This is a genomic window from Methanomethylovorans sp., from assembly GCF_041447285.1.
GTDB lineage: Archaea > Halobacteriota > Methanosarcinia > Methanosarcinales > Methanosarcinaceae > Methanomethylovorans.
This window is the reverse complement of record NZ_JBGMEB010000017.1, coordinates 1-57,671: the sequence shown is the minus strand read 5'-3', so window position 1 is coordinate 57,671 and position 57,671 is coordinate 1. Positions and strand designations below refer to the sequence as shown.

Annotated in this window: 48 protein-coding genes (1 of these 48 running past the window's edge); 28 read left to right on the top strand and 20 right to left on the bottom strand. The window is 39.1% G+C overall.

The genetic code is table 11. The annotated features are described in order from the left end of the window. The 3 genes from porA to nth all read left to right on the top strand — a co-directional run. A protein-coding gene (gene porA, locus ACC612_RS10585; protein ID WP_371854501.1) for a pyruvate synthase subunit PorA crosses the window boundary here: on the top strand, positions 1-728 show its 3' portion. 487 nt of this gene lie to the left of the window's left edge; only the last 728 of its 1,215 coding nucleotides appear in the window; its start codon lies off the left edge, out of view; the stop codon is at positions 726-728. After that, positions 725-1,597 (top strand): thiamine pyrophosphate-dependent enzyme, encoded by an 873-nt coding sequence (locus ACC612_RS10580; protein WP_371854500.1) that lies wholly within the window; start codon positions 725-727, stop codon positions 1,595-1,597. Before porA ends, ACC612_RS10580 begins: the two co-directional genes overlap by 4 nt. Positions 1,598-1,686: 89 nt before the next feature. Next, entirely contained in the window at positions 1,687-2,340 is a 654-nt protein-coding gene (nth, locus tag ACC612_RS10575) for an endonuclease III (RefSeq protein WP_371854499.1), read from the top strand. A 26-nt stretch (positions 2,341-2,366) separates the two neighbouring features. Here nth and ACC612_RS10570 read toward each other — a convergent pair whose 3' ends face one another. Next, entirely contained in the window at positions 2,367-3,089 is a 723-nt protein-coding gene (locus ACC612_RS10570) for a flavodoxin family protein (RefSeq protein ID WP_371854498.1), read from the bottom strand. A 369-nt stretch (positions 3,090-3,458) separates the two neighbouring features. Here ACC612_RS10570 and ACC612_RS10565 point away from each other — a divergent pair, with 369 nt between their 5' ends. From ACC612_RS10565 to ACC612_RS10550, 4 genes are all read left to right on the top strand, one after another. Further along, entirely contained in the window at positions 3,459-3,725 is a 267-nt protein-coding gene (locus tag ACC612_RS10565) for a DUF3303 domain-containing protein (RefSeq protein ID WP_371854497.1), read from the top strand. 249 nt (positions 3,726-3,974) lie between these two features. Then, complete coding sequence (locus ACC612_RS10560) at positions 3,975-5,675, top strand: SulP family inorganic anion transporter (RefSeq protein ID WP_371854496.1); 1,701 nt, start codon at positions 3,975-3,977, stop codon at positions 5,673-5,675. 173 nt (positions 5,676-5,848) lie between these two features. Next, the gene (locus ACC612_RS10555) at positions 5,849-6,253 is read left to right on the top strand and encodes a VOC family protein (protein WP_371854495.1); all 405 of its coding nucleotides are present in this window, start codon (positions 5,849-5,851) and stop codon (positions 6,251-6,253) included. A 107-nt stretch (positions 6,254-6,360) separates the two neighbouring features. Next, positions 6,361-7,101 (top strand): 4Fe-4S double cluster binding domain-containing protein, encoded by a 741-nt coding sequence (locus ACC612_RS10550; protein WP_371854494.1) that lies wholly within the window; start codon positions 6,361-6,363, stop codon positions 7,099-7,101. On the opposite strand, the gene ACC612_RS10545 is transcribed toward ACC612_RS10550, so the two are convergent. The 3 genes from ACC612_RS10545 to ACC612_RS10535 all read right to left on the bottom strand — a co-directional run bounded on the left by ACC612_RS10545 (position 7,098) and on the right by ACC612_RS10535 (position 9,743). Beyond that, a complete protein-coding gene (locus tag ACC612_RS10545; protein WP_371854493.1) occupies positions 7,098-7,511 on the bottom strand; it encodes a GNAT family N-acetyltransferase in 414 nt (137 codons plus the stop codon). The two genes, ACC612_RS10550 and ACC612_RS10545, sit on opposite strands and share 4 nt — an antisense overlap. Before the next feature lie 119 nt (positions 7,512-7,630). Further along, on the bottom strand, positions 7,631-8,284 hold the full coding sequence (locus tag ACC612_RS10540; protein ID WP_371854492.1) for a zinc ribbon domain-containing protein: 654 nt from the start codon (positions 8,282-8,284) through the stop codon (positions 7,631-7,633). 253 nt (positions 8,285-8,537) lie between these two features. Beyond that, complete coding sequence (locus ACC612_RS10535) at positions 8,538-9,743, bottom strand: aldo/keto reductase (protein ID WP_371854491.1); 1,206 nt, start codon at positions 9,741-9,743, stop codon at positions 8,538-8,540. 149 nt (positions 9,744-9,892) lie between these two features. Here ACC612_RS10535 and ACC612_RS10530 point away from each other — a divergent pair, with 149 nt between their 5' ends. From ACC612_RS10530 to ACC612_RS10510, 5 genes are all read left to right on the top strand, one after another. Then, positions 9,893-10,591, top strand: a complete 699-nt coding sequence (locus tag ACC612_RS10530) for a class I SAM-dependent methyltransferase (RefSeq protein ID WP_371854490.1) — start codon at positions 9,893-9,895, stop codon at positions 10,589-10,591. A gap of 404 nt (positions 10,592-10,995) precedes the next feature. Beyond that, on the top strand, positions 10,996-15,240 hold the full coding sequence (locus ACC612_RS10525) for a disaggregatase related repeat-containing protein (RefSeq protein ID WP_371854489.1): 4,245 nt from the start codon (positions 10,996-10,998) through the stop codon (positions 15,238-15,240). 280 nt (positions 15,241-15,520) lie between these two features. Beyond that, complete coding sequence (locus tag ACC612_RS10520) at positions 15,521-16,570, top strand: polysaccharide deacetylase family protein (RefSeq protein ID WP_371854488.1); 1,050 nt, start codon at positions 15,521-15,523, stop codon at positions 16,568-16,570. Then, positions 16,551-17,549 carry a GNAT family N-acetyltransferase gene (locus ACC612_RS10515; RefSeq protein ID WP_371854487.1) on the top strand — a complete coding sequence of 333 codons (999 nt, stop codon included), beginning with the start codon at positions 16,551-16,553 and terminating at the stop codon, positions 17,547-17,549. Before ACC612_RS10520 ends, ACC612_RS10515 begins: the two co-directional genes overlap by 20 nt. 57 nt (positions 17,550-17,606) lie before the next feature. Further along, on the top strand, positions 17,607-18,128 hold the full coding sequence (locus tag ACC612_RS10510; protein ID WP_371854486.1) for a GNAT family N-acetyltransferase: 522 nt from the start codon (positions 17,607-17,609) through the stop codon (positions 18,126-18,128). Between the two features lie 64 nt (positions 18,129-18,192). Here the strand turns inward: ACC612_RS10510 and ACC612_RS10505 are convergent, their stop codons facing one another. Next, positions 18,193-19,656, bottom strand: coding sequence for a flippase (locus ACC612_RS10505; protein WP_371854485.1), 1,464 nt, complete (start codon positions 19,654-19,656; stop codon positions 18,193-18,195). Positions 19,657-20,430: 774 nt separating this feature from the next. On the opposite strand from ACC612_RS10505, the gene ACC612_RS10500 reads away from it, so the two are divergent. The 3 genes from ACC612_RS10500 (at position 20,431) to ACC612_RS10490 (ending at position 27,883) form a co-directional block, all read left to right on the top strand. Next, positions 20,431-22,656, top strand: a complete 2,226-nt coding sequence (locus tag ACC612_RS10500) for a PKD domain-containing protein (RefSeq protein WP_371854484.1) — start codon at positions 20,431-20,433, stop codon at positions 22,654-22,656. 522 nt (positions 22,657-23,178) lie between these two features. Next, positions 23,179-26,910, top strand: coding sequence for a disaggregatase related repeat-containing protein (locus ACC612_RS10495; protein ID WP_371854483.1), 3,732 nt, complete (start codon positions 23,179-23,181; stop codon positions 26,908-26,910). Positions 26,911-27,301: 391 nt separating this feature from the next. Further along, positions 27,302-27,883 (top strand): acyltransferase, encoded by a 582-nt coding sequence (locus ACC612_RS10490; protein WP_371854482.1) that lies wholly within the window; start codon positions 27,302-27,304, stop codon positions 27,881-27,883. 74 nt (positions 27,884-27,957) lie between these two features. Here the strand turns inward: ACC612_RS10490 and ACC612_RS10485 are convergent, their stop codons facing one another. The 6 genes from ACC612_RS10485 to ACC612_RS10460 all read right to left on the bottom strand — a co-directional run bounded on the left by ACC612_RS10485 (position 27,958) and on the right by ACC612_RS10460 (position 33,690). Continuing rightward, complete coding sequence (locus tag ACC612_RS10485) at positions 27,958-29,091, bottom strand: DUF362 domain-containing protein (RefSeq protein ID WP_371854481.1); 1,134 nt, start codon at positions 29,089-29,091, stop codon at positions 27,958-27,960. Positions 29,092-29,138: 47 nt separating this feature from the next. After that, positions 29,139-29,879, bottom strand: a complete 741-nt coding sequence (locus ACC612_RS10480) for a 3-oxoacyl-ACP reductase family protein (protein ID WP_371854480.1) — start codon at positions 29,877-29,879, stop codon at positions 29,139-29,141. A 12-nt stretch (positions 29,880-29,891) separates the two neighbouring features. Next, positions 29,892-30,860, bottom strand: a complete 969-nt coding sequence (gene nadE, locus ACC612_RS10475) for an NAD(+) synthase (RefSeq protein WP_371854479.1) — start codon at positions 30,858-30,860, stop codon at positions 29,892-29,894. A gap of 92 nt (positions 30,861-30,952) precedes the next feature. Continuing rightward, complete coding sequence (locus ACC612_RS10470) at positions 30,953-31,981, bottom strand: hypothetical protein (protein ID WP_371854478.1); 1,029 nt, start codon at positions 31,979-31,981, stop codon at positions 30,953-30,955. Continuing rightward, positions 31,962-33,440, bottom strand: a complete 1,479-nt coding sequence (locus ACC612_RS10465) for a class I adenylate-forming enzyme family protein (protein ID WP_371854477.1) — start codon at positions 33,438-33,440, stop codon at positions 31,962-31,964. The genes ACC612_RS10470 and ACC612_RS10465 overlap by 20 nt, the downstream gene beginning before the upstream one ends. 4 nt (positions 33,441-33,444) lie before the next feature. Next, positions 33,445-33,690 carry an acyl carrier protein gene (locus ACC612_RS10460; protein WP_371854476.1) on the bottom strand — a complete coding sequence of 82 codons (246 nt, stop codon included), beginning with the start codon at positions 33,688-33,690 and terminating at the stop codon, positions 33,445-33,447. A 380-nt stretch (positions 33,691-34,070) separates the two neighbouring features. Here ACC612_RS10460 and ACC612_RS10455 point away from each other — a divergent pair, with 380 nt between their 5' ends. Beyond that, on the top strand, positions 34,071-35,129 hold the full coding sequence (locus ACC612_RS10455; RefSeq protein ID WP_371854475.1) for an N-acetyltransferase family protein: 1,059 nt from the start codon (positions 34,071-34,073) through the stop codon (positions 35,127-35,129). 49 nt (positions 35,130-35,178) lie between these two features. Here the strand turns inward: ACC612_RS10455 and ACC612_RS10450 are convergent, their stop codons facing one another. After that, a complete protein-coding gene (locus ACC612_RS10450; protein ID WP_371854474.1) occupies positions 35,179-35,640 on the bottom strand; it encodes a pyridoxamine 5'-phosphate oxidase family protein in 462 nt (153 codons plus the stop codon). 87 nt (positions 35,641-35,727) lie between these two features. Here ACC612_RS10450 and dinB point away from each other — a divergent pair, with 87 nt between their 5' ends. The 3 genes from dinB to fhcD all read left to right on the top strand — a co-directional run bounded on the left by dinB (position 35,728) and on the right by fhcD (position 40,081). Beyond that, positions 35,728-36,819, top strand: coding sequence for a DNA polymerase IV (gene dinB, locus ACC612_RS10445; RefSeq protein ID WP_371854473.1), 1,092 nt, complete (start codon positions 35,728-35,730; stop codon positions 36,817-36,819). 155 nt (positions 36,820-36,974) lie between these two features. Next, complete coding sequence (gene cooS / locus ACC612_RS10440; RefSeq protein ID WP_371854472.1) at positions 36,975-38,879, top strand: anaerobic carbon-monoxide dehydrogenase catalytic subunit; 1,905 nt, start codon at positions 36,975-36,977, stop codon at positions 38,877-38,879. Between the two features lie 305 nt (positions 38,880-39,184). Beyond that, on the top strand, positions 39,185-40,081 hold the full coding sequence (fhcD, locus tag ACC612_RS10435) for a formylmethanofuran--tetrahydromethanopterin N-formyltransferase (RefSeq protein WP_371854471.1): 897 nt from the start codon (positions 39,185-39,187) through the stop codon (positions 40,079-40,081). A gap of 59 nt (positions 40,082-40,140) precedes the next feature. Here fhcD and ACC612_RS10430 read toward each other — a convergent pair whose 3' ends face one another. From ACC612_RS10430 to mfnA, 3 genes are all read right to left on the bottom strand, one after another. Then, the gene (locus ACC612_RS10430) at positions 40,141-41,559 is read right to left on the bottom strand and encodes a TraB/GumN family protein (protein WP_371854470.1); all 1,419 of its coding nucleotides are present in this window, start codon (positions 41,557-41,559) and stop codon (positions 40,141-40,143) included. An 81-nt stretch (positions 41,560-41,640) separates the two neighbouring features. Next, the gene (locus ACC612_RS10425) at positions 41,641-42,741 is read right to left on the bottom strand and encodes a CBS domain-containing protein (RefSeq protein ID WP_371854469.1); all 1,101 of its coding nucleotides are present in this window, start codon (positions 42,739-42,741) and stop codon (positions 41,641-41,643) included. A 285-nt stretch (positions 42,742-43,026) separates the two neighbouring features. Next, positions 43,027-44,187, bottom strand: a complete 1,161-nt coding sequence (gene mfnA / locus ACC612_RS10420) for a tyrosine decarboxylase MfnA (RefSeq protein WP_371854468.1) — start codon at positions 44,185-44,187, stop codon at positions 43,027-43,029. Between the two features lie 751 nt (positions 44,188-44,938). Between mfnA and ACC612_RS10415 the strand changes: the two genes are divergently transcribed. Beyond that, entirely contained in the window at positions 44,939-46,174 is a 1,236-nt protein-coding gene (locus tag ACC612_RS10415) for an ORC1-type DNA replication protein (RefSeq protein ID WP_371854540.1), read from the top strand. A gap of 22 nt (positions 46,175-46,196) precedes the next feature. Here ACC612_RS10415 and ACC612_RS10410 read toward each other — a convergent pair whose 3' ends face one another. Beyond that, entirely contained in the window at positions 46,197-46,754 is a 558-nt protein-coding gene (locus ACC612_RS10410) for a S26 family signal peptidase (RefSeq protein ID WP_371854467.1), read from the bottom strand. 161 nt (positions 46,755-46,915) lie between these two features. Between ACC612_RS10410 and ACC612_RS10405 the strand changes: the two genes are divergently transcribed. From ACC612_RS10405 to argS, 4 genes are all read left to right on the top strand, one after another. Beyond that, positions 46,916-48,469 (top strand): DNA-directed DNA polymerase II small subunit, encoded by a 1,554-nt coding sequence (locus ACC612_RS10405; protein ID WP_371854466.1) that lies wholly within the window; start codon positions 46,916-46,918, stop codon positions 48,467-48,469. 68 nt (positions 48,470-48,537) lie between these two features. After that, complete coding sequence (gene twy1, locus ACC612_RS10400) at positions 48,538-49,476, top strand: 4-demethylwyosine synthase TYW1 (RefSeq protein ID WP_371854465.1); 939 nt, start codon at positions 48,538-48,540, stop codon at positions 49,474-49,476. A gap of 130 nt (positions 49,477-49,606) precedes the next feature. Further along, entirely contained in the window at positions 49,607-50,851 is a 1,245-nt protein-coding gene (prf1, locus tag ACC612_RS10395) for a peptide chain release factor aRF-1 (protein ID WP_371854464.1), read from the top strand. A gap of 13 nt (positions 50,852-50,864) precedes the next feature. After that, positions 50,865-52,568: an arginine--tRNA ligase gene (argS, locus tag ACC612_RS10390; protein ID WP_371854463.1), complete on the top strand. Its 1,704-nt coding sequence runs from the start codon at positions 50,865-50,867 to the stop codon at positions 52,566-52,568. Positions 52,569-52,573: 5 nt separating this feature from the next. Here argS and ACC612_RS10385 read toward each other — a convergent pair whose 3' ends face one another. Then, positions 52,574-52,921: a hypothetical protein gene (locus ACC612_RS10385; RefSeq protein WP_371854462.1), complete on the bottom strand. Its 348-nt coding sequence runs from the start codon at positions 52,919-52,921 to the stop codon at positions 52,574-52,576. 234 nt (positions 52,922-53,155) lie between these two features. Here ACC612_RS10385 and msrB point away from each other — a divergent pair, with 234 nt between their 5' ends. The 3 genes from msrB (at position 53,156) to ACC612_RS10370 (ending at position 54,870) form a co-directional block, all read left to right on the top strand. Next, the gene (gene msrB, locus ACC612_RS10380) at positions 53,156-53,554 is read left to right on the top strand and encodes a peptide-methionine (R)-S-oxide reductase MsrB (RefSeq protein WP_371854461.1); all 399 of its coding nucleotides are present in this window, start codon (positions 53,156-53,158) and stop codon (positions 53,552-53,554) included. A gap of 32 nt (positions 53,555-53,586) precedes the next feature. Continuing rightward, positions 53,587-54,471 carry a WD40 repeat domain-containing protein gene (locus ACC612_RS10375; RefSeq protein WP_371854460.1) on the top strand — a complete coding sequence of 295 codons (885 nt, stop codon included), beginning with the start codon at positions 53,587-53,589 and terminating at the stop codon, positions 54,469-54,471. A gap of 102 nt (positions 54,472-54,573) precedes the next feature. Next, complete coding sequence (locus ACC612_RS10370; RefSeq protein WP_371854459.1) at positions 54,574-54,870, top strand: DUF1294 domain-containing protein; 297 nt, start codon at positions 54,574-54,576, stop codon at positions 54,868-54,870. Positions 54,871-54,887: 17 nt separating this feature from the next. Here the strand turns inward: ACC612_RS10370 and ACC612_RS10365 are convergent, their stop codons facing one another. Continuing rightward, positions 54,888-55,247 carry a carboxymuconolactone decarboxylase family protein gene (locus ACC612_RS10365; RefSeq protein WP_371854458.1) on the bottom strand — a complete coding sequence of 120 codons (360 nt, stop codon included), beginning with the start codon at positions 55,245-55,247 and terminating at the stop codon, positions 54,888-54,890. 59 nt (positions 55,248-55,306) lie between these two features. Here ACC612_RS10365 and ACC612_RS10360 point away from each other — a divergent pair, with 59 nt between their 5' ends. Then, a complete protein-coding gene (locus ACC612_RS10360; protein ID WP_371854457.1) occupies positions 55,307-55,753 on the top strand; it encodes a DUF123 domain-containing protein in 447 nt (148 codons plus the stop codon). Between the two features lie 288 nt (positions 55,754-56,041). Here ACC612_RS10360 and ACC612_RS10355 read toward each other — a convergent pair whose 3' ends face one another. Then, positions 56,042-56,839 (bottom strand): trans-aconitate 2-methyltransferase, encoded by a 798-nt coding sequence (locus ACC612_RS10355; protein ID WP_371854456.1) that lies wholly within the window; start codon positions 56,837-56,839, stop codon positions 56,042-56,044. 4 nt (positions 56,840-56,843) lie between these two features. Next, the gene (locus ACC612_RS10350; RefSeq protein ID WP_371854455.1) at positions 56,844-57,470 is read right to left on the bottom strand and encodes a class I SAM-dependent methyltransferase; all 627 of its coding nucleotides are present in this window, start codon (positions 57,468-57,470) and stop codon (positions 56,844-56,846) included. Between the last annotated feature and the right edge of the window lie 201 nt (positions 57,471-57,671).

The window sequence follows — 57,671 nt, the reverse complement described above, 5'->3', positions numbered from 1 at the left end:
CTGAGGACAAGGATGTACTCATGCCAGCCATGGTATGTATGGATGGATTCATTCTATCTCATGTTTATGAACCAGTGGTGTTATTAGAACAGGAACTTACTGATGAGTATCTATCCTCATATGAGGCCTTGAACACACTTGATCCAAAGAAACCTTTGAGTTTTGGTATGATGGCTGATCCAAATTACTACACTGAATTCAGGTATCTCCAACAGAAGGCTATGGAAAATGCTCTGAAGAAGATAGAGGATGCAGCCAATGAGTTCTACGATGTTTTCGGCAGATACTATGGTGGCCTTATCGATGAGTACCAAACTGAAGATGCAGACATCATTCTCATGGCAATGGGTTCAATCGTGGGCACCATCAAGGATACTATTGACAAGCTAAGGCAAAACGGTGTAAAGGTAGGTTTGCTGAAAGTCAGATCCTTCAGGCCATTCCCGGCAGAAGCCATAAGGAACGCTATAAAGGATGCAAAGGTTGTTGTTGTCCTTGACAAGAATATCTCACTTGGACTTAATGAAGGAGCACTGTTTACAGAAACCAAGTCCTGCCTTTACAACACCAAGAACCATGTACCTGTTGTGGGCTATATGATAGGTCACGGGGGTCGTGATATACGCACGAGCACGATAGAGAAAATAATATCTGAAGCTCAGGATGTAATAAAATCTGGTATCAAGGTAGAAAGCCAGTTCACTGATGTGAGGGAGGAACTAATATGAAACAGCTTTTAGTTTCAGGACACAGGGGATGCGCAGGCTGCTGTGATGCAATGGCTGCTAAATTCACACTTATGGGTGCAGGTGAGGACTGCATAGTTGTCAGTCCTACAGGTTGTCTTGAGGTTATGACAACTCCGTTCCCTGAAACCTCATGGAACGTACCCTGGATACATTCCCTTTTTGAGAATGCCGCTGCAGTTGCTTCAGGTATAGAAGCTGCATTGATAGCTATGGGAAAGAAGGGCAATACAAGGATCATAGCCATTGGTGGTGACGGTGCTACCATGGATATTGGTCTGCAGGCCATTTCAGGAGCTTTTGAGAGAGGGCATGACTTTACCTATGTCTGTGTGGATAATGAAGCCTACATGAACACAGGAGTTCAGAGAAGCAGTGGAACACCATTTGACGCTTCAACCACAACAAGTCCCGCCGGAAAGGTTTCCTTTGGTAACCAGAGACCTAAAAAGAACATGCCTGCTATTATTGCAGCACATGGTTCTCCATACGTGGCAACCACATCCCTGGGATATGGTAAGGACATGATCAACAAGGTGAAGAAAGCCACAGAAACACCAGGTCCAACATATATACACTGCCATGCCCCCTGTACAACAGGTTGGGGATTCGATACTTCTAAAACCGTAGAAGTTGCCCAGATGGCTGTTAAGACCGGTCTGTGGCCTCTGTTCGAAATGGAGAACGGAGAGATCACCAAGGTAAGAAAGATTGGTAAAGCCGCACCTGTAGAAGACTATCTTAAAATGCAGAGCCGTTTTAAGCACTTGTTTAGCAAGGAAGGCGGTGCTGAAGAGATAGCCAAGATACAGGCCATTGCTGACAAGAACATCGAGTACTACGGGCTTTGAGAGCCCTTAGTTATTTCTTTTTACTCTATTTTCCCCCCTTTATTTTTTTCAAAAAAAGTGATAAGAACTAGCAGTTGCTATCTACCTGCATGAATTCTAAGGAAAAGGTTCCAGACAACACTCACAATTTCGAGCAGATTTTTGCACTTCTCAAGGAAAGATATCCTGATGCTGCTCCAGCTCTGCACTTTAGTTCGCCTTTGGAACTGCTGATAGCAACTATCCTATCAGCCCAGTGCACGGATCGGCAGGTGAACCAGGTAACTCAATCACTTTTCAAAAAGTATCGTACTCTTGAAGATTATGCTTCTGCAGATGTATCAGAATTTGGAAAAGAAATCTATTCCACTGGATTCTACCATCAGAAAGCAAAGCACATCATTGAAAGTGCTCGAATCATGCTTGCAGATTTTGAAGGCAAGGTCCCCGATACAATGGAGGGTTTGCTGCAACTTCCCGGAGTTGGAAGGAAAACTGCCAATATCGTGCTTTCCAGAGCTTTTGGAAAGATAGAAGGCATTGCAGTGGATACGCATGTTAAAAGGCTCTCAAACCGTTTGGGTTTTACTCAAAATGAAGAGCCTGAAAAGATAGAGAAAGACCTCATGAAGATAGCAAAAAGAGAGGATCTGGAAACACTTTCTATGACCCTGATCCTGCACGGGCGCAATGTATGCATAGCCCGGAATCCAAAATGCAGCGAATGTGTGGTAAAAGAATTGTGTCCGTCGAGCAGAGAGTAAAAAGAAGAGAAATAAGTATGTATTACTTATTTTCCTAATGAATCCAGAATTTGCTTGCAGTACTGATTATAGTTTTGAATAAACATATCGCGTGGCAGAAGTTGACGGCTTATGATGTCAAGAGTATTCTGTGATATCTTGCCTTCGTTTACTAGCTGGCGGCCTGCATCTTTTGCAGCCTCGAAGATATCATCTATGTGTAAGCCCATCTGTATCATAATCGGCATAATTTCACCATGCGGACGCAGCAGTGCCCCAGCAAACTCAAATGATGCATTTTCGCAAATGGCCTGCATGTGAGCAAGCAGGGGATCAAAATTTTCCATCTCCCAGAAACCACAATTTGAAACCAATACCATCTTGCGGTCTTTCGAAACCCCACGACGAGGATGACGACAGCGATCAGCACGCAACTCCATGAAAGGATCAAGTACTGAAATCGTCCTATCAATGAAGTTCTTCATAGGACCGTTGATCCCGTCGGAATATAGCGGTGAAGCAAACACGAACATATCTGCCTCCTTTATCTCGGGATATAGCATTTGCATATCATCATCCTGATAACACTCCCCCGGTGTTTTGAACCAACAATTAAATTCTCCTGTGCAGGGATTGATATTGAGCTTTCTTGTATAGAAGAGGTCTACATCTGCCCCTGCTTCTTTCATCCCATCAAGGAATGGGGTCAATATCATAGCTGTATTGCCCTTTTCCATTTTGGGACTTGAGTTAATAGCTAAAACTTTCATATTCTTTACTCCTATGTACCTTGACTATTCTTTCAAGGGTAAAAATGGAAAACAATGTTCATTGTTTCTTCCAACCACAAGAAGGTCAGCTGCCTTTTCAGCAGATCCAAACTGAAAATATACCCCTACGTATAAAAATTACGTAGAGAAATATAACTATTTCTACTAGCAGTCATGTTTTTTGATTTGTAAGTGTTTGATTTAGTCCTAAGAAACAGAGCAAATTGTAATAGTTAACTTTGGGGTTACTATTCAATAAAGCTTGTTTAATCAATATATTAAAAAAGTTTTTCCTAATAATAAGTAAATACTTCTAGTACATAGTATATATTATGATGAAACGTATCTAAATCTAAGGGGGTTAAAGAAATGTTATTCATGGACATAATGACGTGGGATAAAAAGGATGACATGGAATTAGGTAAGCGCTATGCGGAATGGAAATATCCTGAAGGCTACAACGTAATTGCAGAATGGTCTGATATATCTTCATGCAGGGTATTTGTGGTGTACGAACTCGAGAACGCAGAAGCATATATGGCTGCTACGTTCCCCTGGAGAGACATTATAAATTGTGAGACTATTCCTGTGATGGAAACTCAGAAATCTATGGAGTTTTTTGCTAAATTACTATGAGTGGTAAAGGGTGGGATATTGACATAATTCAACGATCCTTACCAGAATTTTCAGTCTAATCATTTTTTACTTTATTTAAGATCATCTATACGTAGGATTTTTGTATTTTTTGTAAGTTTGATGTTTCAAACAAATCCTTTATCAGTATGTACTCTTCCCTTGCCTTCCGGTAAGGGCACTACCCGATTTTCATCATAGATAAATTATAAATATATGGTAATTAGTCTACATCCTTTTGATGAATAATTAATGCCGCGCGTCGAGCAAGATAACATGGATGTAAAAACCGGAATTTCTGGGTATTTCAAAGAATCGTTTTTAAGTGACCTCAAAGCAGGTTTTATTACAGCTATCGTGGCACTGCCACTTGCTATTGCTTTTGCTATCGCATCCGGTGTAGAGCCGGTGATGGGTCTTTATACGGCCGTGATAGCCGGAATGCTTGTCTCTGCCACTGGTGGTTCCAAATATTCCATAACAGGACCCACTGGTGCCATGACTGTGATCATCCTAGCCACCCTGAATAGCTATGGATTGGAAGGACTACTACTTGCAGGATTCCTTGCAGGTATTTTTCAGATACTCTTCGGATTGTTCAAACTGGGTAAGGTAGTCAAATATATTCCTTTGCCAGTGATCTCAGGATTCACAAGCGGTATCGGCGCTATCATATTGATAGGCCAGATACCAAACGCTTTAGGAATGGTGATCCCTGCAAAAGAATACGCATGGGAAACAATTGTTGCTATTATTGAAAATATAAGTGCCTCTAACACAAATGCATTATTGATATGTGCAGCTACTATAGTGCTTTTACTTTACCTGCCAGGTATCCTGACCAAAATAAAGTATCTTAGCAGCCTTCCTGCCTCCATAGTAGCACTGGTCCTGTCAGTGTTAGTAATATACCGCATGAATATTGACATCCCTCTTGTTGGCAGTATTCCTGCTGGCCTTCCCAGCATACAGATGATAAATCTCAATCCCCAACTGATACTCACTGTATTGCCAGCTGCCCTTACAATAGCACTTTTGGGAACCATCGAAGCTTTGCTTTGTGCAGTGGTCTGTGACGGTATGACAAACTCAAAGCATGATAGCAACAGAGAACTCATGGGACAAGGGCTTGGAAATATGATACTGCCATTCTTCTCTGGAATTCCCTGTACAGCCGCCATCGCAAGAAGTGCTGTGAATATAAGAGAAGGCGCAAAGACACAGATGTCAGGAATAATCCATGCCCTCATATTGTTAACAATCCTCCTCTTCTTTGGCCCTCTAGCCGCATTCATCCCAAAAGCCTACCTTGCAGGAGTGCTGATCCTAACCTCCCTCAGAATGATCAACATCACCGAATTCAAGACCATCATGCATATCAGCAAAATGGATACTTTAGTGCTGGTTGCCACATTTGCCCTGACCGTGCTCACAGACCTAGTGTTCGCAGTGCAGATGGGCATGTTCCTGGCCATAATCCTGCTCTTCATAAGGCTCACTAATATAATTGATATTCAGACAATGGAAAACTACGATAAGTCAACGGGAATTAACGCCACCATCTTTGCCGACCCGTATCTTGAAAAGAACGTCGCAGTATATACTCTCAATGGACCATTCTTCTTTGGTGCTATGAACGTTTTCGAAAGCAAGATCAATGAGCACATTAACATTAGCAGGCCTCACATAATTCTACGCATGCGATATGTGCCATTCATTGATACTACAGGCCTTGAAAGGCTTAGAAGTTTCATAACTATGAGCAAAAAGAGAAACCAGAAAGTCTACATCACATCAATACAACCTGAAGTTATGAAAAGGATGAATAGTGATGAAGATCTGATGGAATTGATGGAAAAAAGGCATGTACTTATATTCGACCATACACAAGAAGCTCTGGAATACGTGAAAAAGCAGGGTGGAAGTGAAAAGGTAGCGTGTGAACTGAAATAAAATTATTCCAACTGCAGATTTCTGCAGTTGATTTCTTATTCAATATTTCTAATTACTCTGAATTTAAGATTAATGAATATCATATTCTGATTTCTTCTTTTAAGAGATTACACATATTTAATTGGCATAAAGGGAATTAATTGAACAAGTGCTTGTTCCAGGAGATTAACAAATTGAAATTTACATGCCCTTTAATTGCGGTTGACAACCTGAAAGCTTCTAAACGATTCTATGAAGAAGTACTGGGTCAGAGAATCGTATTAGACCTTGGATGGAATGTCACATTCAGCGGTGGGTTTGCAATACAGCTCAATTTTGCTGACATCGTATCAGTAAACAAAGAGTCGGTTATGAAGAGGTCACACAATTTTGAACTTTATTTTGAGGAGGAAGACTTTGATGCCTTCATCGAGCATCTGAAGGAATTTGATGATATCGAATATGTTCACCAACCCAAAAAACATGATTGGCAGCAGCGTGTAGTTCGAATATACGACCCTGACAAACATATTATAGAGATAGGTGAGTCCATGGCTGTTGTCGCAAAACGCTTATTTAGATTAAGGGATATCTATTGAAGAAACAGCAAAATTGATCCAGCATCCTGTGGAATTCGTTAAAGCTGTAAGCAGCGGTGGGATGAAAGGACCATTAGGCACCTGACAATATAACCAGAGGAATGTTTGTGAGTCTTCAGAACGAATTGAACAAAATGGCATTGGATAATGGCGTTCAGTATTTTGGAGTATCAGATCTGTCAAAAGCAAGAGAGTTTATAGTAGAGCAGGGTGGTGATGATCTATCTGCATATCCATATGCGATTTCACTTGGAATAAAATTGATCGGCCCTATCGTTGACAAACTCCCGCATAGGAATGAGAAGGCTGCGTTATTAAATTACAAACATCATGCATACGATGTTATCAACTCAAGATTGGATATGATAGCTTCAATCCTAAGCAGTCATATTCAGGAAAGGGGTTACGGAGTACTGCCTCTTCCTTCATCAAAAAGGATTGATGATGAAAGGATATGTGCTCAGTTCTCCCACAAGCTGGGAGCTCATCTGGCCGGACTGGGCTGGATAGGGAAAAGCTGCCTCTTGATAACACCAGATAACGGACCAAGGGTTAGATGGACAACGATACTGACAGATGCACCTCTTCAACCTACCGGAAGCAAAATGGAAAGCAGGTGTGGAACATGTAACGAATGCGTGAAAATATGTCCTGTTCAGGCTTTTACAGGAAGGAATTTTGCTGAAGATGAAAGTCGAGAAATGCGATATGATGCCAAGAAATGTGAAGACTATTTCAAAGAGATGGAGAAGAAAGGACAGATAGCTGTATGTGGTTTATGTGTGTATGTCTGTCCTCATGGGAGGAAAAAGGATAATAGAATTTTACATAGCAAAGTTCGAGACTAAAGCTCAACCATCATCCCATGCCCATACTCTCCTGATGGCCTCTTGAAAAACCCGAACTTCTCATAGAAAGTCTCTTTTCCTTTTGCAGCCATCAGGGTGATGGATGAATATTCCTGTACATTCTCTTTCAGGTACTCCATTATCTTTTCCATAAGTGCAGTGCCGATTCTCTTATTCTGGTATTCAGGCAGGACAATGACATCAACAATCAAATAAATGAAACTGTCATCTCCCACCACACGCGAGATACCTATGGCAGTGCCGTCCTTAATAGCGCAAACACAGTAGCTGGAGTTGTTCAGGCTCTTTTCTATAGCTGCCTTGTTGGGATAGGACCAGCCTGCCGATTCCCTGAGATCTATGTACTCCTCGACCGAGGGTAATTTTTCTACGATCATGTAATTGGTCATATTCCATTTATCTATTCCATAACTGAAACTAATAATTTATGCGTAGTGAAAACTAAACACAATATGGAAAAGCAAAAAATAGCTGGAAAAAGAGGATAACTCAGTTTTCCATTATCTGCTTACTGTGCTCTTGTACCGCACTCACCACAGAACTTCACACCGGGATCCAGTTTTGCACCACATCCCGTGCAGAATATATCCTTCTGGAGCTTTGCACCGCATTCAGGACAGAACTTGACCTTGTTATCAGGCAGAGGAGCATTACACTCAGGACATGAGGCACGTACACCTTTCCTCCAGCTTTCCTCTTTCAGCATCTCCCTGTCTTCTTCAGCCATCTTTGAGTGTGACCAGACCTCCTGCACCGTGCGGCTTGCCTGTGCAGCAGCCATCTCAACTGCCATGTCAGGAGCGCAATCCTTGCAAAGCCCTTTTGAATTATTCCAGCAGCTCTTCCTGCACACCCAGGACGAACAGCGGGGACACTGGATAAAGTCAGGTTTCAGCTCATTCATCGCTTCCAGAAATGCGTCATCATGAGCCTTTTCCCATCCTGCTGACCTTGCTCTTTCACTAAGGTCAGCAGCACGTCCGAAAATACCACCAAACATACCACTGGCAGCATCTAATGCGCCTGTGACCTTACCGATAGCTGATGCTTTAAAACGTGTCCTGTAACCAGTACCACAGCGGTCACAGTAAAACTCGAATTGGAATCCCTGATTAGTACTCTGGTCAGAATAATTTCGGGTGAATTCTATCTTGCCACTCATAAGTTTTTTCCTCTCTTCCAATTTGTATATGGTGTATATTATTAATAAACGAAGACATGAAACCTTTAAGCATGTGAATGATACTCAAACGTAATCATCAAAGATAAACTATAAAGTTGCAATCAGAATTTGCAATGGCCATATATTTGCTTTGCCATTTGATTTCCTTCACCCTAGATTATCATCTATTTTCTATTCTCGCCACTTCACAAAACCTGCCTTAGGGATTAGATTCCCTCAAGCATTGTCTTATTTAAAAATTATTATTTGCAAACAACTGTTTTGCAAATTCCATCCTCTCTTCCAAACCCGGTCCTTCAAACTCCTCTGAAACCTTTTCAAGCAGGTTAGGTATAGGCAAGCTTTGAGGACACGCATCCAAGCATTGACCACACTGCACACATTGAGATGCAAAGTTCCTTTCAGCTCCTCTTAAAATGCCTCCAAGCTTTGCAGCATACATCATCATCAGCCTATCCTTTCCACCGAACATGAAAAGATTATTATATGTCTCAAAGCAAGCAGGAATATCCACAGCTTGAGGACAGGGCATACAGTACCTGCATCCTGTACAGTTGATCTTCATCAGCTCTCTGTACTTGTCTGCAGCCCTTTCTATAAGATTAAATTCCTCATAGGTAAGAGAATTGGCAAAACCTTCCTCTGCAACCTTCAGGTTCTCTTCAACATGATAGGATTCACTCATACCTGAAAGAACTACAATGACTTCCGGATGGTTCCAGACCCACCGCAATGCCCACTCTACAGGACTTCGCTTGATTTCAGCCTCGTTCCAGATATTTATGACATCAGAAGGAACCGGATCTGCAAGATTACCACCCCTTAGCGGTTCCATGATCACAATTCCAACGCCACGGGAAGCAGCATACTCAAGTCCTTTTGTACCTGCCTGGATATTCTGGTCCAGGAAATTGTACTGAATCTGACAGAAATCCCAATCATAACCATCCACAACATCCTTGAAATCTTCACCGGAACCATGGTAAGAAAAACCTGCATTAATGATGCGACCATCGGCTTTGGCCCTGTCGAGGAATTCAGCAACACCTAAGGCCCGAATAGTCTTCCAACTACTACCCACGAGGCTGTGGACAAGATAATAATCAATGTGATAGGTATTGAGTTTCTGAAGCTGAGCATTAAGGAAATTGTCCATGTCCGCTTGACTTTTGACCATCCACTGAGGCATTTTTGTAGCAAGTTTTACTTTTTCCCTATACCCGTCTGCAAGCGCACGGGCAAGAAAAGGCTCACTTTGCCCCATATGATAAGGCCAGGCAGTATCCACATAATTGACACCGTTATCTATAGCATAGCGAACCATCTGAGTCGCTTTTTCTTCATCTATGCTGCCATCTGACATGGTAGGGAGACGCATGGCACCAAAACCAAGTATTGAAAGCTCATCTCCATTCTTTGGCATTTTCCTGTATAACATTGAATTCCTCCTCTGTATATCGTCCAATGAGAAATAGTAATTGCGCTTATTATATGCTTATTATATGAAAGAAATTAGTCGCTCATTTTTTTGTATTAGCAACTAAGGAAAAACAAAAGCGTAAAGTAAGAAGAAATAAAATTCTCATCATGACACCTAAATCGGATCAAAACACTACCCCTCATCTGCCTGAAGATTACGATGTTCAAGTATCTAACACAATTCCTTATTACTCATCTTTTCATCAGGAAACCATCAACCTGATCAAATCATTACCATTTAGACCAAAGGTCTGGCTTGACACCGGTTGTGGAACCGGCTCTTTGGTTAAAAAAGCTATTTTAGAATTCCCCGACACTAAATTTATACTACTGGATCCATCCGAGAGCATGTTGCAGCAAGCTTTGGAAAAACTATCTGTTTTCATGCCAGAAAGAGTAGAATTTCTGAAACCTTGCCCTACACAGAAACTTTCATGTATGCTAAAAGAAAAGGCTGACGTAATTACCGCTATTCAGTGCCATCATTACCTTTGTTCTGAAGATCGAATAAAAGCAACCAAAGTATGCTATGATATTTTAGATGATGATGGGATCTATATTACCTTTGAGAACATCAGGCCCCTTACCAAAAAGGGTATCCTGATAGGTAAGCAATACTGGGCGAATTTCCAGTTATCTATGGGTAAAAGCCAGGAAGAAGTAGACAAACATTTAGCCAGGTTTGGCGTAGAGTATTTCCCTATTACTATAGAAGATCATCTTAAATTGCTGAAAGAAACTGGTTTTAAGAACGTGGAATTGTTCTGGTGTTCGTACATGCAGGCTGGTTTCTATGGCATAAAATAAGAAATATACCAACATCTTGTACGAAATAAGAAAGTCGGGCTTAACGTCGATTTGTCATTAAATATCTTAAGAAGTGACATGATCATTGTTATATATTACAGAATGGACGTTATTTTGAACAGAAAATGATATGGTAAACCTGATCTGCCACTTAAATATTATTTTACATAATTCTTAAGCTATTGATACTTATTTTTACTTTAGCTGAGTTGTTTATAGGCTTATGATCATGCCTAAAGCTTTTGTTTTCATATGCTTTTTCTTATACTTTCTAACTACACCTTGCAGAATTTGCGAGTAGGGAGAATTATATAAATCTTTGATGTACTAAAGTGTACATTTTATTGTGCTCATATCATATATATTAATGGCCAGATAATTTTTGAGTAATACGGTGAAAAGCCATGAGAACGAAAAACGTAATTAGCTTGTCGATTATTGTTTTCTTAACAATAATCCCATTTGCAGAATGTAGTGAGAATTTTTCCATTTCATCCATTGATCTGGATGATCCTATATTCTACAATTTGAATGCTACACAAAACTATACTCAAACTGTAGATTACTTTTATGAAAATGATACAGAAAACTCCGACTTGAACATTACTGATATTGAAGATCAAACGAATCACACGTTTGATAATACAGCAAGTTCTGCAGCCTTAAAAACACCGGTTGTTTATGTTGATACAGACGGAACCGGGAATTACAACTGTGACGGAACAAATGATCATGTCCAATTAAATCAGGCTTTAGCATATATAGATGGACGTGGTGGCGGTACTGTATATTTACGCGGTCCAAACACATACTGGATTGACAGCACTTTATACATAGGTGCAAATACAGTGCTCACAGGTGACTCCTCAGCTGAGATCAAATTAGTTCCAAAAGCTGGATGGTCAGCTGATGTACCTATGATCGCAAATATTGGAACTGATGATGGTATCACTATCACTGGTTTCATAATAGATGGAAACAGTGCGAATCAGGGAGTTCCTCTCGGTGCTGGATATTACAACCTGATATATTTTGATGGTGCTAATAACATAGAAGTTTCAAACATGCGCCTTGAATGGGGATGTGGCGACGGACTGAAAATCAAGAGTGGGAGTAATATAAAATTCATTTATAATGATGTATACAAACTAGGTCATGATGCACTCTATGCCATGGGATGCAGCAATGTCGAACATGCTTACAACACTATCATGACAAGAACAAACAGCGCATGCAGATATTCAGATGGCTGTACAGATTCTACGATTCATGACAATCTGATCTACTCTGCCATTTACGGTGACTCCACTGGTCCTGCAATTCAGATAGGTACTTCTTCAACTTCAAGCCATGTATTTGATGACATTGAGATCTATAACAATAAAATTCATACCACTAATGGTGCAGGTATCTGGATGTCCGCAAACTATCAGGACAATGTAATCCATGCTCGTGATGTGTATATCCACCACAACACATTTACAAACGTCGGTCAATATTCAAGTAATACTGGTTTCAGTAACGCTGCTATTGTCTTAGGAGATTTCCATAATACCATAATCGAGAACAACGTGTTTGATGATGGTGGGCATGCTGCTGTAAAGTATTTCCTGAGATCTGGAAGGCGTCAGCAACAAACCCAATTCACAACTTACGTCAGGAACAATATAATCATGAACAGTGATGGAGTTTCATCTATCACCGGATCAGGTGTAGGAATATGGAATACAAATCCTACTTACTCTAAGTTTGTAGTCCAGAACAACAACATTTACAACAACAAGAATGGACAAACATATGGTAGTGGCTTTACAATGAGCAACAACCTGAATGTTGATCCACTGTGCGTTGATTCAACTAATTCAAATGCTGGATCTCGTGACTACCACCTTAAGAGTAAAGCAGGACACTATTCAAGTGGTAAATGGGTAACAGATTCAACATCCAGCTCATTGATAGATGCAGGATATTCTAGTTCATCCTACAGTACTGAACCTTCACCCAACGGTGGCAAGGTCAACATTGGTAGGTATGGTAACACTATCCAGGCATCAAAGAGCGGTTCCTCAGCTTCAACAACAGACAACGAGCCAATTGCAAATGCTGGTGAAGATCAGAACGTAACCATAGGTTCTGCTGTCAATTTCGATGGAAGTGCTTCTACAGATGACAAAGGTATAGCCTCATATTCATGGGACTTTGATGAATCAAACGGCATTTCATCTGAAACTACCGGTAAGACAGCTACAAAAACATATACAACTGCAGGTACTTACACAGTCACTTTGACTGTTACGGATACCAGCGGTCAGAAATCCACAGATACATTAAAAGTAATTGTCAATAATGCAATTTCAAACCAGATAGATGACTCCTTGACTTTCTACGATAACAGACTCCGTGAAGACAGTCCTGAAGGTGTCTATTCAGACATTACCTATCTTGACATCGGAAAGAGTACAAGCACTTGTAGAGATCTCATGTGGTTTGACCTTGGTGAATACAACACAACTGATACAATCTCAAAGGCAACACTTTCACTATACTGGTACTATCCTTCAAGTAAGACACGTACTTCTGACACAGTAGTTGAAATATACAGGCCAGTCGAATGGGACCCAAAGTATGTAACCTGGACTTCCAGAACTTCCACTGCTGCTTGGACTACTGCAGGAGGAAACTGGTATGACAAGAACAGCGTTGCTCAGGGAAGCACACCATATGCATCTCTCACTTTCCCTGCAAGCACAGTGCCTGGAAACAAGTACTATGACTTTGATGTTACACAACTTGTACAGGAATATGTAAGTGGTAAGTACAAGAACACTGGATTCTTCCTCAAGGCAAAGACAGAGAGTGGTAATTACATAGCATTCTACAGCTCAGAGTATTCAAACGCTGCACAGAGGCCGAAATTGACAGTAACTACAGCTTCTTCGGTAGACGCTTTACCAGTTGCAAATGCAGGCGCTGATAAGACTGCAAACACAGGTTCTAGCGTAAGTTTCAATGGTAGTGCCTCTACTGATGACAAGGGGATAGCCTCATATTCATGGGACTTTGATGCATCAAATGGTATTACATCTGAAGCAACAGGCAAGACTGCCACAAAGACATATACTACTGCAGGAACTTACACAGTCACTTTGACTGTTACGGATACCAGCGGTCAGAAATCCACAGATACAGTGAATGTTGTTGTCAGTGCTTTACCAGTCGTAAATACCGGATTTAATATGGATACATATGACAACAGAATACGTGAAGACACTCCTGCAGGTGTCTATTCAGATTCTACCTACATAGACCTCGGGAAGAGTACAAGCGCTTCCAGAAACCTCATGTGGTTCAATCTTAGTGAGTATAACACAACAGACATAATCTCAAAGGCAACACTTTCACTCTACTGGTATTACCCTGCAAGTAAGACACGTACTTCTGATACTGTAGTTGAAATATACAGGCCTGTCGAATGGGATCCAAAGTATGTAAGCTGGACTGCCAGAACTTCTACCGCTGCCTGGACTACTGCAGGAGGAAACTGGTACGATAAGAACGGCGTTTCACAGGGAAGCACACCATATGCAACACTTACATTCCGTGCCAGCACGGTACCTGGAAACAAGTACTATGACTTTGATGTCACACAACTTGTGCAGGAATATGTAAGTGGCAAGTACAAGAACACTGGGTTCTTCCTCAAGGCAAAGACTGAGAGTGGTAATTACATTGCATTCTACAGCTCAGAGTATTCAAACGCTGCACAGAGGCCGAAATTGACAGTAACTACAGCTTCTTCAGTAGACGCTTCACCAGTTGCAAATGCAGGTGCTGATAAGACTGCGACCACAGGTTCTAGCGTAAGTTTCAATGGTAGTGCCTCTACTGATGACAAGGGAATAGCCTCATATTCATGGGACTTTGATGCATCAAATGGTATTACATCTGAAGCAACAGGCAAGACTGCCACAAAGACATATACTACTGCAGGAACTTACACAGTCACTTTGACTGTTACGGATACCAGCGGTCAGAAATCCACAGACACAGTTAAAGTGGTTGTCACAAAGCCAATTGTTACTGTTGAATATTCAGCTACCTCCGACAACAGGTTGCGTGAATCCTTATCGAGCACCGTTCTTTCCGATTCCACCTATCTTGATATCGGAAAGAGTACAAGCGCTTGCAGGGATATTATGATGTTTGATCTTAGCAGTTACAAGACAACTGATACAATAACCAAAGCAACCCTTTCACTGTATTGGTACTATCCTTCAGCTACGACTCGTACCTCTGACACGGTAGTAGAGATCTACAGGCCGGCAGAGTGGGATCCAAAGTATGTGAGCTGGAATTCCAGAACTTCCACTGCTTCCTGGAGCACAGCCGGAGGAAACTGGTACGATAAGAACGGCGTTGCTCAGGGAAGTAACCCCTATGCATCCCTTACATTCCGTGCCAGCACGGTACCTGGAAACAAATATTATGAATTTGATGTCACACAGCTGGTGCAGGAATATGTAAGTGGCAAAAATAAGAACACTGGATTCTTCCTAAAGGCAAAGACCGAGAGCGGTAATTACATTGCATTCTACAGCTCAGAGCATTCAAATGTTGCACAGAGGCCGAAGCTAACTATAACAAGCTAAGATTGCAGTTAATGTGAGCGAATAATTATTTCGCTCTACTTTTTTTATATTTTTAATTTAATAGCTGCTATTGATGTAGGTGGACAAAAATCCACAGATAGATAGTAGAAATATAATATTTATAATCGAAGAGCTATAATAGATTCCAGATTATATAGCAATCTGTTTTTTGTACTTCTATAGATTCATGGATCAAAAAATAGCATATAGAAGCGAAGGCAAAGATTTTATGATTTTTATAGCATAAAGTTTTATAGAATGGAAGTAATAGGTGTGAAAAATGGCCCTAATTGATAAACTGCGCGCTGAGCCAGAAATATGGGAACTCTTTACAAAAAGGGAAGAATACAACCCTCTTTTTTTAGATCAATATGAGAGGTTTCCTTACTATTTAAGTAAACATGCAAACTTAATGGAGCCAACTGTATCTAAATACTTGATAGACAATGGATTAAATCCGGCATACCCTGATGGAAAAAAGTTTGCTGTATGCCTTACTCATGATATTGATGTTATTAAACAGGGATTTAGAAACTGTGCATTTGAATCTGCAAAATCCGCAGTAAAAGGTAATTATAGAAACAGTATGCGATATGCATTCTCTGTCCTCAATAAAAAGAGACATCCATTCAGGAATTTTGAAGAAATAATGGAAATTGAGGACAAATACGGAGCCAAATCAAGCTTATATTTCCTTGCACTTAGACCTGGAGAAAGAGACTTCAATTATAATGTAGAAGAAATTGCTGATGAGATTGGAGAGATTTCTGATAAAGGATGGGAAGTGGGCCTGCACGGAGGACATGGATCTTATGATAATCTTGAAAAGATGGTCCAGGAAAAGAAGTTGCTTGAGAGTGTTTTGGGAAAAGAGGTTATAGGCTACAGAAATCACTATCTTAGATTCAAAACGCCAGACACATGGGAACTATTAAGCAAAGCAGGATTCAAATATGATACAACATTTGGGTATGCGAATTGCGCAGGATTCAGGAACGGAATTTGTCATCCTTTCAAGCCATTTAATCTAAACACTTCTAAGGAAATAGATATTCTTGAGATCCCGCTTGTGATAATGGACCGTACACTTTTGATGGATTACATGAGATTGGATTTTGAAAAGGCATGGGAACTTACAAAGCAATTGATCGATAGAGTTGAACAATATAGAGGCGTAATTACCATCCTCTGGCATAATAATTCAATGGATGGGATTTTCCTGAAATTCTATGAAAAGATATTGAAATATTGTTCCGAGAAAAATGCTTGCATAACCAGTGGAGCAGAGATTTGCAATTGGTGGGAAAAAAATGTCAGAGATACAAATTAGAGAACTTGGTCCAGCTGAATACAAACTCTGGGACGAACTTGTAGAAACATCATCATGTGGAACTGTATTTCATACAAGTGATTGGTTAACACTTTGCAGAGATACTTTTAGCAAAGATCTAAAAATATATGGTTGTTTCCAAGAAGATGCTCTTGTAGGTGGATTCCCTCTTTTTATAAGAAAAATGAATGGGATCTTTAAGGTAGCTTCTTCCACATGTGAAATGACCCCTTACGGTGGAATTGTAATCAAAGATTTTCCAGGCGCTAGCGTAAGGAAACAAGTTCAGGAATCTCATGAAATATTGAACCAGTTGCGTGTATTTCTTTCCAATATGAAATTGGATAGCATTGAAATGAAGCTGTCTCCTGACTTCAAGGATATCAGACCATTTACATGGAACGGATGGGAATCAGGTGTTTTCTATGCATACTATCTGAATTTAGAAAAAGATATAGATGCCGGACTTTCTAAAGACCTGAAAAAGAACATCAATAAATCAGCAAAAGAAGGTTTAGTGGTTAAAAAACTAAAAGATTCTAATCTATACTACAATCTATTTTCAATGGTTTATACCAGGCAGAATCTCAGCTCACCTGTACAGAAGATTTTCTTTGACCGAGTGATTGAATTAGTAGAACGAAAAAATATAGGTGAAATGTGGATTGCTGAGACCCCCGAAGGAGAACGTGTGGCAGCTCAGATAAGAGTATGGGACAAACAACGAGTATATGCATGGACAGCATCATCAGATCCATCTTATAGGAAAAGTGGAGCAAATTCACTAATATATTATAACGTGATTAGTGATCTAAAAGTAGAAGGCCATAAAGAGATCAATATGCTGGCAGCAAATCATTCCCAATTCACAGACTTTATCACTGGATTTAATCCGGAATTGGTTCCTCATTATTTAATTAATTACACTAGTCAAAGATACAAGCTTTTAAGGGTTTGCAGAGGATTATTTAAAAAGTGAGTTGAGTAAATAATGCTCTTCAGATTACTAAAATTACCTTTCAATGTTTTAAAGAGCTTGAGAAGATATGCAGAAGAGATCATTGGATCTGGCATTTCAAAAAAGTGGAGCAAAATCGATAAGGTAAACATAACTACTGTTGATGAGGCATCATTGACTGATGTACTTAAAATATATAGTCAGAATTTTCCTAACAGATCCGAGAAAAAGCTGATCCGATACTCACAGATATTCCCGAATATTTTTTATGTGATTCAATATAATGGCAAATCTGTCGGTTATTGCAGTTACTACATACAACCAACGCTTTCCTTAAGAAAAATAAAAAGATCGGCAGTTATTTTTTCAGTAGCAGTAGATCGAGATTTTTCAAGAAAGGGGTTTGGAGAGGCGCTTTTAAGGGAAAGTATCAAGGAATTGAAAGTTAATAGGATTGAATCTATATGGTTATTTGTCAATGCTGAAAACAACGCCGCTATTGGATTATATAAAAAGATTGGATTTGAAAGCACCGACATAATAGAAAATATGTATGGGGAAGGCAAAAACGGCTGCAAAATGAGACTTTTGTTGAATTAACAAAAGCGATTTTATTCCATGATCTTATTAACTTTTCTAATATGGAATGTGGAAAAATGTGTTTTTAAGATCTCTTTTTTGTAATTTTTGAAATTCCACTTCTGATGAGATCCTGCTCTTTCTGATTAAAGCTTTTAAGAAGGAAGGTGGAAGCTACATACAATATTGCTCCAACAACGGCATTCCTTACTAAAGAAAATAAACTATTTGAATCAAGGAAAAATAAGAAAAAACACATAATAAGGGAAGCAAGCAATGATTTTGAAATGAATATCCAATCAATTTTTGGTTTTAGATATTTAAATGATACTTTGGCGCATATCAATACCATTAACAGGTATGCTACAAAAGTTGCAAATCCAGCTCCTACTATGCCATAAGGAGGTATCAGTAAAAAATTCAATATTGCATTAGATAAAGCAGCAAATAAATGAATGAACAAATTGAACTGAGTTTTCTTGACTAAATGAGTAATATTAATAAGTATCTGAAATACACCTGCTAACAAACCTGAAAATGCCACATATGGAATAACATTGCTTCCAGCTATGAACTCGGGAGTTGTTATAATAACTAGTAATGGTTTTGCAAGAAAAGTGAGACCTAAACAGGCAGGAATCGCACCGTACAAAAAATATCGGAGAGATAGATTGATGTAATTTGCAGCTTCATCATATTTTCCTTGATTATATAGTCTAGAAAGTTCAGGAAACAGTATAAATTGAATTGGTGTTATTATGAAAGTAACCAGATTTCCAATTCCATAAGCTGCAGAATAAACTCCTGCAGAACCCAATCCCATGAAATAAGTGACCAAATACCTGTCACTGGAATCTGTAACCCACCTAATAACAGAATTTGGTGTTAGAGGCAAGCTGTATTTTAGTATTTCCTTAATACCTTTAAATTTCGGCAATGAAAAACCAATCTCTGAAATTATAAAATACATCGAGATCGCAAATAATGTGGACTCAATCAATACTAAAGAAACTATTATCGATAAAAGCCCAAAGCCGGAACGAAGCAAAAGAATAGTCACAATAAGATGACCTATCGATTTAAAAATGCTAAGACTGGCAAAAGTGTTTATTTTTTGGAATATCCTGAAATAGTACAATGAGATTTGCTCAACGGCTAAGAGTAATACTAAAAGAGAACCACATTGAACATAGTATGATGCTTTTGGATCACCAAATATTGATCCTGCTAAATAATCCGATGATAAATAAAGCATTGCAGAGATGAAAATTCCAGCTGAGAAAACAATAGCCAGAACTGAAAAATATGTTTCTCTTACCCGTTTAAGATCTTGTTCACCTGATAGGAACCTAACGATCCCCATTGATAAACCCATAACAGCTACTGGGCTTAGAAGTGATACAGTTACTGAAATTTGAGCCCAAGTACCATAATCATAAGGCCCAAGGGTTTTTGTAATTATAGGTAGCAACAAAAATGAACCTAGAGATGTTAAAATCTGAGATAGGGCTACTATCCCTATATCTTTTATAAGTTTATAGTTTGACATAAAAACCCTTGAAATAAATATTGAATTAGGTAGCTCATGTTAGAGATTTTTAACTATATAACCCTTTAGCGTTCTGTAAAGTTTTGCAATTATTTCTGACTTTTACCGGTTCTTTATTAGAAATCCTCTGTGATAAGTGATGATCAACCAAATAATAGTACGAATGTGTCTGCAGATGTCTATTTACATTATCAATTTTAGTTGATTGATATCTATTGCAATGGATTTTCTATGGAACTTGAATATAACGCCGTATATTCCATAATATTTGCTTAATAATATTGCAATCATATAATATAAAGCTATTTTTAAAATAAAAACCATTAAAATAACCAATGCAACCTTTCATTTTAGCTATTCACTAGTTTAATAAGCAATTAGCTGAACTTGATTAACTTTGGTTAGGATAGATTATATAAAGATCAGACAAAATATTAGATTATTAATTTGTTTTAATATTTAAATGAATATGTTTAGATTTACATATTTTCGGCAAATATTTATCTAGCATTAAATCAATCTGGCTTTCAGACATAATTTTAATTACAACTATCCTAAAACAACAGAGGAAAGTGAAATATGTTTAAAAGTAGAAGTATAAAAATTTGTGAAAGATTTAGCGCTCACAGATGGGCTAAGTCTCGCCATGTATTACTAATTACATTAACCATCAGTAGTCTCTTCGTTTATTCATCAAGACCTTCTTTTGCTAAAAACTATAATGGCTTAAATGCTGAAAACAAAAACAAATCTGTTATAAAAAAAATATCTGTTTTGTTTCTGGCTTTTTCAATCTGCTTCCTGTGTTTTTCAATTGTTGGATCGAATTTAGCATCCGCAGCAACAGTATATGTTGATACAGATGGAAGTGGAAACTATAATTGTGATGGAACAAATGACCACGTTGAAATTAACAAAGCATTAACAGATACCTACAACAACGGCGGCGGCACTGTATACCTAAGAGGACCAAATACATACTGGATAGACGCAACCCTTGAAATTGGATCAAATACTATTCTTACCGGTGATTCAAGCGCCTGTATCAAATTGGTACCGAATGCAGGGTGGTCTGTTGACGTACCACTAATAAGAAACAAAAGCGGTGCACAAAAAGGTATCACTATCAAAGGATTTGAGATCGACGGAAATAGTGAAAAACAATCAGTATCTCGTGGCAAAGGATATTATAATCTGATGTATTTTGAGAACTGCAAAGATATTACAGTAACAGACATGCGTCTGGAATGGGGAACTGGAGACGGATTAAAAGTAAAGAACAAGCCTTATTCATACAGTTCTTCAGCAAATATAAAATTCACAGGCAATTCTGTATATAAGCTGGGACATGATGCCCTGTATGTTCTGGGAATGAATGGAGTAACTGTAGCTAATAATGATGTATTTACAAGAACAAACAGCGCTTTCAGATTGTCAAGTTCCGGTAATGCAAAGATCTATAATAACGTGGTCCATTCAGAAATTGGTACTGGAGGCACTTCAACAGGTCCAGGTATAGAAATTGATAAGAGCAGTGGGTACAAATCTGAAAATATTGAAATATACAAGAACACTTTCCACACCCTTAATGGTGCAGCTATCTGGATAGATGGTGAAGACCGGGATAATGTAATACGTGGAAAGAATGTATACATACACGATAATACAATGCGCAATGTTGGCCAGTATGGTAGCAATACTGGATACAGCAATGCAGCAATCACAATTGGACAGTTTGATAACACAAGGATTGAAAATAATGTTATTGATAATGGTGGCCATGCTGGTATCAAGTATTATCAATATACCAATTCTTACAAGATGAGTGCAAAGTTCACCACATATGTAACTAACAACGTTATCAGAAACTGTAATAAGAATGTGGCAACAGGTGTCTGGAACTATAACTCTGCAAACCACAAATTTGTACTGAAAAATAATCGCATCTCTGGCAATGCAAAGGGCCCGTACACTGGTGCAAATATTGAACATAGCGGAGATACTTCTGACTCTTCATCCTCAAGTTCATCCACTAGTGATAGTTCTTCAGCTGTTTCAAACAAGGCAGATAACCCACCGGTGGCAAACGCTGGTGCAGACAAAACAGCTGCTGTGAATGCTAAAGTGTTATTTGATGGTAGTGCATCCACTGACGACAACGGAATAAAATCTTACTCATGGGACTTTGATTCATCAAATGGTATAAAATCAGAAGCTACCGGTAAGACTGCCACAAAGACATATACAAAGGCTGGGACTTATACAGTGACATTGACTGTTACTGATACAAGTGGACAAAAATCCACAGACACAGTAAAGGTAGTCGTTGGCACTTCAACAACCACAACAAGTACAACGACATCAGGTTCCACAACGACAAGTTCCGGAAACAATCTACCGGTTGCAAATGCCGGGGCAGATAAAACAGCTGCTGTGAATTCTAAAGTATCCTTTGATGGTGGTTCTTCCACAGCCAGCAATAAGATAGTGTCTTACAGATGGGACTTTGATGCTTCAAATGGTATAACAACCGAAGCCACGGGTCAAAGAGCTACAAAGACATATACCAAAGCTGGAACTTATACTGTGACACTTACTGTCACTGACTCAAAGGGACAGAAATCCACAGACACTTTGACGGTAGTTGTTGGTGGCAAAACAAGCGCTGCAACCACAACAAGCACAAGTACAACTACAACAACTACATCAGGTTCTGCCACAACAAGCTCCGGAGATAAGCCACCAGTCGCAAACGCAGGAGCAGACCAGACCGCCACCAGAGGAAAAGCTGTTAGTTTCTCTGGCAGTTCGTCCACTGATGACAATAAAATAGTCTCTTACAGATGGGACTTTGATGCATCCAATGGTATAACCACTGAAGCTACAGGTATGAGAGCTACCAAGACGTATACAAAAGCTGGAACTTACACAGTGACACTAACTGTGATTGACTCTAAAGGACAAAAATCCACAGACACATTAAGGGTAGTTGTCAAGTAATTCCAGAACGTTGTAGAGAACTTGGGTCCTAACATCTTAAAATCAAGGGATACCAAGTTTCATTCATTTTTAGGATCTCAGTGGGAAGAACATGCTTGAATTATTTTGATATTATGAAATCATACTCACATCATGATTTTACATACTTTGTTTGTAGCATAATATACCCTATTATTTTTTATAGATACTATTAGATGATTTAGGAACAAATTAAGTAAGATGTATTACAAATTAAATATTTATTAAATTAAATACATAGCTATTTATTTATATTTCCTATAATAATCACTTTCTTTTGGATCAACTATTTTTCCAGAACTGCCATAAAAAGAGGCAATATACCACTAAACTAGACAATATGTTGTGGATCCATACAAAATAAAAATATACAATACTATTAATGTTAAAAACAATATTTTTAAATTTACATATTTTCGGCAAATACTTATCTATCATAATGTCAATCTGCTTTTAAATTAAATTTAAATAAAAATTCTATAAAAACGATAAAGGAGAGTGAATATGTTTAAAAGTAAAAGCATAAAAATTTGCGAAAGATTTAGCGCTCACAGATGGGCTAAATCTCGCCATGTATTACTAATTGCATTAACGATCAGTAGTCTCTTCGTATTTTCGCCAAAAGCTTCTTTTGCTAAAAACTATAATGGCTTAAATGCTGAAAACAAAAACAAATCTCTTATAAAAAAAATATCTGTTTTGTTCCTGGCTTTTTCAATCTGCTTCCTGTGTTTTTCAATTGTCGGATCCAGTTTAGCATCCGCAGCAACGGTTTATGTTGATACCGATGGAAGTGGAAATTATAACTGTGACGGAACAAATGATCACATTGAAATTAACAAAGCATTAACAGATACCTACAACCTCGGCGGCGGCACTGTCTACCTAAGAGGACCAAATACATACTGGATAGATGCAACCCTCGAAATTGGATCAAATACAATACTTACCGGAGATTCAAGCGCTTGTATCAAATTGGTACCAAATGCAGGATGGGCTGCTGAAGTACCGCTAATAAAGAACAAAAGTGGTGCACAAAAAGATATTACCATCAAAGGATTTGAGATCGACGGAAATAGTGAAAGTCAATCAGTATCTCGTGGCAAAGGATATTATAATCTGATGTATTTTGAAAATTGTAAAGGGGTTACAGTAACAGATATGCGTCTGGAATGGGGAACTGGAGACGGATTAAAAGTAAAGAACAAGCCCTATTCATACACTTCCTCAGCAGATATAACATTCACAGGTAATTCTGTATATAAGCTGGGACATGATGCTTTGTATGTTCTGGGAATGAATGGTGTAACTGTAGCTAATAATGACGTATTTACAAGAACAAACAGCGCTTTCAGATTATCAAGTTCCGGTAATGCAAAGATCTACAATAACGTGATTCATTCAGAAATTGGTACTGGAGGCACTTCAACAGGCCCAGGTATAGAAATTGATAAGAGCAGTGGGTACAAATCTGAAAATATTGAGATTTACAACAACATATTCCACACCCTTAATGGTGCAGCTATCTGGATAGATGGTGAAGATACAGATAACGTAATACGTGGAAAAAATGTGTACATACACCACAACACAATGTATAATGTTGGGCAGTATGGTACCAATACAGGATATAGCAATGCTGCGATCACGCTTGGACAGTTTGATAACACAAGGATAGAAAACAACGTCATTGACAATGGTGGTCATGCTGGTATCAAATATTACCAATATACCAATTCTTACAAAATGAGTGCCAAGTTCACTACCTATGTAAATAACAACATCATCATGAACTGTGCCAAGAACGTGGCAACCGGTGTCTGGAATTACAACTCTGCGAACCACAAATTTGTACTAAACAATAATTGTATCTATAAAAATACAAATGATGCCTACACCGGCTCAAATATTGAGCATAGTGGAGACATATATGTTGATCCTCAATTTGTATCTTCTACCACCCGTGACTACCATCTCCAAAGCAAGGCCGGCCATTATTCAAGTGGTAAATGGGTAGCAGATTCCACATCCAGTCCCTTAATAGATGCAGGTTATTCCGAATCTTCCTATAGCAATGAACCTTCTCCAAATGGGGGTAGGATCAATATTGGGAGGTATGGTAACACTGCTCAGGCTTCAAAGAGTAGTTCAACCGTTTCAAATGAGATAGATGCTAAACCCGTTGCCAATGCTGGTTCTGATAAAACCGTTCCTGTTGGCTCAACTGTGCTATTCAATGGAAATTCTTCCACGGATGATAAAGGTATAGCTACCTACTCATGGGACTTTGATGCTTCAAATGGTATCACTTCTGAAGCTACTGGGGTAACAGCTACCAAAAAATATACCTCTGCAGGTACTTACACTGTGACCCTCACCGTCACAGACGCGGCAGGCCAGACAGCTACAGACACCGTTAATGTAATTGTTAGTGGAACAACAACCACAACTCCAGATACAACTACATCTACGGGGACTTCGGTTTCATACTCTCCTACCTATGATAATAGGTTGCGTTCAGATTCAACAAGTACAGTGTATTCCACTTCTACCTATCTTGACATTGGAAAGAGCTCAGCTGCTGCCAGAGATCTGATGTTGTTCGATCTGAGCAGCTACAAGACAACTGATACAATATCAAAGGCAACTCTCTCACTATATTGGTATTACCCTGCAAGTACCACGCGTACTTCTGACACTGTAGTTGAAGTCTACAGACCAGTTGCATGGGATCCAAAATATGTGAGTTGGAATAATCGTGCTTCTGGCACTGCTTGGAGCACAGCCGGAGGAAACTGGTATGACAAGAACGGGGTGGCTCAGGGAAGTACACCTTATGCAACTCTCATATTCTCAGCAAGCACGGTACCTGGCAACAAGTACTATGATTTCGATGTCACACAGCTTGTGCAGGAATATGTAAGTGGCAAGTACACTAACACTGGTTTCTTCATCAAGGCAAGGACTGAAAGCGGTAATTACATTGCCTTCTACAGTGCCGAATCTTCAAACACTGCCATGAGACCAAAGTTAACAATAACCTCTACATCAGGTGGTTCAACTAATGCAGATATTACAGATAGTGTACCAGTTGCAAATGCTGGCTCTGATAAAAATACAGCAACCAACTCAGCTGTCACTTTTGATGGAAGTGCTTCCACTGATGATAGAGGCATAGCTTCATATTCATGGGACTTTAATGCATCAAACGGTATTACATCGGAAGTTACAGGTAAAACAGCGACAAAGACGTTCACAACTGCAGGTACTTATACTGTAACGCTTACTGTCACAGATACAGCTGGTCAGACAGCAACCGATACAGTAAATGTAGTTGTTAGTGGAGCTACTTCTGTAGATGCCGCACCAGTTGCAAATGCTGGTTCTGACAAAACCGCCACAGTAGGTTCTGCTGTCACTTTTGATGGAAGCACTTCCACCGATGACAAAGGCATAGCTTCATATTCATGGGACTTTGATGCATCAAACGGCATTACATCCGAAGCCACAGGTAAAACTGCCACAAAATCATATACAACAGCAGCTACTTACATTGTAACGCTTACTGTCACAGATACAGCCGGCCAGAAGGCAACCGATACAGCAAATGTAGTTGTTAGTGGAACAACAAGCACTACAACAAATACATCTACGTCAACAGGAACTTCGGTTTCGTACTCTCCTACCTATGACAACAGGTTGCGTTCAGATTCAGCAAGTACGGTATATTCCACTTCTACGTATGTTGACATTGGAAAGAGTTCAGCCACTGCCAGAGATGTAATGTTGTTCGATCTGAGCAGTTACAAGACAACTGATACAATATCAAAGGCAACTCTCTCACTATATTGGTATTACCCTGCAAGTACGACACGTACTTATGATACTGTAGTTGAAGTTTACAGGCCAGTTGCATGGGATCCAAAGTACGTGAGCTGGAATAATCGTGCTTCTGGTACTGCCTGGAGTACAGCCGGAGGAAACTGGTATGATAAGAACGGTGCTGCTCAGGGTAGTATACCATACGCAACTCTGACCTTCCCGGCAAGCACAGTGCCTGGCAACAAATATTATGATTTCGATGTCACACAGCTTGTGAAGGAGTATATCAGTGGCAAGTACACTAACACTGGTTTCTTCATCAAGGCAAGGACTGAGAGCGGTAACTACATAGCCTTTTACAGCTCAGAGTATTCAAACAATGCTATGAGACCAAAGCTTACTGTGACAAGTTGATATGAAACTGCGAGCGAAAATAACTTCGCTCGATTTCTTTTTTTGTTAACTCATCCATTTAGAAATAACTATATTTTTTGGGTGTAGAATATAATAATATATTTATATTTTGCCGCCCAATAAGTAGTACAAATATTGCACATTATGATACAACTTGAAATTAATAGTACACAAAAGTTTAGGAGTTAATTTAAGAATAAACAATAAATTTTTTATTGGTCGACATATAGTTATAATTATATACCATAATTATCGTGGTTGAAGTATACAAGGTGATAATCAACTGTTCTATTATTGTATTTGCAATGTTTTAAAAAACATATCCATAGATTATCATATCAATAATATGACTTTTAGATACATAAGAGTGAATTCAACAGGTGGGCGCAAAATGGCTTCTGATGTGGTTTCTGACAGGGACAAAATTTGTTTTGGAGAAATAGCTGATCATTATCATGAGAATAAAATCATATTTGGGATAAAATATTTTAGGAAATGGGTTTTGGAGCGACTCGCATCAACTTGCCCGATTCCTTCATGGAGAGCAAAATTTCATAGAATGAGAGGAGTGAATATTGGAAAAAATGTGTACATCGGTTATGATGTAATATTTGATAGAATTCACCCTGAAATGATCACAATAGAAGATTTTGTTGAAATTGGTGATCGCTGCATACTATCCTCTCATTCAAGAGGCAGTCTGACTACAAGAAAGGCATATCCAAGAACTATAGAGCCAATTATTATCAGACGTGGTGTTTCTGTAAACCCCGGCTGTATAATTACTCAGGGAGTAGAGATTGGCGAGAATTCCATAATAGGCATTGGATCTGTAGTTAGCCGCAATATTTCTCCGAATAGTCTTGCTTTAGGCTTCCCGGCCAAAGTTGTAAAAAAGCTGGACGTTGGAGATGAAGAAAAGAAAGAAGAAAAATCAGAAACAAAAACAGAAGTAAAATCAGAATCTTGTTGATTCACTAATACATTTAAGTAAATAAAAGAGGATTGATCTGTATTATTTCTGATCAACCCATCTTTTATCCTTAATTACTTTTTTCCTCTGGTCATGATCCTTACGAGTAGTGATTTTTTGATCTCTACTGCATGACTTGGACAAAGTTCACGACAACAATAACATTGGATACACTTTTCTTCATTGATCTTCAATGAGCCATTTTTTTCCTCTATAGCATCCACTGAACAGTTCAAAACACATGCCTTGCAAAGTGTGCATATAGAAGGGTTGATGAAGGGTTTTACTGTGAACTGCTTTCTGAGCATTCTTCTAAAGAAAGGAGGCATAAGAGCAAGTGCCCCACCTGTTGGTTTTTTGAATGAAGTCTTCACTTTTTCCAGGGGTGTTCCTACAACTTCCGGCTTCTTAGTACCAAATCCTCTGGCGAGTGCAGCTTTATTTGTGGGTATTTGCAAGGGATCAAATCCTATGAGTTCAGATGCAACTACATCCAATGCTACACAGTCATAACTTGCCATGATCACGCCTGAGGATATGGGAGTACCAGCTGATGGACCATCTCCCTCCATTCCCACTATACCATCCATGATTGCAAGATGGGGTTTGACGAAAGAATAGATATCTACAACTGCATCTCCAAAAAGATCACGGTCCTCCAGAAAATGAGCATCTTTTCTGTCTTTTCTTGGTATAACACCAAAAAAGTTCTTAACAGCTCCAGTATACAGAGTGAGTTCATGGGTTTTGAGCTTAGGAAGCGAAATGATCACATCTGCATCAAGTACTGCTTTTGCTATGTGCAGACGTGGGAATTGCTTAGCACCAGGAACATCAACCTCGACAAAACCCGATGTTTCAAAGTTGATAAGCTCTGCACCGGAAGTTAAAGCTGCTTCTTCAATACCCGATACTCTAAGTGCTTCTGCAGTAGCAGTTGAAGCAGAGCTTGTAACTCCAGAACCATCTCCTACGATGGGAATACCGCCTGCTTCTTTAACAAATTCACACATCACCGATACAATTGCAGGATGAGTAGTAACTGCGGCCTCTGGGCGTTTAATGGCAAGTACATTGGGTTTTAACAGGACACGATTGCCTGGAGATATGATCTTTTCAAGACCCCCAATAAGATCAAGTGCTTCCTTGATAGCATCTCTTGCTTTCGAATAATCATCGCATTTAACAATGGACACTTTAGTGTTCATAATATACCCTTCCTATCAAAATGTAAACGATATATGACAATAATTAATTATATCGTTTGACAGCCATCCACCGCAATAACAGATCCGCTAACATAACTTGCAAGGTCTGAACTTAAGAACAACACAACTTTTGCTACGTCTTCGGGAGTACCAATTCTCCCAAGAGAAATATTGGATAGCATTTTTTCCCTTATATCAGGTTTGATATCTTTGATCAGGTCAGTTTCTATAAGACCTGGTGAAATAGCATTGACAGTAATCCCATATCTTCCAAGTTCTTTTGCAACAGATCGCGTAAATCCAATAACAGCTGCCTTACTTGCAGAATAGACAGCTTGACCTTCATAACCTTGAAGACCGACAATAGAAGAGATGTTAATAATACGTCCTGCTCTTTGTTTTCTCATCATATTCGATGCATACCTGGTACAAAGGAAAGTTCCCTTTAGATTAACATCGATAGTATGATCAAAAAGTTCTGTACTGGTAAGTGCCAGAAGACTGTTTCTCATAAGTCCGGCGTTGTTTACCAGCACATCGATCCTGGAGTATTTTTCTTTTATTGAGCTGAACATGTCCTTTACTTCATCTTCTGATGAAACATCGGCTTTGATCATAGAAGCAGAAAAACCCTTTCCATGAATCATGTCAACAAGTTCAGCAGCACCTTTTTCATTTTTATTGTAATTGACGATAACATGTGCGTGGTTTTCTGCAGCAAGCAAGGCTATAGCTTTTCCTATACCCCGGCTTGCTCCAGTCACCAATACAACTTTACCATCAAGCATTTATCTCACGTTTCATCTGTTAATATAACAGGTTGGAGGAGCTGATCTTATGTACTCTGTAGTGCTTTCTACCCTATCAAGGTGCTTAAGGGCATTCTGCACAGTCTCCTTGGGTAGTTTTGTGTTCTTCTCGATCACATCAAGAGACAATTTATGCTCTCTACCATACAGCAACTGATCCATGATCTGAATGGGCATGCGCCAGTAAAATTCCTGGTCTGTGGTATAATGGCTCCATGTGTCTGCACTTGGTGGCCTCTTGATGATCTCTTCATTGACATTGAGGTATTTTGCCAGAGCATAGACCTGAGTCTTGTAGCAATCTGCCAGAGGCTCAATATCCACACCACCATCTCCATACTTTACGAACTGACCAAGAACCAATTCAGTCTTGTTGGTTGTTCCGCAAACTATGTAGTTCATTTTTTCAGCATACATGTACTGAACGATCATCCTGGAACGCTGCTTTACACCCTGCAGTCCGATTATTTCCAGATAATCGTTTGCTTTTAACCTGTGCTGTGAAACAAGCTCACCATCTTTGAAAAGTTTCATATATGGAACATTCACTGCACCTGTACTCAGGAAATCAGGCAACACAAGTGATGTCTGGTGAATCTTGGGATCATATTCAGGGCAAGCTCTCTTTATTACTTGATCCTTCTTATTGTAAATATCAAGTGCTTCAAGTATTGGAGATATAGGAACTTCTTCATAAGTTACTCCAAGACTCTCACATATTTCTGCACCTAAAGGAGTGCTTGAAGCAGCTGATTCTTTCTCAGGAAGGAGCATTCCAAATACATTTTCAACTCCAAGTTCCTCTACGCACAGAGTAAGGATCACAGCTGAGTCGATACCGCCTGATACACCTACAACTGCACCTTTCTTCTTAAAACCGGAAATCTGTTCTCTGATAAAGTGTCTGAGAGTCAGAGCTACCTTATCAATATCTCTGTTAAGTTCGTCCATTATCTGCATAGTATTTCTCTCCTCCTATGTTATTGAACTGTTAATGGCATTATGTAATGCAAGGGAATTTTCCTTACGGCAATGGCAACGATCAAATTACATTATGACTTTTTTAAAGGGTTCACCTTTACTTTCAATTCTTTGGAAACTTCATCGATCAGTGGCTGTGATAGTTCCTGATGAAGTTTTTCCAGTCCAACTTCCCGGGACATATCGCCGTTCCTGACAATTCCTGCTATATCAAACGCATAAGGATGAATCCCGTATTTTTGCAGGTGATTATGACAGGCAAGGGAGTTCAATTTACAGTTGGTAGAGTTGCTGTCATTGAGTTTTGGAGGCTTCCAGCCGATCTTAGTCACAGTCTCAACTACCATATCCTCATTATAATCCCACATACATAGAGGATGGATGATCATAGGAGGATTGCTTTTGTCCATATTTTGAATAACTGACTTTTTGATCATGAAGCTTTCATCTTTGTCATCAATGCCAATTTTTTCAAGCTGTTTTTCGAAAAGATTTCTTGATAGATTGATAAAATTATAGTTCAACTTGATTATAGGATTAGGAGCTTGTCCAGCTGTGAAAGCAAATATTATGACAGGTGCATTTCTTGCAATGGCATTTTCTATCAGCTTCTGCTTGATGATACTGATGCAAGTGTTGCAGATATCACTGGCTCTGTATTTAGCAAATTTAGGAAATGCATCCACAGAATCAGCAGCTTTTTTCCAAGCATCGCATAGCTGTTTCCTGTCCATCGTCAGTTCATAATAGTCAGATCCTGTGATCTCACACATTTTCTTGGCATTTTCAATCGCATTCTCAGATATGAAACCATTATTGAACAGAACAGCCAGGACTTTAAGGAATGGATAATCCTTTTTCAGCTTATAGAGCGTATATGATGAATCTTTTCCACCTGATAATGCATAGATTACGTCATATTCACCCTTGCCTTTAATTCTATCAAATATCTCTTCCATCTCTGCCAGGTATTGTTCTTTTTCAGCTTCAGTGAGAGGTTTATAAGTTTCACAGAAATGACAGAGACCAGTCTCCGGATTGATCGTTATACCTGGAATATCAGAGTCCAGGACACATTTTTTACATACAATTTTTGACATTTTTGTATTCCTCTATAATCAATCGATTGGATATCTTACCGTTCTCAGTTAATGGAAGGCGTTCAATAAAGAGAATCTCCTTAGGATGTAAGTGAGACGGAAGATTCTTGCGACAGAACTTGAACAAAACGTCAATATCAGTTTCCGGCTCAGGTATTATCATGAGACTTATGGCAGTTCCCATTAGATCATGAGGTACTGGCACAACAAAAACTGCAGAGACTTTATTGTTGTTTTCAATAGATTTCTCTATTTCTCTTGGATTTACCAAATGGTCTCCTATTTTAAGGAGATCGTCCTTACGTCCCATTAATTTGAAGTAGCCATTAGGTAACTTCTGCGCGAGATCGCCGGTATACATCCATCCATCTACTATTTTCTTTTTAGTCGCATCTTCGTTATCCAGATACCCTATCAGTATATTGTCACCCTTAGCAACCAGTTCACCTGTGATATTTGGTCCTACAGGGTTTCTGTTATCATCAAATACATCCAGAATTACACCTGGAATTGGCTTGCCTATAGTTTCGATGAACTCTTCAGCGTCTTCCTTTGGCACGTATGCAAGCCTTGCTGTAGCTTCAGTTTGACCATACATCGGTAATATCTCGATGCCAGGAGCCAATTCCTTTATGTTCCTGACAATCTGTTCGGTCATACCTCCGCCTGCTGAGGCAGCAATCTTGACATTAGAAAATGCCTTTTTGAACCTATCCGGATAACGCAAAAGTATACGATATGTACTGGGTACACCGTAGAATACAGTGACACCTGATTCAACTAAACCAAAAACTGAGCCTATGAACTTCATATTCCCCATAGAGATGCATCCGCCTGACATCAAATGGGAATTAATGATTGAATTTCCAAAAGCATGGTGTGGGGATATTACCTGTGCTGCTTTATCGGCGGAAGTGAGATTTAGTATTTCGATAATTGCTGCTGCATTTGTAGTGATATTTTTATCACTTAACATCACACCTTTAGGAATACCGGTAGTGCCAGAAGTATACAATACAAGCCTCAATTCAGGATGATTGGACTCTACTGATATTTCTTTGCGTAAAAACTTCAGGGAATTATCATCAGAAACGACGATGACAGTCCCAAAACGCTCGAAAAAAGCTTCCCCGAATTTAGAATACTGTGTCTCTGTTGTAATTATATTCCTGATATGACCAGCATCAAGTATCTTTTCCAGACTGGATGAAGGCATTTCGATCGGCATCGGAATAGCAACATTATCCGATCTGTATACTGCCATGAGCATTTTTATATACTGTATGCCCATCTCTTCAAGTATTGCAAACCTACAATGCCTAAATTCCCGCATAGATGAAGCTATGTCATTAACATTAGCTTCAAGGGTTCCATATGAAATAGAATTATTACCCTCTTCTAGGGCAATGCGAGAAGGTGTTTTTCTGGCATGCTCTGTAAGATATGCATCAATTTTCATTATCTCACTTTGTAAGTTTGGTTACCAGATTAGTTAATCCTTTTAATGAATCAAGGTTTTCCGGAATCAACATGTCTTCAGGAATTTCTATTGAATATTTTTCACTTAGGAAATCCAACAATTCGAGTAAACCAATTGAATCTATAATTCCACTCTGGGTGAGAGAATCGGTATCTGTCAAATTAGCGTTCTTGTCCATAAAAGAATTGTCTTTTAGGTAATTGACTATAGTTGTTTTTATATTTTCCATAGCATAAACCTCCAATTTTTGTCTTGGAAATCAATGACCAATTTCAATCTGTTAATGACTTTATTAACTATGCATTAGTATAAATATCTTCTGAACAAAATATCCGTCGACCTATGGACATAGATTTCCGTCTAATAGTATATATAATTAAGTGGAGATTTCTTTATAAATCTGATTAAATTTTTAGCACTAAATAAATCACTAATTCCATGCTCCTTATTTACATTTTATTTAATTTAATTTTCAAATAGTGCCAAAACTATATATTTACTAAAATCAATCTTTATTTAGAGGAGAGCTTAACAGCTTGACGAAAAGAAGAGTTAAGTCAATGGTCTAATTTTTGCATATGGCAACAAAATGAGGTTGGGGGACAACATATGGTACTAATCAGACCTTTTATATCTAGCGATAACGATGCGTTACTTAATATTGAAAAAATGAGTCCACAAGGTAACGAAAAACTAGCTATGGTGGCAGATCTTTCTCCAGATATTACTATAAGATACGAACTTTATGATAACTGGGAGATAATGGTAGCAGAGGAACATGAACAGATTGTAGGTTATGTGGGATGGACAGTCAAAAATGGACCTCTTAAACCTTACATATATCTGATTGAAGTGATGATAGACCCAAACTTTAGAAGAAAAGGTATAGGGACCCAGCTGATAAAAGAAGTAGAGAAATGTGCTAAGGATATCAATGCTTCCTACATCTATTGTTATATGTATGGGCCAAGTGAGCCCTCCATAAAATTTATGGAGAAAATGGGCTACATAAAGGAAAAGGAGATCATAATCTGTGAAATGTCTACCAGCAAGAAAGAGAGAATAAAAGCAAAATATGAACTCGAACACATTAATGAGTCAGATCTGCCTAAAGCTGTAGAACTTATCAACCAATACTACGCTGGAAGGGCACATTTCATGCCGTTTACACCCAAAAGTTTTAAAGATCGTGTCAATAAAACACTAGGGTATGGGCTGGAAAACTTCATGGTTGCAAAGGAAAATGGAAAAATAGTAGCTTGCGGAGGATTCTGGGACACAGCAGTATTTGCAGAAATGGTCTATATCAAAGAACCACTAATGTGGAGGCTCATATCAAACGTGCAGGGAGCTCTACGGCATCTCACACATATGACACTTGTACCTAAAGAAGGCAAGTACTTCAAATTCCGTAATATCGTTAACCATGCATTCAAACCAGGATATGAAGATGCTATGGTAGACATATTTGAACACTGCAGTTCCGTGATGTACGAAACAAGATGTGAGTTCTTTGGTACGTATCTGGATCCTGCTGATCCTCTTCTTGAAGTTCTGAAGGGGTTTAGACCTCACTTTGAAAAAGAGTACATATACGCAAAACCTATTACAGGAACACTTCCGGACTTCAGCAACTTCTATGTGGACTGCAGAGATACGATATTCTGAACTATAATTTTACTATTTTACCGTCCTTTTCTGTGTGCTAATAACCACTTCAATAACCTGACTTTTTTCCCGTGATAGATTCAATCTGCACCTTTATTATCAATGTATTTTTAAGAGAATTTACAGGATAATCAAAAGGAAGCCTCCCAGTATATTTGACCATTATAGCATTAAGAGCCTGCTTTTTCTCTTCTTCCTCTTCTATCAGAAATGCTGTGCCTTTTCCAAAAACGCTCATGTATCGAGTGCCACAGCTACAACTTTGTTCTTTCAATACTATTTTTACATCAATTTCTGTTTGAAATGCAACTTTACAGTTTTTTTTCAAAACCTCTATCTTACGGCCTTCTTTTGCAGAATGCATATAAAGAGAACCAGCAGAATAAACATAGTTCATAGCAACTAAGTATGGTTCATTTCCATTGACCATAGAGAGCCTGATGACCTCTGCTTCGTTTAGAATTCTTTCAATCAGCTGATTGTCAAGTATTTCCTTATCCTTTCTTCTCATCATCTTACTTTTACCATTATTTTTTAAATATTTATTTAATAGAATCCTCAGTTAACAATAAAAACTACCTAGTCCTTTTTCTTTTTAATGGAACGTGTAATAATACATGTGGATATGGATTACTTCTATGCTGCTATCGAGGAGCGTGAAAATCCCTCTCTTAAAGATAAGGCAGTAGTTGTGTGCATGTACTCTAACCGTGGGGAAGAAGGGGGAGCAGTGAGCACTTCTAACTATGTTGCCAGGAAGGCTGGCATACGCTCAGCCATGCCCTGCAGGCAAGCTAAAGCGCTCAAGTCAGATGCTGTTTTTCTTCCTGTGCGTAAGCAATTCTATGAAGAAGTTTCTGCAAGAATCATGGACATACTACACTCCCATGCAGATAACGAAGAATCCTTTGAGAGAATAAGTATTGATGAGGCATTCCTGGAAATAACCCAGAACTGTGGCGGAGATTTTGAGAAGGCAAAGGATATTGGTATGCAGGTTAAACATGATATCCTGGAACAGGAAAAACTCACATGCTCAGTGGGCATTGGGCCAAACAAGCTCATTGCCAAGATGGCTTCATCTTTCAAAAAACCAGATGGTTTGACATTGATTGACCCAAAGGATGTGACTGCTTTTTTAAGTCCTCTGCCTGTGAAAAAACTCTGGGGCATAGGAAAAGTTACAGAAGAAAAGCTCTTGCAGATGGGTATTGAGACCATAGGGCAACTTGCTGACTTTGATGCCTTGGAGCTCATATCAGTATTCGGTAAAAATCGGGGAACCTGGCTGAAAAAAGCTGCATCTGGTATTGATGAATCACCAGTTACCGAAAGAACAGTCACAGACCAGATAGGCAGAATGGCTTCTCTAAAAGAAGACACCCGAGATGATGATATGATATTTTCCCTGATGAGAGAATTGGTGGATGATGTTATCAAAAAGACAGGAGAAAGAAAAGTGAGTTTTCGTTCTGTAACTGTCACCGTGATCTTCTCCAACTTCAGGATGACAACAAAAAGCCGTACACTCAATCATGCAGTTTCTGATAAAGGTATTTTACATGAAACTGCAAGGGAAATGATGTTGCAATTCCTTCACGAGAGCACTATGAACTTCCGCAGGATAGGTGTTAGGGTGGGAAATCTGCAACAGAACACTGGACAGAAAAGCCTATTCGAATTTATGTAGAATGCTTGTAAGTGTTTTTGCACCTGAGTTTTTTAATAATTAAAAGGGTTACTTATGAAAAGTAATTGTCGTCGATACTTTTTTTAAATAGCAGGCTCAGATTATAAACAGTCGAATTATAAACCTACCAAGCTTAGACTTCGGGGAGTGATAAAATGGAAGGAGATAGGATATCCTGTCACACATCAGTAAAGAAAGTGTATGAAAGAATAAAAGAAGACGGCATAACCAATATCTGGGATAGATATGAGGCACAGGGCATGGGTGGGAACCCCGACAGACGTTGTAATTTCTGTCAGGGAGGTATGCGCTGTGACTTATGTTCAAACGGACCTTGCAGAGCCAATGCAGAGAGTGATAAAAGAGGAGTTTGTGGTATCACTGCTGACGGTATGGCTATGCGTATGATGTTATTACGCAACGTAATGGGAGCGTCTACTTACCAGTACCATACAGAGCAGACTATAAAAACACTTAGAGCCACAGCTCTTGGTAAAACACCTTTTAAAATAAAGGAACCGCAGAAACTCAGAACTTTTGCTGCAAGGCTTGGTGTCGATACATCCGGCACTGATAATGAAATTGCCTTGAGATTATGTGACTTCGTGGAAGCTGATTTCAGGAACGAATACGGGAAACACAGCAAGATAGTAGAGATACTTGCACCTGAAGAGCGTAAGGAAACATGGAAAAAACTGGGCATATTCCCAAATGGTATTCACAGTGAGATTATGAGGACGACGAGTTCATCCCTCACAAACGTGGATGGGGATTATGTGAGTCTTGCTCTCAAAGCCATGCGTTTGGGAGTGGCCATGGGTTATCAAAGCCAGATAGTAAATGAATATTGCCAGGACATTCTTTTCGGTTTGCCAAAACCACACCTGATGAGGGTAGACCTTGGAGTACTCGACCCTGAATATGTAAACGTACTTCCCAATGGTCATGAACCATTTTTGGGATTTGCCATGGTACAACTTGCCAGAGAAAAAGAATGGCAGGACAAAGCTCAGGCGATTGGTGCAAAAGGACTGCGCATAATTGCAAATATTGAAACTGGTCAGGAAATGATACAGAGATGGGAAATGGACAATGTATTCTTTGGTTTCACTGGTAACTGGATTATGCAAGAAGCTGTCTTAGCCAGCGGCTGTGTAGATGTGTTCGTAGCAGATATGAACTGCTCAATGCCTATAGACCCAATATACGCTGAAAAATATCATTTCAGGATTGTGCCCGTGAGTGACCTTGTTTCTTTAGAAGGCGTTGACGAAAGAATAGATTACGTGCCAGAAAAAGCACGGGAACAGGCGGCTCAGTTGTTGCAGATAGCTATAGATAATTTCAGCAAACGCAGAAAAGCTGTCACACCTGTAACTGGCCTTCCTATAACTGAGTCTGTAGTGGGATTCTCTTCTGAGAGCATAACAGAGGCATTAGGTGGCAGTCTAGCACCTTTACTGGATGCCATTAAAAGCGGAACCATAAGAGGTGTTGCTGGTCTTGTATCCTGTACAACTCTGAGAGATTCAGGGCAGGATTGTCATAGTCTGGATATTGCGAAGGAACTTATTGCACGGGATGTGCTGGTACTTTCCATGGGATGCGGCAATGCGGCAATGCAAGTGGGAGGTCTATGCAGCCCTGATGCAATAGAACTTGCAGGACCTGGACTCAAAGGATTGTGTAAACAGCTTGGTGTCCCCCCAGTACTCAGCTTTGGTACATGTACCGATACCGGAAGGCTGGCAGATCTGCTTGGTTCCATATCAACGGCATTAGGAGGTGTACCTCTACCAGACCTGCCAGTCGTAGCAACAGCACCTGAATACATGGAACAGAAAGCTACCATTGATGCAGTGTATGCTTTAGCATTGGGTCTGTACACTCATGTTAACCCCGTGCCTACTGTAACAGGTGCTCCAAGGCTTGTGAAATTGCTCACCCAGGATTGTAAGGATGTTACTGGGGGAGTAATGAATGTGGAGACTGATGCCAAAAAGGCTGTAGATGCAATGATGGATCACATAGAAATGAATCGCAGTAAATTGGGCATCTGAACAGTTGACAAAAGTGGAAGTAGGAGTATGTATTAAAACATGGGAGATGATATGTGATGACTGGAAATTTAACAGCACACATCTCCTGTGTATACGAAAATCAAATACAATAAAAGATTGGTAATTATAATTGATTATAAATTCATCATCAGTAATTGCTGTCAAAAGTCTTTTTAGACTCGAAAATTATATGTACTGCCACTTTGCCTTACTATGAAATGCTTTTAAATTGTTTCGTTTTAGCAGGAAACATTGTCTTGATGGATTCATCGAATAAATAATTAAAACATCTTAAAGGGATAATTATGGAAATCAACGGAGTCGAAATAGAGGACACTTATGCAGAAGCTTTTCCTATCAAGATCGGTAGGGTATTGATAACAGCAGCCACAAAACGCTGGGCAGAGGTAGCAGCTACAGAAGCAACTGGATTTGGTACTTCAGTTATCATGTGTCCTGCAGAAGCAGGCATTGAAAGATTTGCAACCTGTGAAGAGACACCGGATGGCAGACCAGGCGTGTACATCCAGATATGCACATTCGGATACGAGGCATTGGAACACCAGCTCCTTGAGCGTATCGGACAGTGTATACTCACAGCTCCGACAACTGCTGTATTCAATGGCCTTCCAAATGCAGAAAAGCAGTTCAATATCGGCGCAAAAGAGAGATTCTTTGGTGATGGCCTGGAATCAGTAAAACAGCTTGGAGATCACAAAATGCACAGCATACCCCTTATGGGAGGAGATTTCCTTATCGAAGAGAATATCGGAGCAATAGCCGGTATTGCAGGCGGTAATTTCTTCATCTTCGGTGACAGCCAGATGACAGCACTCACAGCTGCAGAAGTTGCTGTTGACGCCATAAAGGAGCTTGAAGGTACGATCACACCTTTCCCGGGAGGTATTGTTGCAAGCGGTTCCAAGTCTGGGTCTAACAAGTATGCCAAATTCATGAAGGCTACAGCTAATGAGAGATACTGTCCTACTGTAAGAGACAAAGTACCTGACACTCAGATACCAGCAGATGTAAAAGCAGTGTATGAGATAGTCATCAATGGTGTCAATGAAGAAGTTATTAAAAAGGCAATGGCTGTTGGTATCAAGGCTGCAGTAACAGTTCCTGGTGTTAAGAAGATATCGGCCGGTAACTATGGTGGCAAACTTGGAAAATACCAGCTCAAGCTTCACGATCTCTTCTGAGATAGAAGCTTAAATCTTCTTTTTTTTCTTCTTTTTGTTACATTTTTTATTAGAAAAAATCAGAGACCTAGCACTGCTAAGCCTGCATGTAAAGAAGTTTCAAGATAATCTACTGGATTGATGTTCAGGAACTGGAATATGACATAAGCTCCTACTAAACTGCCTGCCATAGCACCAAGGTTAGACATGGCAGTTACAAAAAGGACCCTGAAAAAATTATTTTTCATCATGTCTTTCATTGATTCTGCATTCATGAGACTTTTCAGGTCTTTTGTTGTAGGATTGCGGTATTTTGCTTCTCTGAGACCTGCATACCATCCCGCAGCTACAGCCGGATTAAGAGTGGTCATCCAGGCAACCATAAAAGATGTTAATACCGAATAAGGATGGCCTCTTGCTAATGCGGTACCCAGAGCACTTAAGCCTCCGGTAATAAGAAACCACCATATGAATACCATACCAAGGGTTTTGAATGATACACCTGAAATCAGCAGCAATACAAAAGCTGCCAGCGGAATCGCTAACATTATTATTCCGAAGGCTTTTAAAAGACTAAATCTTTTTTTCGGGATATCTTCAACTGACTGTGGGCGTGGAAGAGTCTCCGGATGCAACAGATAGTTCTGGATGCCTGCTCTATGACCCGCGCCAACTACAGCAATGATCTTTTTTCCACCACCAGATGCTAGCCTTATAAGATTAGAAGCCATGTAAGCATCTCTTTCATCTATGAGGACCTTGACAGCATTTGGAGAAGTATCGCGGAATTCATCGACTAGCATCGTGACTATGTCTTGATTGGTAATAGTTTCCATATCAATATCCTTAGTTCCACCAATGCCTAAAACAGCAGCCACCAGACCTGCAATCATTTTCAGTTTTTCAATGAAGCCCATTTTGCTCCAGAATCTTTGTAGAGTTACCTGCACATTCCTATCGATAAGAGCTATCCGTGCCCCATGTGCTTCAGCAGCATCTATGGCCTTGATCATCTCGGCACCTGGCTGTACACCCATCTCATCAGCGAACTTTTTTTGCACATGAGCAAGAAGCATGTGTACCATATACTGAGCGATCTTACCTTCTTTGAGTATATCCTTGATAGGAATTTCAGTATCAACTGTTTTTCCTTTAAGGCTATCATACCGGGGCTTGCATAGTTCTACAGCAACAATATCAGGTTTTTCTTTTTCTATAGCTGTATTGACCTCAGCAACGCTTTTTTCAGATACATGGGCCGTACCTATTATAATGATCCTTGAAGGCTCTACCTGCGAGCTGTGATCTGCTGAAGGAGAGAACAGATCATAACAGCTATGCTGGTTCTCTGTGGAACATGTATCAGTTATCACGGTGTTTGAGCTAGCAGAAGAGTCAGAATTATAAACAGATGTATCCGCAGAAGAAGTAATGCTGCTGATATTACTACTGTCTGGAGCAGAAGCAGTTTTATCTTCTTCATGAAATGAGTTTTTCACAATATATACCTCACGAACAGTTTACTGAAACAGGAATTGTTATTTTTAAACTTTTTAGCTAATTATATTATATTCAACTTATTATAACTGCTCATTGGAAAGCATCATTGCTCTCATAAGATCTGTCCTGGAAAGAATGCCTGCTACAGAGCCATTAGAATCTACAACTAACAATCTTCCTATATTATTTGACATCATCAATTTGAAGGCTTCTGAAGCTTTAGCGTTCACAGGTAATGAAACCACGTCTGTGGTCATTATATCTCTTACCTGCAAGACTACTCTATCAAGAGGAGGGACTTTATGCACGTCAGATAAAGTCACAATCCCTTTTAAAGAATTGCCTTCAATGACAGGATAACCCATGTGCCTGTTCTCAAACATAAAACTTAAGAGAGCATCAATTGTCATATCTGGAGGCACTGATGTAACATCTGGACTCATAACATCAGAAACTGTATATTTCTCAAGGGTTACTGTAACTGTAGTAGACTTGTCTTCTTCTGAGGCTCCAATGTAAACAAAGAACGCTATTAGTATGAGCCACGCATTATAAAATAGACCGATTATTCCCATGAAAAATGCAAAAAGTTTTCCTATAGAAGCAGCATAGTGAGTGGCCTGTACATAGTTCATCCTTTTAGCATACCATGCTCTGAGAAGACGGCCTCCATCCATAGGAAAAGCCGGCAAGAGATTGAAAAGACCAAGTACTATGTTTATCGAACCTAGAATATTAAACATCATGTAAATAGGCGTAGATGCATAAGAAAATATCATAGATGCAGCCAGAAAATTAGATAAGTAAATAGTGGTACCTAAAATGAGGCTTACAAAAGGACCGGCAAAAGCCATCTTGAGCTCTTGCGAAGGGTTCCTGGGAATTTCTTCCATGGAGGACACACCACCAATAAGCATCAGTGTTATGTCTTTTATTTCCACACCGTATCTTTGGGCTACATAAGAATGACCAAGTTCATGAAGAAGTACACATACGAAAAGAAGAATGGTTGTAAGTAGGGATAATAAATAGTTCATCAGCGGAGTGGTCTGGTCTTGAAAACCAAACGGAGCTGGATTTGTGGCAAAAACCAGGGCGAATACCGGCAGTATTAGTAAGAAAGTAATGTGTAACTTAATGGGGATGCCGAGAATTTTGCCTATTTGAAATGATGTTTTCATAGTTTATCTTGTGGTATGTTAATATTTATTTTTATCTTATTAACGTATTGCCAATTAATACTTTCACCCTGCTTGGTCTCATTTTATATCTTCTGTAGAATTATTGTTAATTATACAATGGATTGATGAATACACGCCTTACAAGCTTCAAGGCCAGGTATCATCAGTTCCATGTTTGATCCATCCCCTCAATATAAGCCGGAACATGCCTTGGGTTTTAAATTCTGCTAATTTTAATCCGTTAGTTTCTCAAGGCATGTTACCGGTCCCGTCAGTACTGGACCTTTAGGATTTATTGTTCTCAGAAGATTCAAACTGGTCAAGTACAGATTTGAGGTCGTTGACAAAAGCTAAAATATTTGCTTCTGTCATATGAGGCATGATAACAAGACGTATAGACAATGGTTCCCTTGTTATAGAAACCTGCCATCCGAATTGATTAGCTAATTCCTTTCTTATTTTTTTAGGTTGAGAGACAGACAAAGCCAAAATGTTCATGACTGGATCAATAACAGGGTGAAGCCCGATTTTTTCAGCTTCTTGTAAAAGCAACTGAGTAAGTGACATACATCGGCTAACCATCTGAGTATAACCATCTCTTCCTAAATGTTTCATCACAGCATATGTGGCTGCTACTGAAGCTCCACTACGAGTACCTGTAAGAGTACATTGACTGCTTATCGTCAGATAAGGAGTATCAACTCTAAGAAAATCCATCATTTTTTCTTCTCTGAAAAGCAAGGCCCCAGAAGGAATGGTGCTCATGCCCATTTTATGTGGATCTATAGCAATCGAAGTCACTCCCGGAAGAGAAAAATCAAAAGGTAAATCTTTATTGATAAATGGAAGGATAAAACCTCCGAAGGCTGCATCAACATGAAGAAAAATACCTTTTTCAAAAGCAATATCTGAAAGCTTTGATATAGGATCAACCTGACCAAATTCAGTAGATCCTGCAATACCAACAAGTCCAATTGTGTTTTCATCTATAAGACATGATACGTGATCAGTATCAACAGTCAGATCAGAAAGGACACGCGATTTTCTGACTTCAATCTTAAGGATATCAGCTATTTTGTCAAAAGAAAAATGAGCAGAAGTTGGTACAACAATGTTTGGGTTTTGGATAGACTTACAAGCATTGCGCATAGCTCGTATAGCCTGAATATTAGATTCAGTTCCTCCTGTAGTAAGATAACCATAAGGATGAGAATGATTCAACAGATTTCCAAGCATCTTCAAGACACTTTGTTCTAATTCATAAGTTCCCATGAAAAGACCATAATCACCCATATTCGATTCAATGAATAACTTATGTGCTTCAACTGCAATAGGATGAGGATAAGTACACATAGAACTAAGAACTTTTTCGTAATGAAGATCTTTTGACTTTGCTTGCATTAAAGAAGATATAATATCATTCCAATTTTGTCCAGATTGCTGCATTTGCTGTTAGAATAACCGTTATGTTTAAATTTATTATGTTCGAAAATGTAACTTCGTTAAATTTAGAATGATTTAGAAAGGTTCTTACTTTTGTTATACTTGATTAGAAGGGAACCCCATTGTTTCTACTGGAACTTTTAATCTAATTTGATTTTTGTTTGTGATATGTGTCAACTAACACATTTTTAATACATTTGTATCAAAGAAATTATCACTGTTTTTCAATTTGAAACAAAGATTTAAATATGATAAATTGAATAAGTACCATAGGCTTTTTTTTTCACAATATTAAAAATTGTATCGCCAATTTTTTTTTTCATGCACTCCACTGGAAATAATAGGGTGTCCCTCTTTTATAAACCTTCCAGTGGAAATAAAGGGGTTTAGAATTTTGAATTCCATTTGAAGTACCTGACTAGATATACATCACTTTTCTTCAAAAAATTAAAAAGGCACATGTTACTGATTTTTCTACTTCACTCTATTTTTATAAAACCTTGCACTGGAAACAAAGGGGTATTCACCATAACTATTAATAACCCTAATTTCCATTGTAGCAATTGGAAAAGGATGAGATAAAGGATTCACTTGCTTACATAGATCATCATTATATTCAAAAGCGCTAAGTTATAGGAGAGTTTACGCCTTCTCTTTTTAGCGTTTTCTATTATGCAAACATCTTAGATAACCTGTTGAGGTTATTTCACGTTTGCAGGTTGGATCCAGGATCAGTGGTAGGATGGTAATCAAAATGCAAAACAAAGCTTTAGACGGTCTGTTTCAGGAATTACTGGCGACTGAACCTATTTTCAATAATAAGGAAGTTTTAAGGCCGACATATACTCCTGACACCTTAGTGCACAGAGATGAACAGATTAATAGTCTTGCAACTATATTGGTCTCGGCTCTGAGGGGCGATACTCCTTCTAACATTCTTATTTATGGAAAAACAGGTACTGGTAAAACAGCTGCTTCCCGGCATGTAGGCAGAGAGCTGGAGAGAATAGGCGAACAACTTAATGTACAGTGCAGCGTGGTTTATGTTAACTGTGAGGTCATAGATACTCAATACAGGTTGCTTGCCAATCTGGCAAGGCAGTTTGGAGAAGACGTTCCAATGACTGGTTGGCCTACAGATCAAGTCTTTGCAAAATTCAAAGAGGCTGTAGATTCGAAAAAGCAAGTCATAATTATTATTCTTGATGAAATAGATAAACTTGTTAAAAAAGGTGATGATGTTCTTTATAATCTTTCCAGAGCAAACTCTGATCTCAAGCAGGCAAAAGTGAGTATGATCGGAGTTTCTAACGACCTTAAATTTACTGAGTTTCTGGATCCACGGGTAAAAAGCTCTCTAGGAGAAGAAGAAATTATTTTTCCACCATATGATGCAGATCAGATAAGTGATATTCTTGTGGAAAGAGCAGAAATAGCTTATAAAAAAGGTGTTCTCGAAGAAACTGTTATTCCTTTATGTGCAGCTTTTGCAGCTCAGGAACATGGTGATGCAAGGCGTGCATTAGACCTTTTGAGAGTTGCAGGAGAGCTTGCTGAGCGCGAAAAGAAACCGTGTGTACAGGAAGAACATGTAAGACGTGCCCAAGATAAAATAGAGGTTGATCGTGTCATTGAAGTTGTTAAGACTCTTCCTACGCAGTCAAAACTTGCACTCTGTGCTATTATAAACTTAAGAAATAATGGTTACAAGAACGTTACCACTGGAGAAGTATACAATGTCTATCGTCAGTTATGCATTACTGTAGATATGGATATTCTCACTCAAAGACGTGTGACTGACCTTATGTCAGAACTCGACATGCTTGGTATCGTTAATGCTCTGGTAGTGAGCAAAGGTAGATACGGAAGAACGAAAGAAATAGTTTTGAGCGTTCCTGTATCCAGTACACAGCGTGTACTTTTCGAGGACTACAGGCTTAAACCACTTGAAAACTTTAAGCCGGTTATAACTACCCAAATGCACTTATGATGTTGTTTTCTGGTAAAAAATATCAGAAAGGCAACATCAGCCTTATCTTTCCTATGTAAGGTATGCGATATCTGGCGACTCCTATAATCCACTCTTCTTTTACCGGTGTCAGATAACTTATTTGTCCTTGCTGATCATACACCATATTAGTTTTTTCATTGTCACCTTTAGTGATATAACCGTCATGGGGAGCTACTGGCCCTCCTTCCCACATAGGCTCGCCTGCTTTTACAAAATACATGGCTCTATGAATAATGGGTGTTACATCTTCTCTTCCATAAGGCCTGTATAATATAACATCCCCATTTTCCTTAAATGACATATAATCACTAGATGAATCTGCCTTTGTTATTACCGATGTCCTTTCTATGTTTTGTATAAAAATAATATCTCCGATATTCATGTGCGGTTCCATGCTACCGGATTCCACAGCGACCATTGGCGTCCACATACCAAATATTATGTATGAAATGGTTGAGAACGCTAACACCGCTGCTGCCACAGATAGTATATCTCTGGTTAATGAAATGAAAAAATTATCACTTTCTCGAAAAGTTCTAATGCCTTCCTTTAGATCCATTGTTTCACCGGATGCCTTCAGATAAGAATTATAATAGTTTCTTCCTTCCCATTACAACTATATAAGAACATAGCATATAGGCCACATTACTTTCCTTGGATCCTCCGGGGATTGAAAATTTGTGAAAAAAATATTTTGTTATTCGTAACATCCGATCCTCTATGAATCAGATAGAAGTGATTACCGTTTTCCTGGAAGAAGGATATCAAATAAGCCCCAACGCTGTGGAGTTGATATGTTGTCATTGCAATCCGCACAGTCTTATGGATCGCATCTTAAAAAATATGGATCCTTCTGTATTAGTAGTGGATGTAGAGCATATTAATGGCCTCATTGAAGAAAATAGTTCTCAGGAAAAGTCTGCAATTCTTGAAAAAAAATCTTTGCATGATAATGGTCATATCATTCCTAAAACAGTTACTCTAAAAAGCTCTGCTGTTAAATTCAATACTTCTGAAAATCCTGTTGATATTTTAATGGACATCACAGATAATTCTACGTGTGTAGGAGAATATATGGAATTTGTCCAGTTTTTCAGGAATCGATATAGCAGGTTAAGCGAGATGATCAGGAACAGGTTAAATTCAAGGCCTATAGAAAGCCTGAACAAGTACCGTAATAAGAGTTCAGGCCGCCGTGAGGGTATGGACAAGGATATGAACGAAGTGTCTATCATTGGCATGATCTCAGGCCTCAAAAGCACGAGTAATGGTCATAAGATGATAGAACTTGAAGATACTACAGGTTCCATCTCGGTGTTAGTCCGAATGGCTGATAAAGAGCTGTTCGAACTTGCGAGTCGGTTTGTACTGGATGAAGTTGTGGGTATCACAGGTGCTCTTACTAACGATGGTAAGTTACTCATAGCTAAAAAGATCACTATTCCTGATCTTCCCAACACTCTTGGAGAAAGAAAAAGATCATACGGCAAAGCTGTGTTAACTTCTGATGTTCATATAGGCAGTTCCACATTTTTGGAGGATGAATGGTATCGTTTTATTGATTTTCTAAAAGGTGATACTGACAATGAGGCAATGGCTGAATTGTCCAAAGAAGTCCGATATCTTGTGGTTGCAGGGGATTTAGTGGATGGTGTGGGTATCTATCCAGGACAGGAAATGGAATTAAAGATACAAGATGTATATCAACAGTATAAGAAAGCTGCTGAATACTTTAGTGAAATACCCAGACATATCACAGTTATAATATCTCCAGGCAATCACGATGCTGTAAGGCAGGCAGAGCCTCAGCCCATGTTGCCTGAGATCATAAGAGCCGATTTTTCTGATAATGTTACTTTTGTGGGCAACCCATCAGTTGTTGATCTTGATGGTGTGAAGCTTATGATTTATCATGGAAGGTCTATTGATGACCTTGTGGCATCTATTCCGGGAGTTTCTTATCATGAACCTACAAAAGCTATGGTGGAAATGATGAAGCGTAGACATCTCTCTCCTATTTATGGTAGCAGAGTGTCTATAGCTCCCGAAAAACAGGACCATTTCGTGATTGGGCAGGTGCCTGATATATTACATTGTGGTCATGTGCACACAGTGGGCGTGGATTGGTACAAAAATGTCCTCTTGGTGAACTCAGGTACATGGCAATCCCAGACCGAGTTCCAGAAAAGAGTGAATGTAGTTCCCACTCCTGCACAGGTACCTGTAGTGGATCTTAGTACTCTTAAAACTACTATTCTTAAGTTTGCAGAGTGATTTCTACACTTTAAATTCGAGCTTCATTCGCCAAAGTATATATACACCAAATCTTAACTAAAACCCAAATGTCCTCTCAGGAATACAATTTGCCAGATATTACAGATCTTTCTTCTCTTCTCAAAAAGCAAGGTTACAGTCTTGCAGGGAATCATTCGGCTGTAAAGACATGCCTATGGCTTCGAAGGGCGATGAGGGAGGAAGGTAAATGCTACAAAGCTTCATTCTACGGGATACATTCTCATAGGTGTCTCCAGATGACCCCAACTCTCATGTGTAATCAGAGATGTCTGCATTGTTGGCGTCCGGTGGAAGTCGATGCCCCTGCACCTGAGGAGTGGGACTCTCCATCGGAAATAGTGGGGTCATGTATAAAATCTCAGAGGAAGTTGATCTCAGGTTTTGGTGATGCTGAGCATAGAGAGTTATGGTTAGAGGGCAATGAGCCCAAACATGTAGCTATATCTCTATCAGGTGAGCCTACAATGTATCCCTATCTTGCAGAATTGATAGAAGAATTCAAAAAACAGGGATTAACGACGTTTGTTGTCAGTAATGGCACTAACCCTGAAATGATGCAACGTATTAATCCTTCCCAGCTTTATATGAGTATGGATGCTCCAGATGAGGAAACGTATAATAAGGTATGCCGTCCCAAATCAACCCAATTATGGAACAAGCTGAACGAGTCCCTTGATGTACTGAGGGATAAAGAGACAAGGACAGTTATACGGATTACTCTGATAAAGGGAGTTAATATGTTCAATCCTCAAGGTTATGCTGAATTAATAAAAAAAGCTTCTCCAGATTATGTGGAGGTAAAAGCTTACATGCATCTGGGTTTTTCAAGAAATCGTCTTCCCAGGGAAGCGATGCCCTCACATGAGGAAGTTTTGGATTTTTCTAAGCAACTAGCGGGTCATTTGGGTTATGCAGTTGCTGATGATGTTGAGATCAGCAGAGTGGTATTGCTATCAAGGGACGGTTTTGTCTCTCATCTTGAATAGCATCTGCTGCATTGACAGCATTTCTTTCAAATACCTGTCATAATCTATATTTATATCAAGATCTACATAAAGGCAAATTATAAAATTTGAGATATCTTATCATTTAATCTTACCATGGAGTATTAACACAATGACAGAACAATCTGCTCATAAGAAATATGAATTTAAAAAGAAACTGGAGGAACTCAGGACCAAGAAAGGTCGTGGAACAGAACTCATCTCTCTCTATATTCCTCCTGATAAACAAATATCTGATATCACCTCTCAGCTCAAAGGAGAACATGGGCAGGCGGCAAACATTAAGTCTAAGATCACTAAGGACAATGTTCAGGGTGCTATAGAATCCTTGCTTGCAAGGCTCAGATATGTAGAAGTTCCGGAAAATGGTATAGTTTTCTTCACTGGTGCTGTTGATATCGGTGCAAACAAGACAAATATGGAAACCACTACTGTCGAACCCCCTCAGCCAATAGTAACATACAGATATCACTGTGACTCCAGTTTTTACCTTGAGCCTCTTGAAGAAATGCTCAAAGATGCAAAAACCTATGGACTATTGGTTCTAGATAGGCGTGAGGCAGCTGTTGGCTTACTTGTGGGTAAGCATATAGAAGCTAATAGGACTTTAACTTCTACTGTACCAGGAAAACAGCGAAAAGGAGGTCAGAGTGCTCATAGGTTCCAACAATTGAGGCTCATTGCTATCCATGAGTTCTACAAACGTATAGGTGATGCTGCTACTGACGTGTTCATGGCAGTTGATCCGAAAAACTTTGAAGGTATTCTTATAGGAGGTCCCTCTCCGACCAAGGAAGAGTTCGAATCAGGAGAGTTCCTGCATCATGAACTTCAGAAAAAGGTACTTGGTCTTTTTGATGTTGCATATACCGATGAATCCGGCCTTCCGGAATTGGTTAATGCAGCAAGTGAGAAACTTTCGGATATCGATCTTATTGCAGAAAAAAAGCTCATTCAGCGTTTTTTCACAGAATTAGTATCAGATTCTGGCAAAGCAGCCTATGGAGAAGAATCTGTAAGAGGGAATCTTCATATTGGTGCAGTGGAAGTCCTTCTGATATCTGAGGATCTCAGAGCAGAAAGAATAACAGTACGATGTCCAAATGGAGACCATGAGGCAAAGCTAACAAAAGCCTTCAAACCCGGAGAGGACAATTTTGCCCCAGGGCCTTGTCCAGTTTGTGGTTATTCTATGGAAGTTGTAGAAAAAGTGGATATTGTAGACGAACTTTCTGAAATGGCTGATCAGATGAACACCCAGGTGGAATTCATTTCAACTGATTTTGATGAAGGTTCACAACTTATGAACGCTTTTGGCGGTCTGGTTGCTATATTGAGGTTCAGCACGGGTATGTAAAACGGGTGATATAATGTATCTGGATTTCAGAAAACAGGTTGAAACATTATTAAATGAGACTATTTCCCAGCTTGGTATTGAAGCTTCAGATCTTGATCTTGAACCATCAAAACATGCAGATGTTGCTTCAAAAGTTGCTTTCAGGATCGCATCCAGGGAAAAGAAGAATCCCAAAGAGTTAGCAGAAACAATAGTTAAAACTGCTAATGTGAAGAATTTCCTTCTCATAGGCGAAATGAAGGCTATGGGTCCTTATATTAATATTAACACTTCCAGAAACTATATTGAAGAAACCTTTTCAAGGATAAGGTCTGAAGGCACGTCATTTGGAGGAGGTTTCTGTGAAGGTAAGATCCTCCTTGAACATACTTCTGCAAATCCAAATGGGCCATTACATGTGGGTCATATCAGAAACTCAGTCATTGGTGACACTCTGGTGCGCATTCTCAGAAAAGCCGGTTACAATGTTGAGACCCAGTACTATGTAAATGACATGGGTCGTCAGATAGCTATTGTTTCCTGGGCTCTTTCTCATTTTGATTTTGATACATCAAAAAAATCAGACCACTCTATAGCAGATGTTTATATTAAGGCCAATGCTAAGCTTGGGGAAGAACCTGAAAAAGTAGCAGAGATCGACAGACTTATGCAGCTTGTGGAAAAAGGGGATGATGCTACAATAAAAAGCTTCAGTGAAGCTGTCTCTCTTGCACTCGATGGTATAAAAGAAACTCTTTTGCGCATGAACATATACCATGATAGTTTCCCTTACGAATCCACTTTTGTAAGGTCAGGTGCTGTTACAAGAATAATTGAGGAGATTAAAGCTACAGGTCGTACGAAGGTCGATGATGGTGCCCTTATGTTGGATCTGGAGGATTACGGTTTTGAGAAGAAACTGGTGGTACAGAGATCAGATGGAACATCTCTGTACACTACTAGAGATCTGGCATACCATGAGTGGAAAGGTGAAAGAGCTGATCGCATGATCGATATTCTGGGAGCCGACCACAAGCTTATTTCAGGTCAGTTAAAGGCAACTCTGAATCTTCTGGGAAAACCTGAACCTGAAGTTGTAATATTTGAGTTTGTTTCTTTGCCTGAAGGCTCTATGAGTACCAGAAGAGGCAAGTTCATTTCCGCAGATGAATTATTGGACCAGGTAGAAGAACAGGCTTTTGTGGAAGTTGATATGCGAAGGCCAGATATGCCTGAGGATTTCAAACAAAAAGTAGCCAGAATGGTCGGCATTGGTGCTGTCAGATACGATGTTATCAGAGTTTCACCGGAGAAATCTACGGTTTTCAACTGGAAAGAGGCTCTCGATTTCGAGAAACAAGGTGCTCCATTTATCCAGTATTCACATGCCAGAGCATGCAGTATACTGAAGAAAGCTCAGGAAGAAGGAGTCTGGAACGAGGCTTTTGAAATGGATCCTTCACTACTTGTGGAGGATACTGAAGTGGACTTGATCAAGAAAATGGCTTCTTTTGACAGCATTATAGAGCAGTGTGCAAGGGAGTTAAAACCACATACATTAGCTATCTACTCAAGAGAGCTTGCAGAAGCTTTCAACCAGTTCTACCGCTTCGTACCCGTAATTAGCATCGATGACGAAAAACTGAGAGCTACAAGGCTTGGACTTGTGGACTGTGCACGCATCACGTTGGCAATTTCATTAGAGACCCTGGGCATAGATGCTCCAGAGTCTATGTGAAATTTTTACAGTGCATAGGACACACTGTTTTCTTTCAGGCTTTCCAGTGTAAAATTGAAAAGCAGCAGCAGATTTCCCTCAAGGAAAAAAATAGTGCTGTTGCTGCGATCCTTTTTTGATGCAAATAGTACAGTGAATTCCAAGTCTCTTTCTGCTGCTATTTTCACATTGAGATAAGGATTTTCAGATACAGCAATCTCACGCCATATGATTCTTTCTAGATTTATTAGATCGAGATACTTCTCTGTCCAGCTCATGAGGGCATCTGTATACTTTTCTGACAACCTCATGTTGTTAATTAAACAAGAAGCGTGTTCTTTGTTATCCATACACGTTGTAGCAGAACATGCCACACTATCACCCCTGATCCGATGGACAATTCCCTATCATCTTATCTGGCATGATACTATTTATATTTATTATATTATTTATATTTATAGAGTATATTTATCTGTTAGAAATCAGGTGTTTCAAATTTTACTGATCAATCCGTAAACTATTTAATTTAGAATCTCTCAAACTTGAGTAAGGGTATCTTTATTTCAAGGTTTTTGATTCATATCTTGAAATACGAGGGAGGGGAGAATATGCCATCATTTGTAAAAATACAGGAGCAGGAATGGAAGAAAATCCTAACCCCACAGCAATACTATGTATTAAGGGAAAAGGGAACAGAACCTGCTTTTAGTGGAAAATATTACCAAAATGAAAAGAAAGGTGTCTATCTCTGTGCCGCTTGTGGACAGGAACTATTTAATTCAAATACGAAGTTCGACTCTGGTACTGGCTGGCCAAGTTTCTGGGCTCCAATATCTGAGGATAAAGTGGTCAGAAAAACCGATAATAGTTATGCAATGCAGAGGACAGAAGTACTTTGCAGCAGGTGTGGAAGCCATCTTGGCCATGTTTTTGATGATGGACCTGCACCTACAGGCGAAAGATTCTGTATGAATTCGGTCTCATTGGATTTCGAGGAAGAGACATGATATCAGAATGCTTTCTACTTCCGGGAGAGAATATGGAAAACGATTACATAAGATTCCATGCTCACAAAGGTCATGCTAACAATATAACTTTCCTGAATGCTGGAAGAAAAGCGTTATCTTCCGGCATGGACGGATTCATGAAGCTCTGGTCGGTGCCTTCTTGGGAGTTGATGGGAGAGTTCAAAGGGCATACTAAAAGTGTTAACAGTATTTCATTTTCCCGTAATCTGAATATCATTGCTACAGGCTCATCCGATCATACTATCAGGCTTTGGTCTTATCCTGCCTGTCTTCCTCTGGAAGTTCTCGCAGGACATAGCAATGTTGTGTCATCTGTATGTATTTCCCCAGATGGAAAATTGCTTGCTTCGGGTTCTTATGATGGAACCGTAAGATTATGGGCGTTGAAATATGGTAAAGAATTTTTAGTTTTGGAAGGAAGTCCGGATGCTATTTCATGTGTTCTTTTTACTCCCGATGGCAAACAAGTACTAAGTGGTGGTGTAGGTGGAGATATATATGTCTGGTCTTCATCTGATGGTAGACTTGAACAGAAATTGAGAGGCCATGATGTTGCCTTGATGTCCATGGTAGTGACTCCTGACAGAAAGCATCTTATTAGTTCAGGATATGAGCGAAAGCTGCGCATCTGGTCATTGAAAAACCTTAAAGAAGAGCTTTCTATAGAACTTGATGGTACAGGTCATTTCCCTCTCGCAGTTTCTTCCAATGGAAAAACATTTGCTGTAGGAATGGATTATGACATTGTTATCTATGATTTTGATTCGGGAAAAAGTGTATCAAATATACCTCTTATGGTCAAAGGCGTATACAGTATGGCTTTTTCACCCAACGGGCGTTATCTAGTTGCTACAACAGCAGATGGCCGGCTGAACATTTGGGACTTGGAAAAATGAGACATGTTCAAGATATCTATTATATTCTTTTTCAAGATACTACTATTTTAGTAAAATAATACATATATATCTATATATGTTAGATTGCAATTTATAAATAATATGCAATCAGGATATTTTTTGACTAATTATTTTCTTGGATATATCGTAGTTGTTAATATCATATCATTCAGCCTTATGGGTTTGGATAAAAAGAAAGCTACCCGTAAAAAACATAGAATACCTGAAAAACATCTGTTCATATGGGCAATTGTAGGTGGAAGTTTAGGGGGTGTTTTAGGAATGAAAATCTTCCGGCATAAAACGAAGCACCCTCAATTTAAATATGGTTTTCCCTTTATCCTGCTGATCCATTTAATACTAGTTGTGTTATGGTCATGGATTTTACCTTTACCTTGAAAGATGGAAGAGGGGTTTTAGAAACCTAATCTTTCCATTTCTTTTAGTATCTTGGGGCTGAAATCAGTGAAGTGCTGTATCCCGCCAGTCCATGCTGCTATCATCATGGCATCTTTTATTTCCTGTGAAGTTGCCTCGAATTTCTTAAGCTTCTCCAGTATCTTGAGCGCACTTTCTATGTTAAGTTTGGAACAGGCTATAGTAAAGACTAAAAGGTGCTTTTGCTTCATAGTAAGTCCATTTTCCCTCTCCTTCCATACGGCTTTATAGTAACCTGCAAGAGCTTCCCCGAACTCTTTGTCTATCTGAGTTGCATAGATCACAGATCTTGGTCCGAAGCCCTTTACATCCTTTGCTTCTTGTATTTCTTTGCTCATAGTCATCACTAAAGATTCAGTGGGAAACGATTTAATTTTATGCATCTAGGTGTATGAATATGGTCGAGGCAGTCAAGGAGAAGGGAGTATATTGTCTGATATTCGAAAACCAACAATGCAGTATCAGGGTTGGAGGTCTTGAAGATATTAATTTTAGGGCAGGGTATCATATTTATGTGGGTTCTGCACAAGGCACAGGCGGTCTAAAGAGATTGTATAGACATGTAATGCTTTCAAAGGATAAAGGAAGAAAAGCCAAGTGGCATGTCGATTATATAAATCTTGATGAGCATTTTCAATTGGTGTGCACAGTGCATGCTGTCACTTCTGTCAAAATTGAATGTCTTCTTGCAAAAAAATTCCAGTCTGAAGCTGTTCATGGTTTTGGGTGCAGTGATTGTGCATGCAAATCCCACCTTTTCTATCGCTGCTATGACCCAACAGATGAAGTGGTAAAAATTTTCAGAAAACATGGCCTTGAGCCAGTGACTCAAGGCTTTTTATAGTAACCTTTGTGCATTGATTTAGTGGAGGCTGTCAATTAGAAAACAGATTAAAATGGAAGATCGAGGGTATCTTCCCGGGGAAGACTAATGCCCTCCCCAGAATTTGATGATGACTATACTCTATCTGGAAGATATAATTGTGATACCCTCTAGATGCTCATATATTATTATAATTATATAAATCTGGTGCTTCTAAAAACATTAAATCAGTTAGGGTTTCATGTAGTAGAATGGTTGCAATACCAAATTATAATATTAGACTAAGATAATTTACATTTTAAGTGTGCCTCACTTCTTGGTACAGTTTTCAGCTTCTACCTCCAGCCTGACCATTCCTATATGAACCACACCTTCTTTGTCAGCAGGGTGTACTTCAAGGTACTTATCCACAAAAGAATCAATGAACTCACTGCGCAGATCTTCGGGTATTCTCAACGTATATGGAAGCCATGTGCTGCGAATAAAACCAGATAAGCCTTCTCTACCTTTAAGTTTCATGTCCTTGGGTATAAGTTCTACCCTCTTTGCTTCAAGGCCTACTTCATCCAGCCATATATTATACTCTTCCGGGCTGTAAAAACCGAATGGAAAAGAAAAGTCTTCAAAATACCTGCTCCATTTTTCATCTTTTAGTAATTTATCAATTACCAAAAATGTACTTGCAGCATTCCCCTTTCCGCCCATTTGAAGCAGTATCTTCCCCGATGCTTTCAAACTTATTTTGATGCCTTTAAGAACTGAGCGATGATCAACTATCCAATGGAGAGCAGCGTTTGAAAAAACTATATCAAATTCCCTGTTGAAATGCAATTGCTTTGCATCCATAAGTTTAAAACTGAGATTTGGATACTCCATTTCAGGGAATTTACTCCGGGCAAACATTATCATTTCCTCAGAACTATCAACACCCACTACAAAACCCCGAGGCACATGGTTTGCGATCTCAGCGGTGACTTTACCCTCCCCACATCCTATGTCCAGGATCCTTTCATTTCCCTTAAGAGCAAGCTTTGGTATAAGTTCCTGAGCCCATTGTTGCTGATTTGAGGACTGAGTGGTATAATCAGCGGGGTTCCATTTGTACACGACTTTACCTCCTGATGCATTTTAATATTCTGGCTACTCCGTACATAGCAGATAGTTCTGCAGTTACTTCTATTCCATATCCTTTAAGTAGGGAATTCAGATCAGACTCTATAAATTCAGCATAATATTTGCTTTCATATAATCTGGCAATGTAACGGACAAAGTACCCACCTGCTCTTTTTTCAGATGAAGATGAATAGTCAATGATCATTATAGTGCCACCAATCCTGGTGACCCTAACGATCTCTTGTAAAACTTGTTTTCTTATACTTAGGGGCATTTCATGCAAGGCAAATGAAATACAGCCCACATCGAAATGCTGGTCTATAAATGGAAGCTTTGCGGCATCAGCAAGAATAAATCCTACATTATTATACTCGTTATTCCTTTCAGCAACTTTCAGCATGTGTTCCGAAAAATCAATTCCCACAACTTCATAACCTCTTCTCCCGAATGCAAAAGCCTGCTTTCCAGTACCTGTAGCTACATCAAGTATTTTGGCACCTTTTTTTGCATCGGTAAGATCCACAACTTCAGTTCTGATATCCATGATAAAAATATCTGTCAAATCATATACATAAGACAATCTATAAAATATTTTCCTTATGTATGAATAGTAGTCCTGCTCCATGCAACCAGCCAACTATTAGTAAAATACTTGCAGCATGGTACATAAAATCAGCCGTAAAGATGTGTTTTATCTATGAGGCCATCAAATTAGCTCCTTAGATTTCTATTCTAATTTGATGTACTTTTTTAGAATAGCCTTCCAAACGAATTCCTGAGTTTAACTTTATTTTGCAATTCAGTAAGTACCAATAGTTGATAAGAA

What these genes read in the sequence shown, in the direction of transcription:
- ACC612_RS10560 (WP_371854496.1), top strand. Translation starts at nt 3,975, where the DNA reads ATGCCGCGCGTCGAGCAAGATAACATGGATGTAAAAACCGGAATTTCT.
- ACC612_RS10505 (WP_371854485.1), bottom strand. Translation starts at nt 19,656, where the DNA reads ATGTCAAACTATAAACTTATAAAAGATATAGGGATAGTAGCCCTATCT.
- ACC612_RS10365 (WP_371854458.1), bottom strand. Translation starts at nt 55,247, where the DNA reads ATGAGCAAAGAAATACAAGAAGCAAAGGATGTAAAGGGCTTCGGACCA.
- fhcD (WP_371854471.1), top strand. Translation starts at nt 39,185, where the DNA reads ATGGAAATCAACGGAGTCGAAATAGAGGACACTTATGCAGAAGCTTTT.
- ACC612_RS10360 (WP_371854457.1), top strand. Translation starts at nt 55,307, where the DNA reads ATGGTCGAGGCAGTCAAGGAGAAGGGAGTATATTGTCTGATATTCGAA.
- ACC612_RS10425 (WP_371854469.1), bottom strand. Translation starts at nt 42,741, where the DNA reads ATGAAAACATCATTTCAAATAGGCAAAATTCTCGGCATCCCCATTAAG.
- ACC612_RS10530 (WP_371854490.1), top strand. Translation starts at nt 9,893, where the DNA reads ATGACACCTAAATCGGATCAAAACACTACCCCTCATCTGCCTGAAGAT.
- mfnA (WP_371854468.1), bottom strand. Translation starts at nt 44,187, where the DNA reads ATGCAGCAATCTGGACAAAATTGGAATGATATTATATCTTCTTTAATG.
- ACC612_RS10370 (WP_371854459.1), top strand. Translation starts at nt 54,574, where the DNA reads ATGCAATCAGGATATTTTTTGACTAATTATTTTCTTGGATATATCGTA.
- ACC612_RS10495 (WP_371854483.1), top strand. Translation starts at nt 23,179, where the DNA reads ATGTTTAAAAGTAAAAGCATAAAAATTTGCGAAAGATTTAGCGCTCAC.
- ACC612_RS10490 (WP_371854482.1), top strand. Translation starts at nt 27,302, where the DNA reads ATGGCTTCTGATGTGGTTTCTGACAGGGACAAAATTTGTTTTGGAGAA.
- ACC612_RS10515 (WP_371854487.1), top strand. Translation starts at nt 16,551, where the DNA reads ATGTCAGAGATACAAATTAGAGAACTTGGTCCAGCTGAATACAAACTC.
- ACC612_RS10350 (WP_371854455.1), bottom strand. Translation starts at nt 57,470, where the DNA reads ATGGAGCAGGACTACTATTCATACATAAGGAAAATATTTTATAGATTG.
- ACC612_RS10470 (WP_371854478.1), bottom strand. Translation starts at nt 31,981, where the DNA reads ATGTCAAAAATTGTATGTAAAAAATGTGTCCTGGACTCTGATATTCCA.
- dinB (WP_371854473.1), top strand. Translation starts at nt 35,728, where the DNA reads ATGGAACGTGTAATAATACATGTGGATATGGATTACTTCTATGCTGCT.
- ACC612_RS10570 (WP_371854498.1), bottom strand. Translation starts at nt 3,089, where the DNA reads ATGAAAGTTTTAGCTATTAACTCAAGTCCCAAAATGGAAAAGGGCAAT.
- ACC612_RS10405 (WP_371854466.1), top strand. Translation starts at nt 46,916, where the DNA reads ATGAATCAGATAGAAGTGATTACCGTTTTCCTGGAAGAAGGATATCAA.
- ACC612_RS10455 (WP_371854475.1), top strand. Translation starts at nt 34,071, where the DNA reads ATGGTACTAATCAGACCTTTTATATCTAGCGATAACGATGCGTTACTT.
- ACC612_RS10580 (WP_371854500.1), top strand. Translation starts at nt 725, where the DNA reads ATGAAACAGCTTTTAGTTTCAGGACACAGGGGATGCGCAGGCTGCTGT.
- ACC612_RS10525 (WP_371854489.1), top strand. Translation starts at nt 10,996, where the DNA reads ATGAGAACGAAAAACGTAATTAGCTTGTCGATTATTGTTTTCTTAACA.
- cooS (WP_371854472.1), top strand. Translation starts at nt 36,975, where the DNA reads ATGGAAGGAGATAGGATATCCTGTCACACATCAGTAAAGAAAGTGTAT.
- ACC612_RS10540 (WP_371854492.1), bottom strand. Translation starts at nt 8,284, where the DNA reads ATGAGTGGCAAGATAGAATTCACCCGAAATTATTCTGACCAGAGTACT.
- ACC612_RS10410 (WP_371854467.1), bottom strand. Translation starts at nt 46,754, where the DNA reads ATGGATCTAAAGGAAGGCATTAGAACTTTTCGAGAAAGTGATAATTTT.
- ACC612_RS10450 (WP_371854474.1), bottom strand. Translation starts at nt 35,640, where the DNA reads ATGAGAAGAAAGGATAAGGAAATACTTGACAATCAGCTGATTGAAAGA.
- ACC612_RS10465 (WP_371854477.1), bottom strand. Translation starts at nt 33,440, where the DNA reads ATGAAAATTGATGCATATCTTACAGAGCATGCCAGAAAAACACCTTCT.
- prf1 (WP_371854464.1), top strand. Translation starts at nt 49,607, where the DNA reads ATGACAGAACAATCTGCTCATAAGAAATATGAATTTAAAAAGAAACTG.
- ACC612_RS10375 (WP_371854460.1), top strand. Translation starts at nt 53,587, where the DNA reads ATGGAAAACGATTACATAAGATTCCATGCTCACAAAGGTCATGCTAAC.
- twy1 (WP_371854465.1), top strand. Translation starts at nt 48,538, where the DNA reads ATGTCCTCTCAGGAATACAATTTGCCAGATATTACAGATCTTTCTTCT.
- msrB (WP_371854461.1), top strand. Translation starts at nt 53,156, where the DNA reads ATGCCATCATTTGTAAAAATACAGGAGCAGGAATGGAAGAAAATCCTA.
- ACC612_RS10565 (WP_371854497.1), top strand. Translation starts at nt 3,459, where the DNA reads ATGTTATTCATGGACATAATGACGTGGGATAAAAAGGATGACATGGAA.
- ACC612_RS10460 (WP_371854476.1), bottom strand. Translation starts at nt 33,690, where the DNA reads ATGGAAAATATAAAAACAACTATAGTCAATTACCTAAAAGACAATTCT.
- argS (WP_371854463.1), top strand. Translation starts at nt 50,865, where the DNA reads ATGTATCTGGATTTCAGAAAACAGGTTGAAACATTATTAAATGAGACT.
- ACC612_RS10485 (WP_371854481.1), bottom strand. Translation starts at nt 29,091, where the DNA reads ATGAACACTAAAGTGTCCATTGTTAAATGCGATGATTATTCGAAAGCA.
- ACC612_RS10480 (WP_371854480.1), bottom strand. Translation starts at nt 29,879, where the DNA reads ATGCTTGATGGTAAAGTTGTATTGGTGACTGGAGCAAGCCGGGGTATA.
- ACC612_RS10520 (WP_371854488.1), top strand. Translation starts at nt 15,521, where the DNA reads ATGGCCCTAATTGATAAACTGCGCGCTGAGCCAGAAATATGGGAACTC.
- ACC612_RS10535 (WP_371854491.1), bottom strand. Translation starts at nt 9,743, where the DNA reads ATGTTATACAGGAAAATGCCAAAGAATGGAGATGAGCTTTCAATACTT.
- ACC612_RS10415 (WP_371854540.1), top strand. Translation starts at nt 44,939, where the DNA reads ATGCAAAACAAAGCTTTAGACGGTCTGTTTCAGGAATTACTGGCGACT.
- ACC612_RS10545 (WP_371854493.1), bottom strand. Translation starts at nt 7,511, where the DNA reads ATGACCAATTACATGATCGTAGAAAAATTACCCTCGGTCGAGGAGTAC.
- nth (WP_371854499.1), top strand. Translation starts at nt 1,687, where the DNA reads ATGAATTCTAAGGAAAAGGTTCCAGACAACACTCACAATTTCGAGCAG.
- nadE (WP_371854479.1), bottom strand. Translation starts at nt 30,860, where the DNA reads ATGCAGATAATGGACGAACTTAACAGAGATATTGATAAGGTAGCTCTG.